The sequence below is a fragment of the Rhodococcus sp. 1168 genome (assembly GCF_002091955.1).
Taxonomy (GTDB): Bacteria; Actinomycetota; Actinomycetes; order Mycobacteriales; family Mycobacteriaceae; genus Rhodococcoides.
In genome coordinates, this window is record NZ_MKKY01000076.1 from 57672 (window position 1) to 108533 (window position 50862).

Genomic DNA, 50862 nt, shown 5'->3' on the forward strand with positions numbered 1-50862 from the left:
GATGGACAACTGCGAAGTCCTCGACGACGAGGACATAGCCGAGGGCTTGATCCTCGGCTGCCAAGCTCACCCGGTCAGTGACAACCTGAAGATCGAGTTCTGACGCCGGCGGAAATATCAGCGCTGGGGAAACTACCGAGGCCCGCTTTCGCGCCGTGATGCGATGCCGAATCCGACGGCCGAGACCAAGGCCAGCAGGATCACGAATCCGCCGTACACGAGGGCGGTCTGCTCCAAGCCGAAGAGGTGTACGGCAAATCCCCCTACGACGGCGGGCAGACTGAATGCCAAGTAGCTGATGGCGAAGGTCGTCGCGAACATCCTTCCACGATCGGCTGCGGGGACGATTGCGCCGAGCGTACGCATGGCTCCGAGAAATGCGCTGCCCCACCCTGCACCGGCGACGACAGTACCGATGAAGTAGAGCGCGACTATCGAGGTACTCACTGCGACAAGGGAAATCGCCACGCCGGTCGACAGGACGAGGGCACCGGCGATCATGACGGTGCGCGGTGTGCGATGTCGCACGAACGCGGCGGCCAGGGATCCGGAAAAGAAGAGCGCGAAGCTTTCGAGTCCGCCGATGATGTGATTGTCGATTCCGAAGACCGACCGGATGATCGACGAACCTAGGGAAAGATGAAATCCGCCCAAGGACCACGTTGCGACGAGGGCGGGAACGATCAACAGGAATGGTGTCCTGATATCTGCTGGTACCGCCATCCGCGGGAGCACCAAACGTGCAAGATGCCGCTTCGACTCCACTCCTCGGAGCGCGGATGTTTCGGGTAGGAACGCAAGGGCGACAGCGAGAACTACCAGCGCTCCGATGAGCATGGCGTACACGAGGACCGTCGGGGCCGGGGCGAGTTGCACCAGCAATCCGGCGCCGAGCGCGCCCGAAGCCAAACCCAGCGAGGGTGCGACGCTGTTCACGAGCGGACCAGCAGTGTTCGACGGCTGGAGATCGACCACTGCTGCATTCATCGCGCCGATTGCGGCACCCGCGGCAAGTCCTTGCACGATGCGCGCGGCGATCAGACCTGCAACGCCGTCGGCCACGATGAAGAGCAGCAGGCTGACCACGAGAAGAGCGACCGAACCCACCAGAATCGGCTTCCGCCCTACGTGATCGGACAGACCCCCGACGGTGAGCAGAGCTGCGAGCAGCGCCAACGCGTAGACCGCGAAAACCACGGTCAATGTCGTCGAGGAGAAGCCCCAGTTGCTCTGATAGATCGGGTAGAGCGGGGACGGTGCTGCCGAGGTCGCCATGGTTACGAGGTAGGTCAGACCTACGACCCAGAACGCGATACCGTGGGGCAGTCGACGCGGCATCCTGGTGCGAGGGGAAATGGCGATGTCCGACTCGACGTTGACCACGTAGGTCCCTACTTCCGCTAAAGCTACGATCATTGCTTTAACTAACGGTATACCTGCCTGGTCTCCGGTGCCGAAAGCGCGGCCCGCACGCTCACTGGTGGATCGACTGTTCGCTCAACAACCGGCCTTCGCGGTGCGCGAGCGCACTGGCTGGAAGCTCCCCCGCACGGCCGCTGAGGAACACAGTCAGCTCACTCGACCCGGCAGCGAAGTCGCCCACCGAGTCGATCCGCCGAAGTGTCTGCCGGGCAACGGCCTCTGCGCTGTCGAACAGGCGCACGTTGTCCGGCAACAGAGAAGTGATTTCGTTCGATACCAACGGATAGTGAGTACAACCGAGAACTACGGCATCGACATCTGTCGGCGTAGCAGCGACCGCAGTGCGGATCGCCGCAGAGATCGCCTCCATCTCGCCCCGGTCGATGGAGTCCGCGAGACCGTGACACGCGACCGAAGTGACGGACCGGCCCGTCGCGAACTCCTCTATCAAGCGCGCTTGATACGCACTGGCCGTCGTTGCGGCCGTTGCCCAGATCGCGATCCGATCGCTTGCTGCCGCAGCAGGTTTGATCGCTGGGACGGTGCCGATCACCGGAATCGCGTCACCGAGGTGGCGTCGTACATGCGCCAAGGCAGTCACACTCGCGGTGTTGCATGGCAACACGATCACCTCGGCACCCGATGACACGGCGCGATCGGCAGCATTCACCACGCGATCGATCACCCATGCATCAGGCTTCGGGCCCCATGGGGCCTCGTCGGGATCCATCAGCAGAATCAGATCGAGCTCGGGACGCAGCTCCCTCAAGCGTGCAGCCGTCGGCAGCAAACCGAGCCCCGAGTCGATCAGTCCGACTATCACTGCGTGTGTCAGCCGAGTGCCTGCTCGAGATCGCCGATGAGATCAGCAGCGTCTTCGATACCTACCGACAAGCGAACGAGATTATCGGGAACCTCGAGCAACGACCCTGCCGTCGATGCATGAGTCATGGCTCCGGGGTGTTCGATGAGTGATTCCACACCACCGAGGGACTCCGCGAGGGTGAAGATCTCGGTGCGAGCGCAGAAGTCGAGCGCTGCCTGCTGACCGCCGCCGAGCAGCACCGAAATCATGCCGCCGAAGCGTCGCATCTGCTTTGCCGCGACATGATGCGAAGGGTGTTCCGGCAATCCGGGATAGATGACCTGTGAGATCGCCGGGTGACTGTTCAGCATCTCGACGAGCTTCTCGGCATTGTCGCTGTGACGCTCCATTCGCAACGCGAGCGTCTTGATGCCGCGCAGGGTCAGAAATGCGTCGAACGGTCCTGGCACTCCACCGGCCCCGTTCTGCAGAAACGCGAAGGCCGCGTCGAGCTCTTCGTCATCGGTGATCAGTGCCCCGCCGACGACGTCCGAGTGTCCGCCGATGTATTTCGTCGTCGAATGCAACACGACGTCTGCACCGAGCGCAAGTGGCTGCTGCAAGTAGGGCGAAGCGAAAGTATTGTCCACGACCAGCTTCGCGTTCGAGCCGTGAGCAACTTCTGCGAGTGCCTCGATGTCGCCGATGTTGAGCAGCGGGTTGGTCGGTGTCTCCACCCACACCAGCTTGGTATTCGGCCGGATCGCCTGACGAACGGCATCGACATCGGACACTGCAGCGACGGAGTACTCGATACCCCACTGGGTGAAGACCTTGTCGATCAGGCGGAAGGTGCCGCCGTAAGCATCGTTCGGGATGACGAGGTGGTCGCCGGGTCGCAGGGTCGCACGAAGGAGGCAGTCCGTGGCCGCCATGCCCGACGAGAACGCTCGGCCGTAGGTGCCGGATTCGATCGCGGCAAGGTTGGCTTCGAGCGGCCGACGCGTCGGGTTTCCAGTACGGGCGTACTCGAACCCACTACGCATGCCGCCGACGCCGTCCTGAGCGAACGTCGAGCTTGCATAGATAGGCACGTTGACCGCACCGGTCAACGGGTCGGGCTCGTACCCCGCGTGCACCGCCTTGGTGGAAAACCCCTGCTTATCACCCTGGGTCGTTCCGCTAGCTCCGCTCCCGGACGTGCTGTCTGCCTTGCTGCGCTGCTCACTCATGGCTTCAAGACTAATAGGTGCAGGAAATGGGTAGCCTGCGGGAGACTCAGCCGCACGAGATTTTCGGCGGCAACACTCATTCAAGCCAGCGGAGAACACCGCCGGAAGAAACGAGGCACACCGTGGCCGACTCGACACCCCGCAGCTCGCAGAGCGTCGAAGAATTGTTCGCTCTCGACTCGCTCCTGGACTCCGAAGAACGTCAGATTCGCGAGACGGTCCGCAAGTTGGGCAACGAGCGCATCCGCCCGCACTTGGCGGAATGGTACGAGGCGGGCACTGTCCCCGCTCGTGAGCTTGCGAAGGAACTGGGCTCACTCGGCCTGCTCGGGATGCACCTGGAGGGCTACGGCTGCGCTGGTACCTCAGCGACTGCATATGGATTGGCCTGTATGGAACTCGAAGCGATGGACTCCGGGATTCGCAGCCTCGTCTCTGTGCAAGGTTCGCTGGCGATGTTCGCGATCTGGAAGTTCGGCTCCGAAGAGCAGAAGCAGCAGTGGCTCCCGTCGATGGCCGAGGGGTCGAGCATCGGATGCTTCGGGTTGACCGAGGCGGACTTCGGCTCGAACCCCAGCGGCATGAGGACCCGAGCGAAAAAGGACGGTAGCGACTGGATCCTCAACGGCAGCAAGATGTGGATCACCAACGGCCCGATCGCCGATGTAGCAGTCGTCTGGGCACAGACCGATGACAAAATTCGCGGCTTCGTCGTACCGACGGACACTCCGGGCTTCACGGCGAACACCGTGAAGAACAAATTGTCGCTTCGCGCGTCCATCACCGGTGAACTCGTGCTCGAGGACGTCAGGCTTCCCCACGACGCGATGCTCCCCGAGGCACGCGGGCTCAGCGGCCCGCTCGGATGCCTCAACGAGGCACGCTTCGGCATCATTTTCGGCGCCATGGGAGCGGCCCGCGATTGCATGGAGTCGGCGATCGAGTATGCCCAAACCCGAGAGGTGTTCGACAAGCCCCTCGCCGCCTATCAGCTGACTCAGGCAAAGCTTGCGAACATGGCCCTGGAGCTCGGCAAGGGTCAACTCCTCGCACTCCACCTCGGGCGCCTGAAGGACAAGGGCGAACTGCGCGGCGAGCAGGTATCGGTCGGCAAACTCAACAACGTGCGGGAGGCGATCAAGATCGCTCGCGAATGTCGAACGATCTTGGGTGCCAATGGAATCACGCTGGAGTACCCAGTGCTACGGCACGCCAACAACCTCGAGTCCGTCCTCACCTACGAGGGCACGTCCGAGGTACACCAGTTGGTGGTGGGCCAGGCGCTGACCGGGTCGAGCGCAGTGCGATAGGCGCTCGGCGCACGTGAGTGGAATTGACGCCCGAGGCGAAAATTCCACTCACGTGGGGCTATGCGCCCTTGCTGAGGAATCCGAGGAGATCGTGGCGGGTGATGACGCCAACCGGCTTGCCTTCTTCGACGACCATGAGGGCATCGGTCTCCCCCAGCGCCTTCGTCGCGTCGGACACGTGCTCGCCTGCGCCGATGAGCGGGAACGGGTCGCTCATATGCTTGGCCACCGGATCGGCGAGTGCTGCGCGTCCTTCGAAGACTGCACTGAGCAGATCGCGTTCGGTGACACTGCCTGCAACCTCTCCTGCCATGACGGGCGGCTCGGCACCGACGACGGGCATCTGCGAGACACCGTATTCACGGAGAATTTCGATGGCGTCGCGGACGGTCTCGGACGGATGAGTGTGCACCAGGGCCGGTAGCGCACCGGACTTGCCGCGCAGGACATCGCCGACCGACGGTTCATCGGTCTTGCCGTCGAGACGTGAGCGCAGGAATCCGTAGGAAGACATCCAGTCGTCGTTGAAGATCTTCGCCAGGTAACCGCGGCCACCGTCGGGCAAGAGCACGACGACGAGTGCATCGGGACCTTCACGCTCGGCAACCTTGATCGCAGCTACCACTGCCATGCCGCAGGATCCGCCGACCAGCAGGCCCTCTTCCCGCGCCAACCGCCGTGTCATGTCGAACGAGTCCGCATCGGATACCGCGATGATTTCGTCGGGGATCGACGGGTCGTACGCGGTCGGCCAGAAGTCCTCGCCGACGCCCTCTACGAGGTACGGACGGCCGGTGCCGCCGGAGTAGACCGAACCTTCGGGGTCGACGCCGACGACCTTGACCTTGCCGCCGGACATCTCTTTGAGGTACTTGCCTGTGCCGGAGATGGTGCCGCCGGTACCGACTCCCGCAACGAAGTGGGTGATCTTGCCGTCCGTATCGGCCCAGATCTCGGGCCCGGTGGTCTCGTAGTGACTCTGGGGGCCTGCCGGGTTGGCGTACTGATTCGGCTTCCAGGCTCCATCGATCTCCCGGACGAGACGATCGGAGACGCTGTAGTAACTGTTCGGGTCCTCCGGTGCGACGGCAGTCGGGCAGACCACGACCTCGGCGCCGTACGCGCGGAGGACGTTGCGCTTGTCCTCGCCGACCTTGTCGGGGCAGACGAAGACGCACTTGTAACCCCGCTGCTGAGCTACCAGAGCCAACCCGACGCCGGTATTTCCGGAAGTGGGCTCGACGATCGTCCCACCGGGCTTCAGTTCACCTGCAGCTTCAGCGGCGTCGATCATCTTGACCGCGATGCGGTCCTTGGACGAGCCACCCGGGTTAAGGTATTCGATCTTGGCAGCGACCGTCCCTGCGTTGCCGCCGACAACGGAGGACAGCTTGACCAACGGAGTGTTGCCGATGAGTTCGGTGACGTGCTGAGCAATGCGCATGCCTACATCTTCCCAGACGCCACCACGGGCGGCTTCTCGGTACCGCCGAGGCGTATGTGGTTCGTTGCATACGATGGACGGCATGGCGCAGAAAGAAAGGGACCTCGAGTGCCTGTGAATCGATGGCAGACGGCCGCCAAAGCGGGTGCCGCGACCGTATTGGCCGGCTCCTCCGCAGGTACTGCGTCCTGGGCTGCGTACAAGGCTCTGATGTCCCAGGCGAGTTCCGCGCGCGGCGTCATCGGAAGGAACGTGACCAAGCCTCCCGAAGCCGACGGCATCTATACCGCGGGATCACCGACCCCGCAGCGCTGGCGGCCCGGAGTCTCGGCCGATATTCACCTGATGGTCTTCGGCGACTCCACTGCTGCAGGCGTCGGGTGCGCCGTCGCGGAGGAGGTGCCCGGAGTCCTCGTGGCACGCGGGTTGGCAGAGGAGACCGACAAGCGAATAAGACTGAGCACCAAAGCAATTGCGGGTGCAACATCAAAGGGGCTCGAGGGCCAGGTCGACGCGATGTTCGTCGCCGGTCCTGCCCCCGACGCCGTGGTCATTCTCGTCGGCGCCAACGATGTCACCAAGAAATTCTCGATCAGTGCCTCGGCGACGCGGCTCGGTGACGCAGTAGGTCGTTTGACCGCGCAGGGAACTGTGGTGGTGGTCGGGACATGCCCGGACCTCGGAGTGGTCACCGCCATTCCACAACCGCTGCGCACCGTAGTGCGAAACTGGGGCCTTCGGCTCGCTCGCGCACAATCAGCGGCCACCTTGTCCGCAGGCGGACACCCGGTCGCCTTGGCGGACCTACTCGCACCGGAGTTCCTTGCGGCGCCGGAGACCATGTTCTCCGCCGATCGGTTCCACCCCTCGGCGGCTGGCTACGAACTAGCGGCACGTCAGCTGCTTCCTGTCCTGGCGGCCGCGCTCGGCGAATGGCGCGGTGGACCACTACCCCAGCTGCCCGAAGTATCCGCGGCAGTAGAGTCTCGCAGATTCCGGCCTCGGGCCACCGCGTCGATCGAGAGGTTTCTGCGCCGTCGAGGTGCCGAAATAGAGGCACAGAACGGATAGCGATATGTTCGAAACATCAAACGCCTGCTTGCGCTGTACTCGCAGTCAGCAGCCAACAAAGGAGATTTCATGCCAGAGGCAGTAATCGTCAGTACCGCTCGTTCACCTATCGGCCGCGCGATGAAGGGATCGCTCAAGGACATTCGTTCCGATGACTTGACCGTGCAGATGGTCGCCGCAGCGCTCGCGAAGGTTCCCGAACTCGACCCGACCGACATCGATGACCTGCTTCTCGGCTGTGGCCTTCCCGGCGGAATGCAAGGCAACAACCTCGCGCGGATCGTCGCCGTTCTTCTCGGCTACGACTCACTGCCCGGCACCACCATCACCCGCTACTGTTCGTCGTCGCTGCAGACCACTCGCATGGCCATGCACGCGATCAAGGCCGGCGAAGGAGATGTCTTCATCTCCGCAGGCGTCGAGAGTGTTTCCAGCTTTGTTCACGGCAACTCCGATTCGCTTCCGCAGAGCCACAACCCGCTCTTCGCCGATGCCGAGGCACGCACCAAGAAGGCACAGGAAGAGGGCGCGGACAGCTGGACCGATCCCCGCGAGAACGGCAACCTCCCCGACGCGTACATCGCGATGGGCCAGACCGCCGAGAACGTTGCACTGGTCACCGGAATCAGCCGCGAGGAGCAGGATCACTGGGGCGTGCGGAGCCAGAATCGTGCCGAGGAAGCCATTGCCAGCGGATTTTTCGACCGTGAAATCACCCCGGTAACGCTGCCCGACGGCACCGTCGTTTCGACGGACGATGGCCCTCGCGCAGGGACCACATACGACAAGATCAGTCAGCTCAAGCCGGTCTTCCGTCCGAACGGAACCATCACCGCAGGTAACGCTTGCCCGCTCAACGATGGTGCGGCCGCACTGGTGATCATGAGCGATACGAAGGCGAAGGCGCTCGGCCTGACGCCGCTCGCGCGGATCGTCTCCACCGGCGTCACCGGGACCTCGCCCGAGATCATGGGTCTCGGCCCGATCGAAGCCACCCGCAAGGCGCTCTCGATCGCCGGAATGTCGATCTCCGACATCGACCTCTTCGAGATCAACGAGGCGTTCGCGGTCCAGGTTCTCGGATCCGCGCGTGATCTCGGCATCGATCACGACAAGCTCAACATCTCCGGTGGAGCTATCGCCATCGGACACCCCTTCGGGATGACCGGTGCACGTATCACCACGACGCTGCTGAACAACCTGAAGTCTCAGGACAAGACGTTCGGCGTCGAGACCATGTGTGTCGGCGGCGGCATGGGTATGGCAATGGTTCTGGAACGCCTGAGCTGATCCGGACGTCCCTGCATGCCACTTACATGAGAAAGGCCCCCGCACTCCATTGGAGTGCGGGGCCTTTTTCATGAGTACTAGTCGTTGTTGAAGTAGCTCAGCAGACGCAAGATTTCGACGTAGAGCCAGACCAAGGTGATGGTCAATCCGAGAGCTACGCCCCACGCTGCCTTCTCGGGAGCCTGCGCGCGGATCAATTGATCGGCCTGATCGAAATCGAGCAGGAAGCTGAACGCGGCAATACCGATGCAGACGAGGCTGAAGATGATGGCCACAGTGCCACCGTCGCGCAGACCCAGTCCGCCTGCAGTGAAGAAGCTCGCCACCAGGTTGCCCAGCGCCAGCACGACGACGCCGATGAGAGCGCCGACAATCATTCGCGTCAATCGCGGGGTGACCCGGATAGCGCCGGTCTTGTAGACCACCAGCATGCCGAAGAAGACGCCGAACGTGCCGAGGACCGCCTGGGCGATGAGAGTGCTACCGCCCACACCCCCGAACTCGATGTTCGTGAACATGAAGGACAACGCACCGAGGAAGAAACCCTCGGCTACCGCGTAGGCCAAGACGATGGCCTTGTTGTCCATTTTGCGGCCGAACGTCGCAAACAACACGAGGCCGAGACCGATCAGTCCGCCGCCGATGACGAACGGAGCGGCCAGGTCGGTGTTGTTGTCGACGAGCAGGTACGAGATGATCGCGGTGATAGACAGCACACCGAGTGTGACGCCCGTCTTGGTGACGACATCGTCGATCGTCATCGCCCGCGTGGTTGGACCGGTCCGATACGGCTCAGGCTGCGTACCCGGCTGCCCGAACTGCTGTGTGGCCTGCGAGGCACCAGCCGTCGCAGTGCCGAAAGTGGCGTATCCGCCGCCCTCCTGCTTGGGCAGGTTGCGGAACACCGGGTTGCTGGAGGTGCGCACCGTGTCTCTTTCCCTTCGTCGTATCGAGCAGACCGCGAGGAAATCCCCGGGCACTTATATGAAGAACGTTCCACATCCGGACAAAAGTTCCCAGTCGGACCCGATATGTTCGGACAATTCGGACTTTACCGGCCCGTGTGGTGGGTCGCTCACACAAGCGGAAAATTCAGCCGTGCAGTATGGGGAACATGAACATCGAAGACGGACCAGGAGAGACCCTCGATCAGAGCGAAAGCTTGGACTCGGACGAACTGCGCAACGATGACGGCGACACGGTAGTGGACGCACCGGATCACTGGAGTGAGGCGGACAAGTTCGGCACCACCGCCGAAGAAGCTCTCGAAGGTGAGAGCTTGGAGGAGAAGCTGAGCGAGGAAGAACCGGACATCGCGTTGGAATCCGAGGCGCGTTCGGTTGCCGAAACTCCCGACGCCGAGTTGACCGAGGAACTGGTCGACCATGTGATCGTCGAATCCGACGAGAATCCCGACATCGATTACGCGGACGGTCAGCGACAGGCCGAAATCGTCGAAGGGACCTTGGTCGAGGATCGTGGGCGCAACCGCGGGCAGATCGACGGGACTCCGGAAGACGGCGGCCCCATTACCTGAACGGTCAGGCGACGGTCGACCGAGTGACGGTGAACTTCTTGTTCTTTCCCTTCACTTCGGTCGGCCCGACAGCCTTCGCGAGCGCAGCCCGATAGTTCAAGTGCCAGTTGTACACGGTCCACAACTCACCGCCTGGCCGCAGAACCCGACCAGCTGCGGCGAAGAGCTTCTCTGCGCCACCGGTGTGCACCGCCGCACCCTCGTGGAAGGGCGGGTTGCACACGATCAGGTCTACCGAATCGTCTTCCAACGTAGCCATGGCGTCGTCCCGAAGGACCTCCACTGCAAGGCCGTTCGCCTCGGCCGTCGCACGGGCGGAATCGACGGCCGCCGTCGAGCGATCGGTGGCCAGCACTCGGACTCCTTCGCGCTCATGGGCGAGCATGCACGCGACAATCCCTGTGCCACAACCGAGATCGACGACAACTTGCGCGTCACGCTTCATTTTCCTCTCGTGCTCGAGCAGAAAACGTGTTCCGATGTCGAGCGTGGACCCGGCGAACACAGCACCGTGGGCAACCACCGTCAAGCCGATGTCTTCCAACGTCTGAGTGACCGGGTACGTACGCGACGCCGGACGAATCGGTGCCGCCGCGGACAACACCCGCGACTTCTGCCTGCCCCGCCCCGCGCTGAAGTCCTCGAAATTCTTGCGCAGAATGTTGTTCATCGCCGGAAACATGTGTTTGTCGCGACCACCGGCAAGGACCAGCACGTCCTTCGGTGCGTATGCGGCGATGACTTCGATCACCTCGGTCAGTTCCGCGACACTGCGGGGCAGTTGCATCAGAACGACATCCGCAGTCTGCAGGAGGTCCTCACCCAGCGAGAAGTTGCCGTACACCTCGGACAGCCCCAGCGCTGCGGCATTACGCGCCAAGGCTGCCTCACTGGTCGACGAGTCCTGATGTACTCGAATATCGGTGGCTCCGAACTGCACAGCGGCGCCGAGAGTCAGGGCGCCGTAGCGGTCGCCGACTACCGCGATCTGCATGCCAGCGCCCACCTGCAGTGCAGAAGGTACCGAGTCGAGCAATAGGCGATCTGTGGGGTCTACCGCAAAGAGATTGGGTGCTTCGGTGTCGGGAAATCGACGTAGGCCGGCGAGGACGGATTCCAATTCGTGCATCCGACCAGTGTTTCACCCCTGGAATGCATATCCAAAAACGTTGAACGTCAATAATTTCGACACCTCGCCAGCGCGCCCGAATGGCATTTTCGGCCGATCGGGAGCATGCTCGTTGTATGGAACAACCGAAAAAGATCGAAGCGCTGTTCAGCCACGTGGAAGATGCGTCCGATGATGCACCTGCAGAAAACAAGAAGCCTGCCGTCTACACCACGCTGTTCAGCGGCGAAACACCATCAGGACAAATAGCGTAGATAGTCCAGGGACTTGTCGGCGTGGACATGTGAGCGTTCGCTCCTGACCACCAGCCTGACCACTTGATTCGTGTCGATCACAAATGTTGTCCGCTTGACCGACAGCAACTGACGGAGCATTCCCAGTCGCGCCGAATGTGACCTACTCCGACCGATGTCCTTCCTTCGTCTCAGCCTTGCGAGTGGCCCTCCACGACGTACTCCGAACTGCTCGGCCACCGTGCCGTCGGTATCTGCGAGCATCGGATAGTCGAACGAGCGTTGCAGCGCAAAGTGCGACTGCTTACCGGTGGTGTCGGTGCTGATTCCGACTCGCTGAGCGCCGAACGACTCGAATGCACTCCCGAGGTCTCTGAAATGACACGCTTCTGCGGTGCATACGGGGCTGGTCGCGGCCGGATAGAAGAAGAGCACCACCGGGCCGTCGACCAGCAGTTTACTCAAGCTCCGGACGTTCCCCAGATGGTCAGGGAGTTCAAAATCCGGCGCGATGTCGCCAGTACGCATGACAACGAGGCTACGTGACCTCCCGGCGCGCCCTTCGAGAAGCAGTACAAAATTCAATTCGAGCGCGTCGAAACTGCCCCTCAGGCTCCGACGAGCAACGTCGATCGGAGCCTGAGCAGGTCGTCTCCGTCGATTCCGATCGCGTCGAGATATCCATCGAACGATCCGTGTACTTGCTCGACGGCCTCGAGTCCATGCCGGTAGTACCGCTCTGTCACCCCGAGCAGAGCATCGGACAGTTCGATCGGCGCACTGCCTTCGTGAGCTGCCACACTCGCCAGCATGTGAGCACGTAGGGAATCGACGGCGGCATTGCTGCGTAGGTAGTCGGCAACGATGTGCGTGTCTTCGACTCCAGCAGCGCGAAGCACCGTCGCAATCGTCCAACCAGCCCGATCCTTGCCTGCCGCACAATGCACCAACACCGGTCCTTCGCCGGTCCCCAGCGCCGTGACGACGCTCCGTATGGCGGTACGAGCGCCCTCGAGCGACGCATAGGAGGTATAGGCGCGCATCATGTAGTCGAGTTGGGCGTCCTCGCTCGCAGTGATTCTCGACTCATGTGGGGCTTTTTCGCCCTTGTGGTTGTCGTAGGGAACGTTGTACACACGAACGCTGCCTGGAACGCGGTCGGTTCCGCTTCTCTCGATCTCCGTCTCACCCCGCAGGTCGAAGACCTGCCTTACCCCGAGCCGGGTCAGCTCTTCGTGTCCTCGAGCATCGAGCCGAGTCAGTTCCGACGACCGGTAGAGCAAGCCGCGACGCACTTCGAGGCCGTCTGCTGTCCGTGCCCCGCCGACGTCCCGAAAGTTCCATGCGCCCGACAGCTGAAACTGGTCGTTGGTACTCGCTTCTCGCATTCCATGACAATAACCAATGCCTCGCGCCATCCGCATTTTCACCGTGCGGGCAATCAACTGGGCCGTCGCGGTAGCGTCAGCAAGTATGACATCGAACCTCGAGGTCCGGACCTACGACGTAATCATCATCGGAGGCGGGATCGGAGGCGTATCGATCGGCTATGAACTTGCGTCCGACCGTACGGTGTGCCTGCTCGAGCAGGAGTCGACGCTCGCATTCCATACCACTGGACGCTCTGCCGCATTGTTCCTCGAAACCTACGGCAACAAGCCGATTCGCGCATTGACGAGCGCGAGTAGAGGTTTCCTCCGCGAGCCGCCCGCGCACTTCGAAGGTGAATTGCTTTCTCCCCGTACACTACTGCAATTCGCTGCGCGCGGACGCGGCGCAATCCTCGAGTCCATGTTCGAGCAAGTCCGATCGCTGACGCCGGACGCACAACTCGTCTCTTCCCGTGAGGCCCATGAACTGTTCCCACCGCTGCGGGCCGACCGCATCGATCTCGCGCTTCACGAGCCCGGTTCGATGGAAATCGACGTGCATGCCCTGCACCAGGGTTTCCTCCGCGGCCTTCGCAAGCGAGGTGGCCATGTCGAGACCGACAGTGGTGTCGTGAACCTGCAACGTCACGACGGGATCTGGCACGTGACTTCTCGCGACGGGACGGTACGTCGGGCCGGGATCGTCGTGAATGCTGCTGGAGCCTGGGCAGATTCGGTCGCCACCCTGGCCGGAGCGCAGAGATCCGGACTACGGCCACTACGTCGAACGATCTTCATGATCAGTGCCCCGAGAGAGATGGATACGAACGCACTCCCCACGCTCAGCGACATCGACGAGTCTTTCTACATCAAGCCCGAAGGTGATCGACTACTCTGCTCGCCCGCCGATGAGACACCAGTGGAACCCAGCGATGCGCGGGCGGACGATCTCGAAATCGCTCGTGCCCTCGACGCCATACACGAGACCACGACTCTGACCGCCCGCCACGTGCGATCGTCCTGGGCTGGTCTGCGGAGCTTCGTCGCGGATCGAACGCCGGTAGTCGGATTCGACCCGCGGGTCGACGGCTTCTTCTGGTGTGCGGGACAAGGCGGTTACGGCATTCAGACATGTTCGGCCCTCTCTCGTGTCGGAGCTGCACTGATCAGAGGAACGGAACTGCCGTCCGACGTCGTCGATCGCGGCCTGGCCGCAGCAGATCTCGCCCCTGGTCGCGACTTCGCTGCCCCATCCGATGTCTGAGCGCTCCTTTCAGCGCCTACGCCGTGGACTACGCATATCGTGGACCGTATGACCGATCTGGACAGAACGGATGCCCGTTTGTTGCTCGCGTTGTGCGATCGACCACGCGCCACAGGCGTCGAACTCGCGGGAGATCTAGGAATCTCACGAAACACTGTGCAAGCTCGGTTGACTCGCTGGGAAGAGAAGGACGCTCTCACTTCCATCGATCATCGGGTGCGTCCGAGAAGCCTCGGGTACGCATTGCAGGCTTTCGTGACCACCCGTGTCGATCAGCACAAACTCGCCGAGGTCACCGATCATCTCCGCACCATCGAGGAGGTACTCGAGGTATTCGGACTGTCGGGCGCGTCGGACATGCACATTCGAATAGCCGCGGTCGATGCCGATGATCTGTACCGAGTCGCCGGACTGATACTGAAGATCCCGGGAGTGGAACGCACCAACATGTCCATCGCAATGAGCGAACTGATTCCGTACCGCACCCGGCCTCTACTGAATCGCGCTGCCACAACACCGCGTAGCTGAGCGCTTCTCCCCTATTTCTCAATCCCCCAACCGAAGTGGCGCAATGTCACCGAACACATCTCCAGGGCCCGGATTTGTTTTCGCTGTTTCACCGCCGAGATGATGCACCACTCCCCACACCGCATTGAGTGCCGTCTGGATCGCACCTTCGGCCCACCCTGCGGTCCACGAAATGTCGTCTCCGGCCAAAAAGATCCCACGATGACGCTCATCGAAATCGTCTTGCACGAAATGCGAGAACAATCGCTCCTGATAGCGATAGTGACCGGGCAGATTGGCTTTGAAGGCTCCCATGAAGTCCCGCTCGGTCTCCCACGACAAGGTGACGGGATCACCGACGATGTGACTTCGGAAGTCGATACCCGGATAGATACCCTCCAACGAACGAAGCATGATGTTCATCCGCTCGACCGGGCCCAGCGCCAACAACTTAAGGGAATCATCCGACCATGTGTACGACAAACAGATCAAGCCTGGTTTGCCCTCCCCCTGATCGAGCAGATACGTTCCACGACTCATCCGATCGGTCAGCGTCATACTGACGATGTCGCGACCGGTGAGCGGGTCCTTGTCCTTCCAGAACGGGCGGTCCACGAGCACGAACACCTTCGTCGAACCCATGTAATGCGTCCGTTCCACGGCCGTCCAATGGTCGATGGGAAGCAGATCGTCATCACATTCGATGTTACTGAGCAACATCCACGACTGAGCGGTCACCACTGCCGCCCGGAAGGTCCGGACTCCCCCTTCGCTGTCATGCACCACTATCGCACCGGCGACGCGTCGTAACTCGGTCACCCGCGGACTCGGTTTCCCTCCGTTCAGCGACGCGACCGTGGTGCCCACCGGCCAGTGCGCTGAGTGTGCTGCGGGCGCCGCGGGCGCCGCGCTTGTCCAGAGTCGTTGGGGTAATTGTTGAGCGCCACCGACGATGCTGCGATGGTGGTCGTCCGCTGCGGTCACCACGACCCGAAGGATTTCCAGGATGGAGTTGGGGTAGTCGGTGTCCCACCCGCCGGTGCCGAAACCGACCTGCCCGAACAGTTCTCGATGACGGAATGATCCGAAGTGCTCGGACTCGGCCAGAAAACCGTAGAATGTCTGATCGTCCAACCGCACTACGATCTCGTTCCACAGCCGCTTGATCTCGTGGGTGTCCCGCGCTCGAATCGCCCGCTGGAGGGGAACCAGTTCGGCATACTGTTCCAGAGTCCGCTGCCAGGCTCGGGGAACCTCGCCGAACACCGAGGGCAGATCGTCGAGACTGCGCGCGTAGTAGCTGACACCCTTGAGGTCGATCACGGTGCTCGGGGTGACCTCGGCAAGCGGATTGGGGAACGGCTCGGTGTGCAGACCCATTGCATCCAGATAGTGGAACAGCGCAGTCGACGAAGGAGGAAATCGCATTGCGCCCATCTCGGCCACTACTCCGCGGTGGCCGTCGAACTTCACCGACCGCATGCGACCGCCGATCTGATCCGACTCGTAGACAATCGGTTTCAGTCCGATTCTCATCAGTTCGTACGCGGCGACCATGCCCGCGAGACCGCCACCGATCACTGCTACCTCAGTTCCGTATGCCGATTCAGGCACCGAGCCGAGTCCGTTCGGGTGGGCCAGATAATCGTCGTACGCAAACGGAAAGTCCGGACCGAACATGGTCAGCGGTAACTCGTGGTCGTCTTCGACGGTGCTGTCCGGGCTGACGGGGGTGCTCATCCGCCACTCTTCCCATCCTGGGTGTAGAGATCGTGCCTCCGGTCGCCCAGGTGGGTATTGATCTCCCTCGACTTCCCACGTACACCGGGATCGATATCGACCGTGACAAGCGCCTCCCCACGGCCGGCACGGCCGAGTTCGGTTCCGTCGGGCGCTATGGCACAGGTGAGACCGCAGTACTGCAGATCGCCCTCGATTCCGCACCGATTCACGTAGGTGACGAACAGTTGACTTTCATAGGCCCGAGTCGGCACGACATGTGTGGCGACCATGTCGAACGGGTGCATCAGCCCAGTAGGGACGATCAACCATTCGGTTCCTGCATCGGCGTGCGCACGAACGACTTCGGGGAATTCCACGTCGTAGCAGGTAAGAAGTCCGCAAATCAACCCGCCGAAGTGAAACTGCACGACCAGTTCGTCGCCTGGAACGAAGTGCCCACGATCGAGCTCACCGAACAGATGCGTCTTGCGATATCGAGCCATGGTTGACCCGTCGCTACCCACTACCTGGACCGAATCGTAGATTCCTTCCTCGCTCCGCTCCGGATACCCGTACACCACAACGAGACCGGAGCTTCGGGCGATCTCGGCGACGGCATCGAAGATCGGCCCGTCCGCCGCTTCGGCACGTGCTTCTACGAGACGTCCGACGTCGTAGCCAGTCGTAGACATCTCTGGAGTGACGAGCATCGACGCTCCTGCGTCCGCTGCGGCAGTGGCCGCGCGCGATACCGCAGCGAGGTTGGCCTCGACGTCGCCTGCCAGTTCGGGGCCTTGAAACAGCGACACTCGTACCGCGGTAGTCATCGGCTGGTCCTTTCCGCAGGTTTCGCGTCCGGCAGGCAGGCGCGCTTGTTCGATAATCGTGCGCCAACGAGGCTGGGCCGGGCAACATAGCGCTATCGACAATTATCCGACCAACGACGCTGGACATACCTGAAGAACTACCAGAAAGCGCTTCCTATGAGCAGCGAAACGCCACCGATCGGACCGGTCGACGCGAGAAAGGTCCCGCGGTTCGCAGAGCCGACGACGTTCGCGCGACTACCCCGGCTCGACGAAGTCTCTCGAGCCGACGTCACGATCCTCGGGGTTCCGTTCGATTCGGGGGTCAGCTATCGACCGGGGGCGCGCTTCGGCCCCGGTCACATTCGCGCTGCGTCGAAGTTGCTTCGGCCGTACAACCCAGCCTTGAAAGTCTCACCGTTCGCCGAACAACAGGTCGCCGATTTCGGGGATATCGGCGTCAACCCGTTCGATATCACCGAGGCGCTGAATTCGGTGGAGTCGGCGGTGACCGATCTCCGCGCCGACGGTTCTTCGGTGCTGACCCTCGGTGGCGATCACACGATCGCCCTCCCGATCCTGCGTTCGCTCGCCCGCGATCACGGACCGGTCGCCGTGCTCCATTTCGATGCTCACCTCGATACGTGGGACACCTACTTCGGCGCCCCGTACACCCACGGCACCCCGTTTCGCCGCGCGAGCGAGGAGGGGCTCATCGACCTCGAACGCTCCCAGCACATCGGCATCCGCGGACCGCTCTACACCGAGCAAGACCTCGAAGACGACGGTGTTCTCGGATTCCAGGTGATCCGGTCGGATGACTACGAGGTCGACGGGGTCGCGAGCATCGTCGAGCGGATGCGGCAGCGACTCGACGGCGGTCCGGTGTACGTCTCGGTGGACATAGATGTTCTCGATCCGGCTCATGCACCGGGAACTGGTACCCCGGAGGCTGGGGGCATGACCTCGCGGGAGCTACTGAACACGTTGCGTGGACTCGTCGGACTGAACGTGGTGGGTGCAGACATCGTGGAGGTCGCCCCTGCCTACGATCACGCCGAGATCACCGGTATCGCAGCAGCACACGTCGCCTACGAATTGTTGTCCGTTCTGGCACTGAATCGATAGTGCCGCCCCAGGCGCATACGATGAGACCGATGCCCACCCGATCGGACGCACCTGAACCGGACGGCAAGTACCAGCAGGTTGCCGACCTCGCAGCAGCCGACGCGGGTGGCTTGTCCACCGAACTTCTCGGAGATTTCCTCGAGGTACTCACCGACGCCGTCGCTGTTGGACGTCCATTGACACGTCGACAGCTGCGAGCATTGCGGGTTCATGGTGATACTGCCGCCAAGGAAGGCGTCGCGCTACGGGCGTTGCTCGACCTGTACTTGTCCTCGGCCTGGCGCCTGTGGCGCGAGCTCCCCGCAGTGGTGGACGCCGCCAAGAACCCCAGCGCTGTGGTGACCGCCGGTGAAGTGATGTTGCATGCCGTCGACGACGCTGTGGCAGAGCTCGCGGAGGCGTATCAGCTCGCCCGTAGAGCGTTGGTGCGTGCCGAGGTGTCCGCTCGACGCGAGTTCGTCGACGATCTGCTCTCGGGCAGCGCCGACATCGCAGGAGTGCTGGGTCGCGCAGAGTCGTTCGGACTGGACTTGACCGGACCACACGCTGTCGTGGTCGTAGAGGCGATGTCCCCGTTCACCGACGACGCTTCCATGATCACCGACGTCGAGCGCGCGATCGCCGGGAGCAAAGGTGACACCGAGACGCTGGTTGCCAGCAAGGAGGGCCGTCTCGTCGTCGTGTTCGCGGCGCCCGACCATCATGCGGTGAAACTGGTGACCGAACGTGTCCGAAGCACTGTCGGTCAAGTTCACGGCACCGATGGGTGGACTCAACGTTTGGGAGTGGGACGGCCTGGTCAGAGCGCTGCCGGGGTAGCATCCTCGTACCGCGAGGCACTGGACGCACTCGACCTGGCCGGCAAGCTCGGACTCGACACACCGGTGTTGGATGCGCGCGACCTGCTGGTATATCGAGTGCTGCTCGATGACCGACCCGCGATCACCGATCTCGTCGAGACACTATTGACGCCGCTTCTGGCGGCCCGCGGTGGCGCCGTACCACTTCTGCGCACGTTGTTCGCCTACTTCGAATCCGGGGGTAACTCCGCGATGACGGCGAGGTCGATGCACCTCTCGGTTCGCGCGGTCACTTACCGACTGGCGCGTATTGCCGAGCTGACCGGCCACGATGTGAACCACCCGAGCGAGAGATTCGCACTGCAGACAGCAGTATTCGGAGCGAAGTTACTGGACTGGCCGAGCAGCACCGCCTCGCAGTCTTAATTGCCGGATTACGGCAACGAAAACTGGACAAACATGTCCGTGATCGCACGGTGCGTGCCGCTTTCATGACAGGCACACTTGAGTAGTCGCGGTAAACACAGTTGCGGCAGAGAACATCGAAGCGACAAGGAGCCCGTTCCATGGCGTCCCTGACCCAGAAGCTATCTCTATTCACCAGTAAGGACTACCGCCGATGAACGTTCCTCTCTGGGCATGGGCGGCGTTTGCCGCGGTAGTGCTCACCCTGCTCGCCATCGACTTGCTTGCGCATCGCGGTGCACACGTCATCGGCTTCAAAGAAGCCGCATGGTGGAGTGCATTGTGGGTCGGCGTCGCACTCGTCTTCGGCGGAGTCGTCTTCGCAACTCTCGGTACGACGGCAGGCGTGGAATACACGACGGCCTGGCTGCTCGAAAAGAGCTTGTCCGTGGACAACCTCTTCGTATTCGCGTTGATCTTCGGCTACTTCAAGGTTCCGAAGGAATATCAGCACCGCGTTCTGTTCTTCGGCGTCATCGGCGCATTGGTCTTCCGCGGCATCTTCCTCGCCGCAGGTGTAGCAATCGTCAGCAAGTTCACGGTCGTATTGTTCGTCTTCGCAGCAATCCTGCTCTACAGCGCGTGGAAGCTGATGAAGGACGAGGACGATTCGTACGATCCCAGCACTTCACTTGCGGTTCGTCTGTTGCGCAGGGTTATCCCGGTTCGCGACGAGTATTCCGGCACGAAGTTCTTCGTCAAGGAGGCAGGCAAGCGCATTGCCACTCCGTTGTTGGCCGTCGTGGTTGCCATCGAAGCTGCCGATCTCGTTTTCGCTGTCGACAGCGTCCCTGCAGTTCTTGCCGTCAGCGACGATCCGTTCATCATCTACTCGTCGAATGCGTTCGCGATTCTCGGACTGCGCGCGTTGTACTTCCTGCTCTCCGGCCTGTTGGACAAGTTCCACTACCTGTCCAAGGGCTTGGCGATCATCCTCGGTTTCATCGGGGTCAAGTTGATCTTGCAGGCCAGCCACAAGGTCATCAGCACCTCGATCCCCGAGATTCCATCGTTGGTCAGCCTCGCAGTCATCATCGCGGTACTGGCAGGCTCGATCATCCTCAGCTTCGTGCGCCCAGCAAAGGAGGAGCCTTCCGAGCTGGCTTCCGGCGAGAAGTAACACGGGCAAGGCAAAGGGGGGTAGCCGACCGGTCCGGTCGGCTACCCCCCATTTTTCGGATCCACCTTCTCGGAACTGTGTTTCACTCCGGTTCGTCCTGGGTAGTTGTTCGTCATGACCACATCGAACTCATACACAGTTCCCGGCATGAGCACCGACGAGGGAGCGCGCGTCGCGGCATTGCTTCAGGATCGACTGAACGCATACAACGATCTTCACCTGACCCTCAAGCACATTCACTGGAATGTCGTGGGCCCCAACTTCATCTCCGTCCACGAGATGCTCGACCCTCAGGTGGAAACCGTACGCGGATTTGCCGATGACGTCGCCGAGCGCATTGCGACACTGGGGTCCTCGGCAATGGGTACACCGGGAACCATCGTCGAGCAGCGGTCATGGGACGACTACTCGATCGGGCGCGCCACGGCTATCGAGCACCTCGGCGCACTCGATCTCGTGTACACCGGTGTCATCACCGACACGCGCAAGGCAATCGAAGAAATCGGCAAGGTAGATCCAGTCACCGAGGACCTGCTGATCGGCCAGAGCGGTCAGCTCGAACTCTTCCACTGGTTCGTTCGGGCACACTTGGAGAACTCCGGTGGACAGCTTTCCACAAGCGGCGCATCGAGCGAAAAGCAAGCTGCTGCGGACGCGAGCTGAGAGAATTCATTTCGAAACATCGATCATGTTTGAGTCGGAATAATCCGGGGTAACATCAGTTGCCCGACTCTCCACTGAGGAGCGTCGTGTCTTTCGTCCAGCCAGTGGCGAACCGCTTGCGCGGGCATCTTTCATGTGTCATAACAATGGCACCCAGAAGGCTATGTCGTTGTGGGCCCGAGCGGTGTCGGCTGGAATTCGACTTTGTGAGAAGTTCGAAAGATCTACCGCCACTGTAGATTCAAGAGACATCAGGGTAAGTTCTCAGGTGGTTGGCGATCAACGCAATCATCTGATGCCGCACGCAGAATCCAATTCGAAAGAAGGAATAACAGTGATCGTCCTGGGAATCATCCTCGCACTCATCGGCTTTTTCACGTCGATCAAGATCCTCACCACGATCGGCATCATCCTGATCGTCGTCGGTGCCGTCCTCACCATCCTCGGTGCAACCGGGCGCGCTATCGGCGGCCGCAAAACCTGGTATTGATCGCCAGGTAGTGCCCTTGCACTCAGACGAGGCCCCGCGCACCAGCGCGGGGCCTCGTTGGTTTCCGCAAAGCTCTTCGAGTCCGCGTCAGCGAATCAACCCTCCACTACGTAGTATCTGCTCGGCCTGTCGCAACACAGGCGCATCGACCATCTGCCCCTCGAAGCGAAATACTCCGCGCTCTTCGGCAGCGGCCGCAACCACCCGGTCAGCCCAATCGATCTCTGCCCGAGTAGGTGCAAAGGCCTCTCGAATTATCGATAACTGCGACGGATGAATAGCAACCTTCCCGTCGAATCCGACGGCCACGGCATCCTCCGACTCGGCCGTCAAGGTAGCGATGTCGCCGATATCGAGCACCACCGAATCGAGGGCGAACACACCACGCGCCTTGGCTGCAAGCAATGTCGTCGACCGAACATGTTGTGCCACATCGCGGTACGTACCGTCAGGGAATCGGCTCGACCTACCGCCCAATGCTGCGATCAGGTCCTCGGCACCCCACATCACCCCGATCGAATTACCTGCGCCGAGGCTGTCGAACACAGCGACGGCGCCTTGCGGTGATTCGACGAGTGCAATCACCTCGTACGGCGCGGCCGCATCGATCTGAGCCGAACTTTCGCACTTGGGCAGCATTATTCTGCGATACGACGTCTGGGCGAGTGCTGCCATATCCAGGTCGAAGTCGGCAGTGCCGTGCGCGTTGACTCGGACGACGGTGAACGCCGGGTCGAGAGGGGTGGACAGCAACGATTGCCTGGCTTTCGGCTTGTCACCGGCAGCGACAGCATCCTCCAGGTCGATGATGACGACGTCGGCCCTCTGCGCAGCCTTTTCGTAGCGTTCCGGTCGATCCGCCGGACAGAACAACCATCCGGGCCCCGGCGGCACCCACGTCACGACGCGTCCTCCGCGGGCCGGAGCCGGACGAGAGTCTTGCGGACCGCCGTCGCCACGACGTCGCCGTGTTGGTTACGTCCGGTGTGGGCGAAGGTGACGATGCCCTCTCCGGGGCGAGATTTCGATTCGCGCTTGTCGACGATGAGCGTCTCCGCATACAGCGTGTCCCCGTGAAACATCGGCTTCGGGAACGTCACCTCGGAGAAACCGAGGTTGGCCACGATCGTGCCCTGCGTCAACTGCGCTACCGAGAGGCCGACGACTGTCGACAGGGTGAACATCGAGTTGACCAGTCGTGCGCCGAACGCTGTGCCCTCACTGAAGGCCGCGTCGAGATGCAACGCCTGGGTATTCATCGTCTGCGCCGTGAAGAAGGTGTTGTCGGCCTCGGTGACCGTTCGGCCGGGCCGGTGTTCGTAGACGGTGCCGAGCTCCATCTCCTCGAACCACAGTCCACGCTGACGCACACGCTTGTCCGTAGTCATAGTCCGAGCCCTCGTGCGATGAGCATCAACTGCACTTCGGTGGTCCCTTCGCCGATCTCGAGAATCTTGCTGTCCCGATAGTGCCGAGCAACGGTGTACTCGTTCATGAACCCGTATCCGCCGTGAATCTGCGTGGCGTCGCGCGCATTGTCCATTGCTGCTTCGGAGGCAACCAATTTCGCGATCGAAGCCTGCTTCTTGAATGGCTTTCCCGACAACATCAGCGCGGCCGCATCGTAATACGCTGTGCGGGCTGTATGTGCTCGCACTTCCATCCGCGCAATCTTGAATGCAATGGCCTGATTTCGTCCGATCGGTCCACCGAACGCTTCTCGTTGCTTGGAGTACTTCACGCTTTCGTCCACACACCCTTGCGCAACGCCTACCGACAGTGCGGCGATGGCGATGCGTCCCTCGTCGAGAATGTGCAGAAAGTTGGCGTATCCGCGGCCCTGTTGGCCCAAGAGATTCTCGTACGGAACCCGGACGTCGGTGAAAGACAACGGATGTGTGTCGGATGCATTCCAGCCCACTTTGTCGTACGCCTTCTCCGCTACGAAGCCCGGAGTCGACGTCGGAACCAGGATCGATGAAATCTGCTTCCTTCCGGTCACCTCGTCGACACCGGTCACTGCGGTGACGGTGACCAGTTCGGTGATGTCGGTACCCGAGTTGGTGATGAACTGTTTGCTGCCGTTGATGATCCATTCGCCGCCGACGAGTTTCGCGGTGGTCCGTGTCCCCCCTGCGTCGCTGCCTGCCCCGGGTTCGGTCAACCCGAAGGCCGCGAGCGAGCTTCCACTCGTCAATTTGGGCAACCATTCCTGCTTCTGCTCGTCGTTACCGAAGCGGTAGACCGGCATCGCGCCGAGGGAGACTCCAGCCTCGAGCGTGATGGCGACACTTTGATCCACCTTCCCCAGCTCTTCGAGGGCAAGACAGAGCGCAAAGTAGTCGCCGCCCATTCCGCCGTATTCCTCCGGGAACGGCAGGCCGAACAAGCCCATCTCGGCCATGCCGGCAACGACCTCGTACGGGAACGAGTGCTCGGCATCGTGTTTGGCCGATACCGGCGCCACCACCGACGTGGCGAAGTCGGCGACACTCGCGATCAGCTGCTGGTACTCGTCGGGAAGGTTTCCGGTAGCAAGGTGATCGGTCATGACTTTCCTTCTTCCACTTCGGTTCTCGGGGTCACACGGGCAAGAGGTTGATCGACACGAACCTGCTCTCCCACTACGACAAGAAGTTCCACCGTTCCACCGATCGGTGTTGTCATTGCATGTTCCATTTTCATTGCCTCGACGACGACGATCGCCGAGCCTGCCTCCACGGTGTCACCGCTCGATACACCTACGGCAATGACGGTTCCCGGCATCGGGCTGGTCATGTCGGCAACTCCGGAGTGGCTGTCTTCACCACGAACACTGGTCTCTTCGACTGATGTGACGGCCCACGTACCGGCCGGTGATGACACCCAGACAGTAGCGTCGTCTTCGGCAAGCCGAAAGCGCGATCGCACGCCGCCGCGCAGCATGGCCACGTCTCCGTCGTCGGCACGAGTGAACGACATCGGTTGCGATTTACCGTCGTCGACCGCTACCCATGCCTCCGACAAGGTGCCGCTCACATGCACATGCACGGTCCGTGTTCCCGATGACAGTCGATAGGTCACAGGCTGGGCTCGGCCACCGATTCGCCAACCGCTCGGGACCGACCACGGTTGGGCAGGGTCCGACGCCGTCCACAGTGACGACCACAGGTGGACGCCGGCGACCACGAGAATGTCGTCCGGAGCAGGCGCTGCCTCGAAATCCGCCAACCTGCGATCGAGCAATCCGGTATCGAGTCTTCCTGCGACGACATCGCTGTCCGCCAACAGGAACCGAAGGAACTCGATATTGGTCACAATGCCCAACGCGGCGGTGTCGGCGAGCGCTCGATCGAGGGTATCGAGCGCAGAAGCTCGATCGGGGCCGTGCGCGATCACCTTGGCCAACATCGGGTCGTAGTCACTGCCGACGACGGACCCGACTCGAAGGCCCGAGTCGACGCGAACAGCTGAAGAGGCTGACGGTTCCCGAAGCGAGAGGACAGTCCCTCCGGTGGGCAGGAATCCTCGACCGGGATCCTCGGCGTAGACACGAGCTTCGATCGCATGACCGGTCAGGGTCACCTCGTCCTGCCGAATCGTGAGCGGTTCACCGCGTGCGATTCGAACCTGCCATTCGACAAGATCGAGCCCGGTGACCATTTCCGTCACCGGATGCTCGACTTGAAGTCTGGTATTCATTTCCATGAAGAAGAACTCGTCGGGACGATCCGCCGACACGATGAATTCCACGGTGCCCGCGCCCGTGTAGTCGACACTGCGGGCGGTGTCGCACGCCGCCTTCCCTATGCGTTCGCGTGTTGCCTCGTCCAGAAGCGGCGACGGCGCTTCCTCCACGACCTTCTGGTGCCTGCGCTGCAGGCTGCATTCGCGCTCACCGAGGTGCACGACGTTGCCGTACTGATCGGCGAGTATCTGCACTTCGATGTGCCTGGGCCGCAGGACGAACCGTTCGAGGAAGAGCGTGTCGTCGCCGAACGAGGAGGCCGCCTCGCGTCGTGCACTCGCCAACGCACCGGCAAGCGCTCCTGCCTCCTCGACCAGTCGCATGCCCTTGCCGCCGCCGCCTGCCGACGGCTTGACCAGGATCGGATAGCCGATGTTCTGGGCGGCATCGAGGAGGTCCGCGTCGGAAAGTCCTGGACGAGCGATACCGGGCACTACCGGGACATCGAATTCCGCCACTGCGCTCTTGGCCGCGATCTTGTCGCCCATCACCTCGATTGCGGCAACGGGTGGACCCAGGAATGCCAGTCCGGCAGCCTCGCAGGCCGCAGCGAATTCGGCGTTTTCCGAGAGAAATCCGTAACCCGGATGGACACCCTGCGCACCGGTGCGGTGCGCGGCTTCTACGACCTTGTCTATCGCGAGGTAGCTCTCACGCGCCGAGGCTGGGCCGAGGCGGACCGCCGTGTCTGCCTCACGGACGTGCCGCGCATCGACGTCGGCGTCACTGAACACCGCAACGGATCGAATACCCATGCGCCGCAACGTTCGAATGACGCGAACCGCGATCTCGCCGCGATTGACTACCAGCACTGTGTCGATCTGTCTCGTCATCACAACTCACATCCGGAAAACGCCGTAGGAGACCGGCCCGAGCGGCGCGTGAGCGCTCGCCGACAGAGCAAGTCCGAGAACAGTTCTGGTGTCCGCGGGGTCGATGATTCCGTCGTCCCACAATCGCGCGGTCGAGTAGTAAGGGTTGCCCTGCGATTCGTATTGCTCTCGAATCGGCGCTTTGAACGTCTCCTGCTCTTCGCCGGACCATGGCTTGCCGGCCGCATCGAGTTGTTCACTACGCACCGTGGACAGTACCGAGGCTGCCTGTTCACCGCCCATGACGGAGATACGAGCGTTCGGCCACATCCACAGAAAGCGCGGGGAATAGGCGCGGCCGCACATCGAATAGTTGCCCGCGCCGTATGAACCGCCGATGACGACGGTGAACTTTGGGACCCGGGCGCACGCGACCGCGGTCACCATTTTGGCGCCGTGCTTGGCGATGCCGCCCGCTTCGTAGTCTCTGCCGACCATGAAACCAGCGATGTTCTGCAGGAACACGAGTGGAATGCTGCGTTTGTCGCACAATTCGATGAAGTGCGCGCCCTTCATCGCCGATTCCGCGAACAGCACGCCGTTGTTGGCAATGATTCCGACCGGATGTCCATGCAGATGCGCGAACCCGGTGACGAGCGTCTTGCCGTACTCCGACTTGAACTCGTCGAACTCCCCGCCGTCGACGATGCGGATGATGACTTCGCGAACGTCGTACGGGATGCGCGAGTCGATCGGCACCACGTCATAAAGGTCTTGCTGATCGACGGTGGCATCGCGGGCCTGCAGTATCGGCCACGATGCCGCAGGAATCGGCCCGAGAGTGCCAACGATTCGACGCACTCGGCGCAGTGCGTCCCGGTCGTCGTCGGCAAGGTAGTCGGTCACCCCGGATACTTTCGAATGCAGGTCACCGCCCCCGAGCTCCTCGGCTGTGACGACTTCACCTGTTGCTGCTTTGACCAGCGGCGGTCCCCCGAGAAAAATCGTGCCCTGATTCTTGACGATGATGGCTTCGTCGCTCATCGCGGGAACGTAGGCGCCGCCCGCCGTGCACGAGCCCATGACGGCCGCGATCTGTGCAATACCTGCCGCGCTCATCGTTGCCTGGTTGAAGAAGATCCTGCCGAAGTGCTCGCGATCGGGAAACACCTCGTCCTGCCGCGGAAGGAATGCTCCACCTGAATCGACGAGGTAGATGCAGGGCAGTCGATTCTGCGCTGCGATCTCCTGCGCGCGCAGGTGCTTCTTCACTGTGAGCGGATAATAGGTGCCGCCCTTGACGGTCGCATCGTTGGCGACGATGACGCACTCACGGCCGGACACTCTGCCGATTCCCGCGATCATTCCGGCGCCCGGGCACTCGTCGTCGTAGATTCCGGAGGCTGCCAGCGCGGCGATCTCGAGAAAGGGGCTGCCGGGATCGAGCAACTCGTTCACACGATCGCGCGGTAGTAGTTTGCCTCTTGCTACGTGTCGCTCGCGGGACTTCTCGCTGCCTCCGAGTGCAGCGCGGTCCAGCTTCTCGCCCAGTTCTTCGACAAGTCTCTTGTGTTCGAGCCTGTTGGCTTCGATATCGATCGCCATAGTGGTGCCACTCCCTGACCGAACTTTGGGTTAATCATCACTAACCGAAATTAATAGTAAACTCTGATTAACTGAGTTGTCCAGTATCGAACCGGAGGCGGAATCTCACCATGAGCGCAGCGTCGCCGCCTGCCGAGTCGAAACCGACGATCCGCGAGCAGCGCAAGGCCGCACGACGCATCGAGCTTCTCGATGCAGCTGCCGAACTGTTCGCCGAGCGCGGCTACGCAGCCGTACGGCTCGAGGATCTCGGCGCCGCAGTCGGCATCAGTGGACCTGCGGTATATCGCCACTTCCCCAACAAGGAAGCAGTCCTCGTCGAGTTACTGGTGGACATTTCCGACTACCTACTGGCCGGTGGCCGACGGGTCGTGCGGGACGCCACTGACGCGTCCGGCACGATCTCCGAACTGGTCGACTTTCACCTCGACTTCGCACTGAGTAAGCCGGCGTTGATCCGAATTCAAGATCGCGATCTGGCGAATCTGCCGACATCCGCTCGACGCGATGTCCGGCGCAAGCAGCGTGAATACGTCGAGGTCTGGGTCGGTGCACTCCGCGGATCCGACCCGAAACTGCACGAAGGCGATGCCCGTACCAAAGCGCACGCCGTGTTCGGTCTGTTGAATTCAACCCCGCACAGCATCGGCCGGAGCATGTCTCGCCGATCGCGCGAAGTGCTCAGGGAGATGGCAAACGCCGCGCTCGGGGCATAGTAAATTCGGGACGGCCTCTGTCCGAAGAGAAGGCCGAAGCCATGTTCGCCCTCGATACCAAAACCCGTCGCACGACCATCTTGGCATCCCTGGCTCGATTCCTCGGCCCGTCGGCTTTCGATCCCGTCGTGTACTACGAGTCGGATTGGGGCTCGGAAGAGTGGACGCGCGGCGCTGTCCGGATGTGCGAGCGCACGGTCGCCGCCATCATCGCGCAACTCCGAACGTAACGCGGGTCCGTGAACGGCCCGATTGCTCAGTCGCGCCTTTCCAGCTGGATCGCTTGCACCAATGCCGGCAATCCGACTGCTGCAGTGGTACGCCAGCGGTGGTCGGCCATATCCGATATCTCCGTCTCCACGGGGTTGATCTCGACCACAGTCGCGCCACAGCTGCGTGCCATTGCCGGCAGCCCAGCGAACGGGAAGACGGCGCCGGACGTCCCGACGACCAATACGAGATCAGCGCTTTCGACGGCGTTCACCGCTGACGCCCACTCGGACTCCGGCAGCGGTTCGCCGAACCACACTGCTCCCGGACGCATAGGACCCCCGCACTCCGGACACGGCGGCGGCGGAACCCGCTCCGTCTGCTCCTCGGTCGGCTCGTATGCAGGCTCGGAGTGAACCCCGCATTCGGAACAGCGTGGATCGAACAAACTACCGTGTACATGCGATATGACCTTGGAGCCTGCGCGCTCGTGCAAATCGTCGACGTTCTGGGTAGCGATGTCGAGATGCGAACGCTGTTGCCACGTTGTCAGTGCGAGATGACCGGCGTTCGGCTGCGCCCGGCGGACAAGCTCGGTGCGCCACTGGTACCAACCCCACACCAGATCACTGTCGCGTGCCCAACCCTCCGGGCTCGCCAGAGCAGCGGGTTCGAAGTTGGACCACAGTCCAGTTTGCGCGTCGCGGAACGTCGATATCCCGGATTCGGCCGACATTCCAGCGCCCGTCAGGACCGTCACCCGCGACGCACTACGCGCGAGTGTGACTATGGCGCTTGGCAGCTCGACATTGTTCATGGTGGCTAGTGTGCCATGGCATACCGACTGGCATCTGGATGGTCTCGGCAGGGATCACCGTGCCTACTGAGGCCCGTACCCGCGAACGAACCCCAGCGACCGATGAGACCGAGCTCGACCGAAGAAAACCACCGAACCGGACGAAAATAGTATTGTGCGACAACACATTACAGCTTTCCGACCAAGCGGCACGTTACCCGTCCGTTACTTTTGTGATTATTCCGTTATCCAATGGGTTGCAGAGCAGCTACTTCCCTGCTTCATGCTTGTTTCAGCACGATCTGAAACGAGGAGTGGGCATGAACTACGCAACGCTCGACGAGGATTCCCAACGCATGAACCTGATCCCCCAGGTGCATCATCGCCTGGTCCTCGGTTCCGCATTCGGGGCGATCACGGCCGCCGCGATCGCATTGTCGCTGGGCGGACACGCCCTCGCACTGATGATAGGTGCTCTTGCACTTGGCATCGTCGGTCTCCTCGCCGCCACCCTCTGATCTCTCCGGCCCGACACAGCATGACTCTTCACTACTCCCCCATCTGCAGACTCGACGATGACGCCATCGGCGGTGTGAAGATCGATCTGGACGAGCGCATCGGCGGAATGGACGAGTTCGACGATGCGCTGCCCGGCGCATCGAGTGCGGCGGTCGACAGCGCCGGATGGATCACGCCGTTGCTGATCGGCAATGGGATAGCGTCGGACGCTTGCGGGACGTTCGTGGTGAACGAGAGTTCGATGGTCGACAACCCGGCGAAGACCTTGCTCGCGGTCGAGAAGGCCAGAGCACGAAACAGCATAATTGCGGTCGACGACGTCGGCGGGCAGCTCGCGTCCCTCGGAATACTGCCTCTGATCGAACCTGACCTCATTGTTTTGTCACCTGAGATGAGCGCTTCCGATCTCGACCCGCATGTAGCCAGGGCCACCCATGTGCTCGCGGCCCAAGCCGAGCGGACCGGCGCAGTGATCGTCGCCAGTGGTGTCGATTCCGAAGCGCATCGCGTCAGAGCACTCGGACTGGGGGCAACCTTCGGAATCGGTTTGCTGTATCCACCCATGTCCTCACCCAAGTCGCTGTCGGACAGCACTTCTCGCGCCATCCTCGCGTCACACACCTGGAGTACTCCTGACGCCGACTCGTCGTCGCCGTTCGCGATCGCATCTGCCGGTCGTGTTGTGACCCGAAGCCCCAAGAACCTGCTCGTCGCGATGAGCACGCACATCGAATGGCAGGCGTCGATGGCCGGACCGGAGACCTTGATACTCGGAACATTTCAACACGATCGACATTTCCGAGGCAATACGAAGGACCGCTGGCAAGCGATGGCCGAACACAGCGCCTATACCGGCGTATGCGGCGTCGGGATGGCAGACACGTCCGATATCCACATCCACCGAGCATCCCTCGACCCCGCCGACGGTATGACCGAGGAATGGAACGTCGTGGTTCTGGGGGCTCACTTCTGCTGTGCATTGTCCGCACGAGAGATGAACTCCGGGGACTCAGGACCGGACCGGAAGTTCGACTACGTCATCTCACACGATCGCTGCACGGTTGTTCGCTGCGCCAAGGCCATTCTGCAGAGATTCGATGGCTCCGCGGTGGTTCGAGTGCCAGGCTGACCTTCACCAGGACAACCACGGCTCCGATTGGGACACCTGCACACCTGCTGTCGCGGCGGGGATTCGACGCACGCCGAACAACGAGTCCATCAACTCCGATTCACTCCGTCCGGACTCTGCGACCCAACGGCGGCTTCGATGTAGAGCTCGCGACGTCCACACCGTCACTGCGGCATCGTCGATTCCACTACTACTGCTATCGCCGGCGAAGTCGACTTTCACACCGCCAGCAGCGCCTGGCCCCACCTCGGCACACAACCGCCGCAACGAGTCCTCGCCGAACACCACCCGACCGGTCACCTCTACGAGAAATCGACACCGCGCACGTATCCAGGCATCGGGTTCACCGAGATGGACCCTCGAATCACCCAGTCCCAGTTCGTGATAGAGGCTCGAGGCTCTGTCGCCTACGATCCAGACACCACAGTCCTCTGCTGCACCGACCGAAGATGCGATCGTCACCGACAACGACGCCGCGCTGTGTGAGTCCGACGCTACGATAACGACACAGTCCGGAACGCGGTATCGAAGCCCCGACCTTCTGGCCGCAGGGTCGGTGATCAACGGTGCAAGTTTCAAGGCCTCGGTATTCTTGGAGTCCGTCCGTGCCGACACGGATCGCTCGGCCCAGTCGGGGCCGTCGTGCCAGGCAACGGCTGAGCGTTCGTAGGCGAATACGGCGCCCGCCATGAAGGCGCGGTTGGCGAACTCCCAGTCCTCCCCTCCGTACTGCACGAAGGACTCGTCGAAACCTCCGACGGCATCGAACAGTGAACGCCCACAGGTCATCACTGCGCTGATCATGTACTTGTACGCGTCCCATCCTGGGTGCAGGAGATCCGCTGTCCGATCGTAAGCCTCGACCAGCCAGGCTCGTTCGGTCACCGCGGACGAAAAATGTTTCCGCCTCCCGACCACCAGCGCATCGGGAAGAATCGAGGGCAACCGTGTTGCCGCGCATATGTAGTCGGGCGTCGGCACGGTATCTGCGTCCAGAAAACACAGAACAGAACCACACGAGGCGGACACCCCGAGGTTTCGTGCGGCAGCCGCTCGAAATCCTTTGTCTTCCTGTCGGACGGTCATGATGTTCAACTGTTCGCCCCATCGATCGATGGGCGGCGGCTGCGAGGATCCGTCGTCGGCAACGACTACTTCGAGTCGATCCGCCGGGTAGGTCTGCTCGGTCAACGCAGCCAAGACGAGGGACAGCTGACTCGGTTGGTCGTAGTAGGGAATGATCACGCTGACGACGGGATATCGCGACGGGCCGTGCACACGATCCCACTCGTTGTCGGGCACCAACACCCTGCCATCGCCGATCTCTACGATGCCGGTCACGTGGACCAACGTCGGAGAATCGCGTCGTAGGTGTTCGCCACCTCGGCAGGCGACGAGGATGGAACGACAGAATGGTGGGTCCAGGTGTCGGCGGGGTTCTCCGTAGCAGTCGCGAGCGCCGCATCGAGTGCACCGTCGACGTTCTCGTACATAGTGAGCACTCCCGGTGACCGACGGTTCAACTCTTCGATGTATCTGGTCCGCGGTACGAGTGGGCGCCGCCCTGCCGAGATCCAAGTATTGATCGATCCCGATGCCGAGAGGTGTCGATGATGGGCGACTGGAACCGTGACCTCCCACATACGTTGCCGAAGTTCGTCGTCGTCTACAAATCCCGTGACGAGACACTCCCGCCCCGATACTGCTGCCTCGGTATACAATTCATCGACCAGATACTCGTGCCCCGGGGACGGCATTCCCAGAGCTGTGAACCCCACGGAAGTAGGCAGCGTCTGCATTGCCCGCATCGTCTCGATGTGGCCTTTACCTGGATAGAGGAAGCCGAGCACTCCGACAGTCCGTGCAACTGTCGGCGGTACTCGCTTCGGTCTCACCGGGCCGGCAATCATCAACGGTACTACCGCGATCTCGACGAGTGAGTCCGCATCGGGATGCACGAACTCGTGCAGCAACTGCGCTTCGTGTTCGCTCGACACCACCACTCCCACAACGAGGTCGAGAACAGATCGATAGAATGCGACCCGGTCCGACATCGACGGTCCATCCGAGGGCTGCGGAAGGTCGTGCAACGTAACCGAAACGGGCCCTCCGATTGCTGCGATCAATTCTTGCAGAGCGGTCAGCGCGTACCGGGGACTACTGCCGAACAACCTGTCGGTGACATGAATATGGACCAGAACGCACTCGGGTACCTCGGTTGCCTCCGAACCAGAGGAACGAATCAGACAGTGCTCGAGACCTTCGGCCCGGGCTGCGTCGTACACTGCCTCGCCGTACCGGACGACGCCATGCGTTATGGGACCTACGGCCAGATGACACACCATGCCGGTCATGTCGGCAAACCGAGGAGATCGATCAGTGAGTCGTATCGGCTCAGTGCAGCATCTACGAACTCAGGATGGGCTGCGTACCAGGACATCTGCTGGTGGTGAATAGTCTTCTCCTCCACTACTACTCCATCGACAATCCATGGGCGCCGCACCACTGCATCGAGGCCGAGAGCATCGATCACACGTCGCTCCAGCGGCGCTCGGACGACGCCGAGTAGTTCGCGATCGAGCAGAGACGGACCTGCCGGACCTGCCGGACCTGTCGGACCGAGAGCGTCGAGGATACGACGACCGAGCTCGATCAGGACCGCGTTGCCCGGGTGGTTGACGGTGTGCGCGGCAGCGCTCCCGAGCGGGCGAAGAACATCGGAGATCGCGACGTCGCAGTCGCGTCGCTCACGTCGGTCCAGTTCCGCGACGCTCGCCTGCGCGGCATCGACAATGGCTGCCGACGAGACTTCGAGATCCCACTCCTCGAATCTCACTCTGCCGTCGCGGGCCGCCAGCACGGTACGAAGGTCGTGGTACGGCACACCAGGAGGTACCGCCGAGGGATCGCTGGGGTGGCGAACGATGATCTGCCACGGATACAGCCCGGAATAGCGGATGACCGGCCAGATGAGCCGGGTCGTGATGGACGGGGCCATCTCCGTGAGGTCTGCGGTGCCGATGGGCAGCTCGCGGTAGCCGGCCCGGACAGGTTGCGCAATCAAGATCCGAGTCTGCTGCAGCAGACGTTCGACATGCGGAGTATCAGTGGCAGTCAACTCGTGAACGGGCGGCACGCGGACGGTGCGAAATGGACTGTTCGGTGAAGACGCAAGCACGATACGTAGCGCTTCCGCCTGGCAGTTACCCCAGACGAGCAGCACAGGACGGGCATCCGAGGTGTCGGAATCGACACCGTAGAAGCTGCCGTAATGCAGGGTTCGACCGTCCGCGGTCACGCGCTGTAGTATTCTTTTGTCACGTAAATACACTCCCTCTCGAGCAGCCGGGCCGGGTTCGACACTCCCCCGTATATCCACTCTGCCGACAGAGGAACCCTCAATCTTGATCACCATCGCCTCGGTGCCTACCGACCACCGATATATCACCAATCTTGCACCGGACACCGTGGACATGGGTGAGCCGGCCTGTTTCCGACTTCCCGATCCGCGGCCGGTCGACGCCGAGGAGACAGACGTCCGGTGGTGGCCTCCCCGGTGGCTCGAACCTCGATGGCTGACCGAGCACATCGATACGTTCGACGTGTTCCATCTTCACTTCGGGTTCGACGCGGTCGAGCCTGCGCGACTGATTGCAATCGTCGATATTCTGCGTGCGCACGACAAGCCTTTGGTGCTCACTGTGCACGATCTGCACAATCCACACTTCGCGGACAACTCCTTGCACCTGGCACAACTCGACATTCTCGTGACTGCCGCGGACAACGTCATCACTCTCACCGACGCCGCTGCCGCGGAGATCACTGCACGATGGAACACCTCTGCCACTGTGTTGCCACATCCTCATGTCGCTCCGCTCGAACTGATCGGAGCGGCGCGAGCGGAGCACGAGCAGGAGTTCGTCATCGGGATTCACGCGAAGAGCCTCCGCGCAAATCTCGATCCGCTGGCGGTCATGGACGTCGTAGTCTGCACCGCAGCAGAACTCGGAAACACGCGGGTGCAACTCGACATCGATGAAGAGGTATTCGCCCACCGTGACCAGCGGGGAGCAGTGGGTGCAGCGTTGACTGCGTACAACCGATTCCGCAGCGTCGACGTTCGGGTGCATCGCCGCTTCGACGACACCCAGTTGTGGCGCTATCTGAGAGAGATCGATGTATCGGTCTTACCGTATCGATTCGGCACGCACTCGGGCTGGCTCGAAGCATGCTACGACCTCGGAACCGCCGTCGTCGCCCCGGACTGCGGATACTATGACGATCAAAAACCCTGTACTACATATGAGTTCGGGATAGGCCGATTCGAACCAGATACTCTTGCGCAGGCACTGCGGGATGTCCACGCCGCCCGAAGCAGGACTCCTGCCGCGTCCAGAGTCGAACGGGAACGCGAACGCACCATGCTCTCCCGAAGACACTACGAAATCTACGAACGCGCGCTCTCGCGCAGTAGCCGCATCCTGATCGGAGCCCGCTGATGCGACCATTACGCATTGCGCTGCTCGGTTCGTCGAATTTTCCTATCGCCGAACCGTTTGCCGGTGGTATGGAGGCGCACATCTGGCAACTCGCCCACACCCTGACCGAACGCGGCCACTTCGTGACGCTTTTCGCTGCAGAAGGGTCTTCGGTCGAGGTCACCGGCGGGAATCTCAGGGTCGCACAACTGGAACTGAGTGCGATTTCCAAAGCCGACATCACCACACCCGCGCGGGCAGTGAGCGAGCATCACGCGTATCTGTCGGTGATGATGGATCTGGCGGGCGACTTGCGGGACTCCTTCGACATCATCCACAATCACAGCCTGCACTACCTTCCCATTGCCATGTCTCGGGCAGTGCAGACGCCGATGCTCACCACGTTGCACACTCCCCCGTTCGCCTGGCTGGAGTCGGCGATCGCTATCTCGGCGAGTCCTGCGACATCGTTCGCCGCGGTCAGTGAACATGCCGCTCGCCAGTGGGCACCCGTGCTCGGCGAGGTTCACATCGTCCCCAACGGCATCTCGACGCAGCGGTGGCCGGAAGGACCCGGTGGAGATTACGCCGTCTGGTCCGGCCGCATGGTGCCCGAGAAGGCGCCCCATCTTGCTATCGATGCTGCGCGTATCGCCGGAGTTCCACTTCGCCTCGCCGGACCTGTCTCGAATACCGAGTACTTTCGGGACCACATCGAGCCACACCTCGACGACTCGGTGTCCTACGTCGGTCATCTCCGTCAGCGGGAGCTCGCGACACTCGTCGGTGGCGCCGCAGTCGCTCTGGTTACTCCCGTCTGGGAAGAGCCCTACGGCCTGGTCGTCGCCGAAGCCTTGGCGTGCGGAACCCCCGTCGCCGCTTTCGACCGTGGCGGGATTCCCGAGATTCTCACCCCCGCCTGTGGCCGTCTCGCCGCCGCGAATTCGGTGAAGGATCTGGCAATTGCCCTCGTCGACGCCACAGCACTCTCGCGAAGCGAAGCCAGGGCCCGTGCCGAGACTGCATGCTCGGAAACTGTGATGGTGGATCATTATTCGAAGCTTTACGAGCACATGATCAGTGAGACGACGGCTCGGCGCGGTGCGGCATGATCGGGTACTACGCGCATCATCATGGAGCGGGGCATGTGACTCGTGCGGCATCGATCGCCGCTGAGCTCGAAGAACCGGTGACCGTACTCTCTTCGCGCCCGCGCTCCGCCGAACACGCTCACCTCGACTGGTTGACGTTGCCTCTCGACGTGGACACGACAACGATGGGTGATCGGACTTCCGATCTCGACCCGACTGCATCGGGGGTGGTCCATTGGGCACCGATCGGCGTCCAAGGGCTCACCGAACGTATGGCGATGATTGCTGAGTGGGTCGCACGAACACGTCCACGACTCGTGGTCGTCGACGTGTCCGTCGAAATAGCCTTATTCGTTCGATTGCTCGGAATTCCTGTCGTCGTTGTCGCTATGCCTGGTGATCGAACGGACGAGCAACATCAGCTGGCTTATCGGATCGCAACAGCAATCATCGCCCCGTGGTCCAACAACGTGTACGACCCGGCTTCGCTACATGCCTTTTCTACGAAGACCACCTACGTAGGCTCGATCAGCCGATTCGCCGGGCGACCACGCACTCAGAACACGACAACGGAACCGAATGTCTTCGTCCTCGGGGGCGCGGGCGGGACGTCACTGACGAACCAGGATATCGCCGGAGCCGCCGAACTCAACTCCGAATACACCTGGACGGCAGCGGGACTCGATACACAAACCTGGATAGAGGACGTATGGCCACACTTGTGTGCGGCCTCCGTGGTCATCACACATGCCGGACAGAATGCACTCGCCGACGTGGCCTCCGCTCGAGTACCTGCAATCGTCGTGCCCCATGATCGGCCCTACGGCGAACAGGACGCCACCGCTGACGCACTCGCCGCGGCAGGAGTGGCCGTCGTCGCACCGTCGTGGCCTTCCCCCGATCGTTGGCGGGCTCTGTTGGCCGAGGCGGTACGCCTGGGGTCGGAGGGCTGGCTTCGCGTCGAAGCGTCCGGTGCCGCCTACCGCGCAGCTCGATTGCTGTCCAAGACAGCCGCCGTATGAAGACATCGGTGATCACCGTCGTGTCGGGGCGGCACGAGCATCTTCGGGGACAACTGCGTGGGCTCGCGCAGTCGATGCTCGAACCCGATCAACACATCATCGTGGCCATCGACGACGACGAGATCGCTCGTGTCGTCGCGGACACCGAGAGCACGGCGCAGGTGGTCGACGTCGCCGCACCTCGAGGCAGGCTTCCGATCGGGCAGGCTCGAAACGAGGGCGCCCGAGTGGCATCGAACGGCGGAGCCGATCTTCTCGTCTTTCTCGACGTCGACTGCATTCCGTCACCCGAACTGCTTACGCGCTATCACGATTGCGCAACACAGCCCGAACACCGCACATCATTACTCTGCGGACCGGTCACATACTTACCGGCTCGAACCTCGGCGTGGGCGGTCGAGGAGTTGCACGCCCACAAAGACCCTCATCCAGCGCGTCCGAATCCGGCTGCGGGAGTCATCGAGACAGGCCAGAACTACGACCTTTTCTGGTCACTGTCCTTTGCTCTGTCCACCGACACCTGGAACCGTATCGGCGGATTTCACGTCGAGTACCTCGGATACGGCGGCGAGGACACCGATTTCGCTGCTGTAGCTCGCTCGACCGGAGTCGGGTTGCGTTGGGTCGGCGGCGCGCATGCTTACCACCAGCATCACCACGTCTCCTCGCCCCCGATCGAACACCTCGACGACATCGTTCGCAATGCGGCTCTGTTCCATCGCCGTTGGGGACGGTGGCCGATGGCAGGGTGGCTGGACGAGTTCGAGCGTGCGGGCCGCATCGTGCGCAGTCCCAACGGATCCATCGGACGCATTGCATGAACCACTCGAAGACGGGGTAAGCCGTGAGTGCTCTGCTGTGAACGCAGGTGCCCACACAAAATGCGAGGGTCCGTACCGATGATCCAAATGATCGACACCGGCGCGTCGGCACCAGCCGCGCGAGCTGTGACAACCAAGCGGGAATGGGCAGCAGACCTCAGTACCCAACGGTTGTACGCGCTGCTCAAGCTACGCGTAGAGGTGTTCGTGGTGGAACAGGCTTATTTCCATCCCGAGCTCGATGGCGAGGACTTACGCTCGCTGACCAGGCATTTCTGGCTCGAGCGTGACGACGAAGTGCTGTGCACGTTACGACTGACCGAAGCGGGAAATGGACCCGATCGGGTATTGCGTATAGGCCACATGTGTACCCGACGCTCCGAACGCGGGAAAGGCCACACCACGCGCCTTCTCCAGGCCGCCTTGGCCGATGTCGGCTCGGCCAGATGCCGAATCGATTCGCCGAGCTATTTGGTGGACATCTACACCGGGCACGGGTTCGTTCCATGCGGAGACGAAATCCTCGACAACGGTGTCCCCGTCGTCCCGTTGGTACGAGATTCCAAGTGAATGTGGAAGTTTCAGTCGAACTATCCCCAGCGTGCGCTGCTCGACCGGGTAGATTGGACTCGTACGCGCAGTAGCGCACTGGTGAAGTCCGCTTCCCGACGATATTGATGCTGTACCCCTGAAGGATCTGGACGCGAGAGAGTCGAGAACAACATGCAGTGGTGGGGATGGGTTATCGTGGCCCTGGTCGTGATTGTGGCGCTCGTGGCGCTCGTGCTGGCTGTTCAGGCCAAGCGCCGATCCGGCGGTGTGATCATCACCGGTCGGCCTGGCAAGACCGGAAGGTCGAGGAAGCCATGATCGAGCAATTGATGCGGTCCAGTGAGATCGCCAAGCGTCCGGTCGTGACTTTCACCGGCGAAGATATTTCGCAGATCAAAGACATCATCTACGCCCCCGACGGCGGGGCAGTCGCCGGTTTCACTCTCGCCGGTCGCGGATTGTTCTCCGGACCCCAGAAAAAGGTGCTTCCATGGCGATCCGTCGCGGCACTGGGGCCCGATGCCGTGATGATTCTCCGCGAGGACATGCTTTCTCCCGCAGGCGAAATGTTTCCCGCTCCAGACTCCGGCGACGACACTCCGCAACCCTCGCATGAACGGCGCGGTGACATCCTCGGCTCCACCGTCCTCACAGACTCCGGTACCGAACTGGGCACCGTTACCGACGTCATCATCGAGGTCAGTGGCCGCTACGGTGGAAATTGCGAAGTAGTCGGCTACGAGATCAAGTCCTCGGAGTCGATGAAGAACAAGGGCACCACCGTGCTCATCCCTCTGCCCGACACACTCGCCGCCTCCGGGGAACACCTGATGGTGCCCGCCAGCGCCACCGATTTCGTGCGTGATGATCTCGCCGGGTTCGGTGCTGCCGTCGACGCATTCCGCGCGCAATTGGGGGGTAAGAACTGATGTTGTTCTCCGAGTCCATCGGCCGCAAAGTGGTCAGCACAACCACCGCCGACACGGTTGGGACCATTGCCGGGTTCTTTATCGATCCCCACAACCGCACCGTCGCCGGGGTTCATCTCAAGAAGGCCAAGTCCGGGAATGCGCTCGCGTGGTCGGGAATTTCCGCGTTCGGAATCGATGCCGTCACCATCGGATCCTCGGATGCGATCGTCGATGCCGACGACGAGGCCTCACTCTCGGCGCTGGAAGGAAAGACCCACAACGTCGTCGGAAAGCGAGTACTCAGCACCGGTGGTGTCGAGCTCGGAAAAGTCGACGACGTCGATTTCGATACTGAGACGGGAGCGATCACCTCGCTCATCGTCGGTGCCGAGCAGATCGAAGGACGCGCCCTTATCGGGGTGGGGTCGTACGCAGTGATCGTCGACCACCTACAGCAGTGAATAGGGGCCTCACATGTATGAGAGGCCCCTATTCATGTACGAATACGACAGGGAGTGTCAGCTGCCTTCGGTATCGCTGACGAATGCCCACTCCCCGTCGTGGTCGACCTCGAGCCGCCAACCCAACTCGGAGTTGTCGGCCTTCTGGTCGATGAACCAGGCGTGTGCGTCGTCCGCGCTGTCGATGTCTTTGGTTTCGACGACCTCGCCTTTGGGATCCAGAACTCTGTAATTTGCCATATCTGCAAGTACCCGCGATTCGCTCGAATTCAAACGTGGTTTGTCACCCGGGGTCCGGGGTAAATCAGAGCAATGAACGACGCCAGCCCCACGATCATCAGCAGGCCGTACCCACTCGGTGCATCTCTCCTTCCAACGGGCGGGGCCGATGTGGCCGTGTACTCCGAAACCGCCGACTCCATCGCCGTCGTTGTCGTCGACGATAAGGGCACCGAAGTCTCCTCGACCACGCTCGATAGCCGAACCGGCCATGTATTCCACGGGATCGTCGAGGATCTGACAGCAGGTTCACGGTATGGACTGCGGGTAGAAGGACCATGGGATCCCGAGTCCGGTCTACGCCACAATTCGCACAAGCTCCTTCTCGACCCCTATGCGAGAGCGATCGCCGGCGGGGTCGAGTGGAACGAGTCGGTATTCGGCCACCACCACGACGAGCCCGACACTCGCAACGATGACGATTCCGCGGCGTCGATGCCGATGTCGGTGGTCACGGCGTCCGAGTTCGACTGGGGCAGCGATACTGCACCTCGAATTCCGTTGGACCGCACAGTGGTCTACGAAGTCCACGTCAAGGGTTTCACCGCAACGCATCCCGACGTGGAGGAGTCCATCCGCGGAACCTATGCAGGGTTGGCCCATCCCGCAGCGATCGCCGAGCTTGTCGAACTGGGCGTGACTGCCGTCGAACTGCTTCCCGTCCATCAATTCGTCCAGGACTCCCACCTCCTGGAAGCAGGCCGTCGAAACTATTGGGGATACAACTCGATCGGCTTCTTCGCCCCGCACAACGAGTACAGCAGTGCCGGAGACACCGGCGGCCAGGTCGATGAATTCAAGGCCATGGTCAAAGCTCTCCACAATGCCGGAATCGAAGTGATCCTCGATGTGGTGTACAACCACACAGCCGAGGGAAACCACCTCGGACCGACGTTGTCGCTCAAGGGAATAGACAACGGATCGTACTACCGATTGGTCGAGGACGACCGAGCGTCCTACTTCGACACCACTGGAACGGGCAACAGCCTCAACGTCGGCCACCCAGCCGCGCTGGCTCTCATCATGGACTCCTTGCGTTATTGGGTTACCGAGATGCACGTCGACGGATTTCGATTCGATCTTGCGAGCACCCTGACCCGGCAGGATTCCGATCTGGACAAGCACAGCGCGTTCCTCGATCTGGTTCACCAGGATCCGACGCTGGCGCCGGTCAAGCTCATCGCTGAGCCTTGGGACACCCATGGATATCAAGTGGGCGGATTTCCCGCTCGCTGGTCGGAATGGAACGGCCAGTTCCGCGACGACGTTCGAGACTTCTGGCGCGGTGAGCCCGGATCGTTGGGTGCCTTCGCGCAGCGCATCACCGGTAGCCCCGACGTCTACGAGGCCAGCCGTCGGCCGACATTGGCGAGTATCAACTTCATCACCGCGCACGACGGTTTCACCCTCGCGGACCTCAACAGCTACGACGACAAGCACAACGACGCCAACGGCGAGAACAACGAGGATGGCGAGTCCGACAACCGTTCGTGGGGTTGCGGAGCGGAAGGCCCAACAGAGGACGAGGGCATCCTTGCCCTACGCGCGCGGCAACAACGAAATCAACTAGCGACGCTGTTGCTGTCTGCCGGCGTGCCGATGATCCTCGGTGGCGATGAAATCGGAAGATCGCAGCAGGGCAACAACAACGCCTACTGCCAGGACAACGAGCTGTCGTGGTTCGACTGGGCCAGCGCCAATCTCGATCTTCGCAACTTCACCCGCGAGCTCCTACGGGTGCGCCGAGAGCATCCGGCACTGCGTCCGAAGTGGTTCCGGCACAACAATGACAGCAATGCCGAAAACTCGGTGGACTTCTACCGGGCGGATGGCGCCAAGCTCGGCGCGGAGGATTGGGAGGACGGCACCGCATTGTCCATGCTCGTGCGCATGACGGCGCCCGAGGACGACACCACCTTCGCCTGGCTCGTCAACTCTTCCTCCGGCCCGGTGGACTTCTCACTGCCGGAGGGAAAGTGGGCGCAGAGTTTATCGAGTGACCCCGATCAGGCCTACGAAAGCGAAGGCCCGACAATTTTGATTCGTGAGCATTCGTTCACCCTCCTGGCAGCAGAAGACTAGAAGGCGGGACCTAGAACCACTCGGGATTCATATCCAGGGTCGTACGGTCCAGGGACGTCAAGAGGTCGAATTGGGGGCCTGTCTTCGGTAGTTCGTAGCCGAAGAAATAACGTGCGGCTTGACGCTTGCCGTCGTAGAAGGCACCGGTCTTGCCTTCGACGGCGGTGAGCTGTTCGAGCCACATCCAGGCAATCACCACATGCCCGACTGCTTCGAGATACACGGTCGAATTCGCCAGTGCCACCGCAGGATCACCCTTCGACCACAGCGCTGCAGTGACCTCGACCGTGCGGTTCCATGCCGCTTCCAGTTCATCGGCGAACCGCGCGGTGTCGAGGCTCAGCGGCCGGGCCCGTCCGACGGTGTCCGAAATTTTGGAACCGAGGAGCACCACCCCTGCCCCTGCCTGCATGGTTACCTTTCGGCCCAGCAGATCGAGCCCCTGGATGCCGTGCGTCCCCTCGTGAATCGGATTGAGTCGATTGTCTCGGTAGTACTGCTCGACGTCGTAGTCACGGGTGTAGCCGTAGCCGCCGTGAATCTGGATCGCCAGACTGTTGGCCTCGAGGCACCACTGTGACGGCCAGCTCTTCGCGATCGGCGTCAACACATCGAGCAAGAGGGTCGACTCCGCCTTGATCGTGTCGTCGGTCGTCGAATCCTGCTCGTCGACGAGCCTGGAACAGTAGAGACCGAGCGCAAGCGCTCCCTCCACATACGACTTCTGTGCCAACAACATTCGCCTGACGTCAGGGTGCTCGACGAGCGGCACGGCAGGAGACGACGGATCTTTCGACCCCAGCGGCCGACCTTGAGTTCGGACCTTCGCATACTCGAGCGACTTCAGGTATCCGACGTAGCCCAACGAAATCGCCAGGAACCCGACCCCGATTCGCGCCTCGTTCATCATGTGGAACATGTAGGAGAGACCGCGATGCTCCTCGCCGACGAGGTAGCCGAGCGATCCGTCGAAAGCGAGAAGGGTGTTGGTTGTCCCCCGGTTGCCCATCTTGTGGTTCAAACCGACGAGAGTCACCTCGTTGCGCTCCGCGTTCGGCAGAAACTTGGGGACGATGAACAACGAGATGCCTTTGACTCCCGGTCCCCCACCTGGGATTTTAGCCAGCACGAGGTGAATGATGTTCTCGGTGAGTTCGTGGTCGCCGGCCGAGATCCACATCTTGGTTCCGGTGATCCGGTAGCTGCCGTCGTCCTGCTTCTCGGCCCGGGTGGTGATGTCTGCGAGCGAGGAACCTGCCTGCGGCTCGGAGAGGCACATCGTGCCGAAGTACTTGCCCTCCAACATCGGACGCACGTACTCGTCGATCTGCTCGGCAGTTCCGTACGTCGAGATGAGATTGGCATTCGCGACGGTCAGGAACGGGTAGGACGCCGTCGAGGCGTTGGCCGCCTGGAAGTATGCCATCGATGCGCGAGCGACCGTCGTCGGCAGTTGCATCCCGCCGACGCTCTCGTCGAACTGGCTTGCAATGAGCCCGGCCGAGGAATAGACGTCCAATGCGGCCTTGACCTCGTCGATCATCTCCACCGAGCCGTCCGGGCGCATGGTCGGCTCGTTCGCGTCGGACTTCTTGTTGTGCGGTTCGAAGTGCTTGTGCGCGATGTCTGCGCATAGGTCCAGTACCGCGTCGAACGTCTCCTTCGAGTGTTCGGCGAACCGTGTGCGGTCCGTCAGCGATACGACGTCGAGCCACTCGTAGAGCAGGAAGTCGAGATCGCGGCGAGAGAGTACGTCGGTCATGGCATGCCTCGTGTCGGAAGTCGCGGTGGGAACTATGCAAATGCATATTTTCTATGCGTCTGCCTATACTCGACCCGGCACCCGATCGTGTCAACCCTGGACATCGAGAGGAGGGATCGACCAACCATGAGTGTCGACGAGGTGAGCACCTCCAAAGCCGCCGCCCGAATCAGAAGCGCAGCCATCGAGATCTTCGCTGCCAAAGGGTACGGCGCGACGTCGACGCGCGAGATCGCCGCGAGCCTCGATCTCAGTCCCGGGGCCATGTATCCGCACTACAAAACCAAAGAGTCGCTACTGTTCGACGCGAGCCTCGACGGACACCGACGTGCGCTCGCCGAAACCAAGCAGGCCGATGTCGAAACCGACCCGCCGCCGGCACGACTCGCATCCACGGTCCGCGCGTACGTCCAGTTCCATGCCCGTCATCACGCCTTGGCACGGGTCATCCAATACGAACTGCGGTCGCTCACGCCCGAGCACTTTCGCACGATTGCCGCTGTTCGACGGGCCACCTCCAAGGTGTTCACCGACATCATCGACGCCGGCGTAATCACGGGAGATTTTTCGGTCGCCGATACCGACGCTGCTACCTTGGCGATCACCTCGCTCGGAATCGACGTCAGCCGATGGTTTCCGAGTAAGTCGTTCTCGGACCCGGACATCCTGGCCTCGCGTTATGTCGAACTGGCGCTTCGGATGGTCGGCGCACCGCCGTCGTAGTTTTCACGGCAAGCCAGCGCGTCCAGCAGTCCAGCCAGCTATCTACTCATTCCGGCTACAGCGTCGGTTGCCATTGCTGTGGGTCACGCACGACGATCGGAAGTGCGTCCGGATCACCTGCAGGCCACCGTGCGGGAGATTCACCGAGTTCATGCAGGCGTTCCATTTGCTCACGACACCACGGCGATACCGCACCACCCTCAGCCACGAACCTCGAAAATTGTTGCCACGGAACCCAATCAGCACGTGAGACCTCGTCTGGATGCGGTTTCGGAGCGGGCCCGTCGTAGATGACGCCGAACACCGGACACAGTTCGTTTTCCACGATTCCGTTCGCCATAACGGCCCGATACCGGAAACCGGGAAGCAGCAGGCGCACGCCTCCTGCCTCGATTCCCAGCTCCTGACTCAACCTGCGCAGGACCGCATCACCCAGATTCTCCCCTGGTCCCGGATGCCCGCAACAACTGTTGGTGGTCACCCCCGGCCAGGTCGACTTATGATGGGCACGCTCGGTTACCAGCACGTCGTCCTTGCCGTTGAATACGTAGCACGAGAACGCCAGATGCAGCGGAGTCGTCGTCGTATGCACGGTCGACTTCGCCCGCGTTCCCAATTTCCGGCCGGCATCGTCGACGAGTACGACCTCCTCGGTCAGCATCGGGCACTGCCGGCGGATGAGGTGAGGGGCTCGCAAGCTATCCGATCCATACCGTCATGTTCCCAGACCCCGCCACAATCGAAACATTTCGGCGCCGGTCGGCGCGTTCTTTTTTCTGGAACGTCATTGCCGGGCATCGCGGGACCTCAAACGTAGGTTCGGAGTGCCTGGGGACATCGGGTATGACTTCTCTTTATCGCTGTTCGGATGGCCGGGAGGGAATGGCCGCTCGGTATCCTCGACGACTCGACCGCTCGGTGAGAGGCGCGACGCGATCGCTGATCAAGGACACGACATGAATGCCGTCCGCCAAGTGGTCTATCTGTATCCATCGATCGAGGGGACACGCTGTGCAGGACTCGCGGGTGGGTATCCACCGGTCGACGTCGCATCGGGGTCGTCGAACACCCCCGCTCCGCCGCACACACCGGTGTCGGGCAGTCTCAGTTCGACCTTCCGGGCGCCCTCGTGATCGCCGGCGAGCTCGGCGGCGATGCTGCGAACCTGCTCGTATCCCGTCATCGCGAGAACGTCGGCGCGCGGCCGCAACTCTTCATGCCCACCAGGTACAGACCCGGCTCCGTTTGGGTGAGCTCCTCGACGCCATGGGGGGACACCGATCCGCACGAGTGCATGTTCGGATCGACCAGTTCTGCGACGAACCTCGGTGCCTGCAAGGTCGGGTCGAGGTCGAGGCGTACCCCGGAAAGCCACGACAGGTCCGGCCGAAACCCGGTCAGCGCGACGATACGGTCGACGTTCTCGATCCGCGCGCCGGTGTCTCCGACCAGTGTGAGCCGATCACCCTGTGCAGCTACCTCTTCGGTACGGAACCCGGACGCCACTGTCAGGTATCCGTCGTCGACGGCCTTCTTCGCACGCAGGCCCAGGGCGCGCCGCGGGCGGCCAGTTCGTCGGCTTCGCCGCCCAGGTCAGGGTCGTACCGGGGTGCTGTGCGGCGAGGTCGGCGAAACTGATGATCGCGGTGAGGGCGGAGTGTCCGCTGCAGGCGATGACGATGTGCTTGCCGGCGTAGACGAATAGGACACTGTGGTCTTCGAGGTCGGGAACCCGATAGGCGATTTGCTCGGCCGCGGCGCGTTCGCCGATCGCCGGAAGTCCCTCGCTACCCAGCGGATTGGGCGATCCTCACGTTCCGGATGCGTCGACGACGGCGCGGGCGAGGATGCGTTCTTCGGTGCCGTCACTGCGGCGTACATGCACCGACAGCGGTTCGGTGTCGCGCCCGGCGTCGACCACGCGGTCGCGGCCACGCGGTCGCGGCCACGCGGTCGCGGCCACGCGGTCGCGGCCACGCGGTCGCGGCGTGCGACGCCGACGATCCGCGCTCGAGCACGACGACGTCGGACCCGGTCTCGGTGAGACGCGCGGCGGCAAGTCCGATGGATCCTGTGCCGACCACCACGACGGGGTATTCGGTCATGATGTGACTACCTTTCCTCGGTGTAGCAAAGAATGCACGGCGTTGCGTGCGGTGCGCCCGACGCCGATCAGTGTCGCTGACGCGGGGCCGGTCCAGTCTCCGTAGCCGAGGAACACCACGGTCTCCTCACCGCGTACGTGATTGCCGTCCAGGGCAATCGAGTGGCCCTCGGTCGGTAGGTGCAGCGGATGCAGGTGCCGCACCGCGGGTCTGAAGCCGGTGCACCAGATGATGGCGTCAAGGTGCTCGGTGTCGGTGCCGTCGGGGGTGAGTGCGGTGAACATGGGGTGTGCGTGCAGAACGCCGCGGTCGCGGGCGGCCTGGACGGGCGGCACCATCACGATGTCCCCGAGCCTCGCCACTCCGCCGGTGTCGTGGTTCCCTGAAGCCAGTGAGCGGGCACGGTCGGAAGCGACGTCGAACAGGACGCGGCCGTCGACGTCGTCGGGCAGAAATCTCGGTTCGCGCTCGGTGAACCACTCCGTGTCGGCGACTGTGGATACCTCGGCGAGGATCTGGGCTGCGGAGTTGCCACCCCCGACGATGCCGACTCGCATTCCCTGGAACGGATTCGGGCGGTGGTAATCGTGGGCGTGCAGTTGTGTTCCGCGGAACTCGTGCATGCCGGGGTAGCTGGGCCAGAACGGGCGCGACCAGGTTCCGGTTGTATTTATCAAGGCTGCAGCCGAATACGTGGCATTATCGGTGTGGATGCGATACCCGGCTCCTGCGCGGTTTACGGAGTCCACCCGCACGGGTCGATGCACGGGGAGTTCGTACTTCTTCTCGTATGTCCGGAGGTAGTCCACCACGTGTGAGGCCGGCGGAAACCCACCGTGCCACGGCGGCATCGGCCACCCCGGCAATCGCGAGTACTCGGCGGGGCTGAACAGGTGCAGCGAGGGCCAGTAGTCCTGCCACGACCCGCCGGGGTGCGTCTGATCGTCGAGGATCACGAAATCCACCCCGGCGCGGCGCAGATAGTACCCGGCGGCAAGGCCTGCCTGGCCACCGCCGATGATCACAGCCTCGGCGCTGAGCACGACTCAGCCGATCCGCGAGACTAATTCGTCGACGCGGGCGGCGATGTCGTCGCGGACCAACCGCATGCGTTCGATTCCGTCGATTCCGCGTTCGGACGGCTCGTCGGTGTCCCAGTTCTCGAACGTCGGGCCGTCGACGATGTCGACCTGCGCTTCGCTGCCGAGGGTGATCACGTAGTCCATCCGCGCCAGCAACGCCGGGTCGATCGGCTTCGGCTGCTCACCGCTCAGATCCACTCCGACCTCGAGCAGCGACTCGGCCGACAACGCGTTCACCGCGGTGCCGGGTGTCGTTCCGGCAGAATGCACCTCGATGGCGTCACCAGCTGCTTCGCGCATCAGTCCGGCCGCCACCTGCGACTTGCCGCCATTCTTCACGCACACGAACAACACGCTCGGGGTGCTCATCGGACCGAGCGGGACCGTGCAGGAACCAGTTCCTCGACGAGGTCGCGGACGAGCTCTTCGATGCGGTCCCGGATGGGGCGGACCGCGTCGATACCGTTGCCAGCGGGGTCGGGTAGTGCCCAGTCGCGGTAGCTCACACCGGGGAACACTGGGCACGCGTCACCGCATCCCATGGTGATGACGACGTCGGAGGTTTCGACGGCGTCGGGAGTGAGGATCTTGGGGGTCTGGTTCGAGATGTCGATCCCGACCTCGGCCATAACCCCGACGGCGGAGGCGTTGACGGTGTCGGCGGGAGCGCTCCCGGCGGACCGGACTTCCACCGAGTCGCCGGAGAGGTGGGTCAGGAAGCCCGCGGCCATCTGGGATCGGCCGGCGTTGTGGACACAAACGAACAGAACACTGGGTGTGTGGGGCATCGAAGAACCCTTTCGGTCGGTCTCGGTGTGTGTGCGGTGTCAGGAGAGAACGGGCGTCGTCAGTTCGGTGAGCAGCTGGCGGACGCGGGTGTCGAGGTCGTCGCGTACGCGGCGCACCTCGTCGAGCGGTTGGCCATCCGGGTCGTCGAGTTCCCAGTCGAGATACCGCTTTCCGGGATAGATGGTGCAGGCGTCGCCGCACCCCATCGATACCACGACATCGGCGGCTGCGACGACGTCGTCGGTCAACGGTTTGGGGAACTCTGCGCCGAGGTCGATGCCAACCTCGGTCATCGCCTGAACGACGGTGGGGTTGATCTCGTGAGTCGGCGCCGAACCAGCGGAGCGAACGTGCACTAGCCGGCCACCGCGGTGGGCAAGCAGCGCCGCGGCCATCTGAGAGCGGCCGGCGTTGTGAACGCAGATGAACAGCACCTCCGGAACGTCTTTCGGCGCTGCGCCCTGCGACTGGGCCAGCGCGGTGAGGCGGTCAGCCGCAAATCGACCCGCCAGAGACGTCAAGTGCGTGTGAATCTTCGCGGTGCGCCGCAGGGCCGCGTAGGACTCGAAAACGTACCGCTCGACGGTCTGCGGGGAGAACACACCGGTGTATTTCGCGGACAGTTCGGCCGTGGTGTGGCTCAGCACGGCTTGGGGCATGAGGAGTTCGGGTTGGGCGCGGTGTTCAGACATCAGGACTCCTGTGTCGCTGTGGTCACGGAAGGGCGGGGAATGAAGCGTTTACGCAGGGCGAGTGAGACATAGACAAGTCCGACGAGAACGGGGACTTCGATGAGGGGCCCGACGACGCCGGCGAGGGCTTGACCGGATGTGGCCCCGTAGGTTGCGATGGCGACGGCGATGGCGAGTTCGAAGTTGTTGCCCGCGGCGGTGAACGCGAGCGTGGTGGTGCGTTCGTAACCCAGACTCATGGCGGCACCGAGGATGTAACCACCGCCCCACATCACGGCGAAGTACACCAGCAGAGGCAGCGCGATGCGGACGACGTCGAGGGGCTGCGAGGTAATTCGATCGCCTTGCAGCGCAAAGAGAATCACAATGGTGAACAAAAGACCGTACAGCGCCCACGGTGCGATGCGGGGAATGAACTTCTCCTCGTACCAATCGCGTCCTTTGGCGCGTTCGCCAAAAAAGCGGGAGGCAAATCCAGCGATTAACGGGACGCCGAGAAAGATCAGTACCGATTTGGCGATCTGCCAGGGCGAGGCCTCGATGGTGGTCTGGTCCAGGCCTAGCCACCCCGGCAGCACCGAGAGGTAGAACCAACCGAGGACGGCGAACATGAACACCTGGAACACGGAGTTGATGGCGACCAGGACGGCGGCGGCTTCACGGTCACCGCACGCAAGGTCGTTCCAGATG

General features: G+C 62.0%; 53 protein-coding genes and 2 pseudogenes (1 of these 55 cut by a window edge). 27 read left to right on the forward strand and 28 right to left on the reverse strand.

The annotated features are described in order from the left end of the window. Nucleotides 1–103: the 3' portion of a ferredoxin--NADP reductase gene (locus tag BJI47_RS17360; RefSeq protein WP_088944907.1), read on the forward strand. 953 nt of this gene lie to the left of the window's left edge; the window shows 103 of its 1056 coding nt (coding positions 954–1056); its start codon lies beyond the left edge, outside the window; its stop codon occupies nucleotides 101–103. 29 nt (nucleotides 104–132) lie between these two features. Here BJI47_RS17360 and BJI47_RS17365 read toward each other — a convergent pair whose 3' ends face one another. The 3 genes from BJI47_RS17365 to BJI47_RS17375 are packed head-to-tail and all read right to left on the reverse strand — an operon-like array spanning nucleotide 133 to nucleotide 3459. After that, the gene (locus BJI47_RS17365; protein ID WP_254900662.1) at nucleotides 133–1416 is read right to left on the reverse strand and encodes an MFS transporter; all 1284 of its coding nucleotides are present in this window, start codon (nucleotides 1414–1416) and stop codon (nucleotides 133–135) included. Nucleotides 1417–1474: 58 nt separating this feature from the next. After that, a complete protein-coding gene (locus BJI47_RS17370) occupies nucleotides 1475–2245 on the reverse strand; it encodes a glutamate racemase (RefSeq protein WP_088944908.1) in 771 nt (256 codons plus the stop codon). Nucleotides 2246–2253: 8 nt separating this feature from the next. Continuing rightward, nucleotides 2254–3459 (reverse strand): cystathionine gamma-synthase, encoded by a 1206-nt coding sequence (locus tag BJI47_RS17375; RefSeq protein WP_088944909.1) that lies wholly within the window; start codon nucleotides 3457–3459, stop codon nucleotides 2254–2256. A gap of 122 nt (nucleotides 3460–3581) precedes the next feature. On the opposite strand from BJI47_RS17375, the gene BJI47_RS17380 reads away from it, so the two are divergent. Beyond that, nucleotides 3582–4769 (forward strand): acyl-CoA dehydrogenase family protein, encoded by a 1188-nt coding sequence (locus tag BJI47_RS17380; protein WP_088944910.1) that lies wholly within the window; start codon nucleotides 3582–3584, stop codon nucleotides 4767–4769. 58 nt (nucleotides 4770–4827) lie between these two features. On the opposite strand, the gene BJI47_RS17385 is transcribed toward BJI47_RS17380, so the two are convergent. Next, nucleotides 4828–6213, reverse strand: coding sequence for a cystathionine beta-synthase (locus tag BJI47_RS17385; RefSeq protein WP_088944958.1), 1386 nt, complete (start codon nucleotides 6211–6213; stop codon nucleotides 4828–4830). A 108-nt stretch (nucleotides 6214–6321) separates the two neighbouring features. Between BJI47_RS17385 and BJI47_RS17390 the strand changes: the two genes are divergently transcribed. After that, entirely contained in the window at nucleotides 6322–7284 is a 963-nt protein-coding gene (locus BJI47_RS17390) for an SGNH/GDSL hydrolase family protein (RefSeq protein ID WP_088944911.1), read from the forward strand. 69 nt (nucleotides 7285–7353) lie between these two features. After that, nucleotides 7354–8574 (forward strand): acetyl-CoA C-acetyltransferase, encoded by a 1221-nt coding sequence (locus BJI47_RS17395; protein ID WP_088944912.1) that lies wholly within the window; start codon nucleotides 7354–7356, stop codon nucleotides 8572–8574. Between the two features lie 77 nt (nucleotides 8575–8651). Here BJI47_RS17395 and BJI47_RS17400 read toward each other — a convergent pair whose 3' ends face one another. Further along, the gene (locus BJI47_RS17400) at nucleotides 8652–9500 is read right to left on the reverse strand and encodes a Bax inhibitor-1/YccA family protein (protein WP_088944913.1); all 849 of its coding nucleotides are present in this window, start codon (nucleotides 9498–9500) and stop codon (nucleotides 8652–8654) included. Nucleotides 9501–9688: 188 nt separating this feature from the next. Here BJI47_RS17400 and BJI47_RS17405 point away from each other — a divergent pair, with 188 nt between their 5' ends. Then, nucleotides 9689–10111 carry a hypothetical protein gene (locus tag BJI47_RS17405; RefSeq protein ID WP_176224933.1) on the forward strand — a complete coding sequence of 141 codons (423 nt, stop codon included), beginning with the start codon at nucleotides 9689–9691 and terminating at the stop codon, nucleotides 10109–10111. Between the two features lie 4 nt (nucleotides 10112–10115). On the opposite strand, the gene BJI47_RS17410 is transcribed toward BJI47_RS17405, so the two are convergent. Next, nucleotides 10116–11240 carry a class I SAM-dependent methyltransferase gene (locus tag BJI47_RS17410; protein WP_088944915.1) on the reverse strand — a complete coding sequence of 375 codons (1125 nt, stop codon included), beginning with the start codon at nucleotides 11238–11240 and terminating at the stop codon, nucleotides 10116–10118. 116 nt (nucleotides 11241–11356) lie between these two features. Between BJI47_RS17410 and BJI47_RS24170 the strand changes: the two genes are divergently transcribed. Next, on the forward strand, nucleotides 11357–11494 hold the full coding sequence (locus tag BJI47_RS24170) for a hypothetical protein (RefSeq protein ID WP_168708277.1): 138 nt from the start codon (nucleotides 11357–11359) through the stop codon (nucleotides 11492–11494). On the opposite strand, the gene BJI47_RS17415 is transcribed toward BJI47_RS24170, so the two are convergent. Both BJI47_RS17415 and BJI47_RS17420 read right to left on the reverse strand, forming a co-directional pair. Then, nucleotides 11477–12001 (reverse strand): peroxiredoxin, encoded by a 525-nt coding sequence (locus BJI47_RS17415; protein WP_088944916.1) that lies wholly within the window; start codon nucleotides 11999–12001, stop codon nucleotides 11477–11479. The two genes, BJI47_RS24170 and BJI47_RS17415, sit on opposite strands and share 18 nt — an antisense overlap. 80 nt (nucleotides 12002–12081) lie before the next feature. After that, entirely contained in the window at nucleotides 12082–12861 is a 780-nt protein-coding gene (locus BJI47_RS17420; RefSeq protein ID WP_088944917.1) for a tyrosine-protein phosphatase, read from the reverse strand. A gap of 85 nt (nucleotides 12862–12946) precedes the next feature. Between BJI47_RS17420 and BJI47_RS17425 the strand changes: the two genes are divergently transcribed. After that, nucleotides 12947–14107, forward strand: a complete 1161-nt coding sequence (locus BJI47_RS17425) for an FAD-binding oxidoreductase (RefSeq protein WP_088944959.1) — start codon at nucleotides 12947–12949, stop codon at nucleotides 14105–14107. A 48-nt stretch (nucleotides 14108–14155) separates the two neighbouring features. After that, nucleotides 14156–14635: an Lrp/AsnC family transcriptional regulator gene (locus tag BJI47_RS17430; RefSeq protein ID WP_084347999.1), complete on the forward strand. Its 480-nt coding sequence runs from the start codon at nucleotides 14156–14158 to the stop codon at nucleotides 14633–14635. 18 nt (nucleotides 14636–14653) lie between these two features. Here the strand turns inward: BJI47_RS17430 and BJI47_RS17435 are convergent, their stop codons facing one another. Beyond that, nucleotides 14654–16354 carry an NAD(P)/FAD-dependent oxidoreductase gene (locus BJI47_RS17435; protein ID WP_088944918.1) on the reverse strand — a complete coding sequence of 567 codons (1701 nt, stop codon included), beginning with the start codon at nucleotides 16352–16354 and terminating at the stop codon, nucleotides 14654–14656. Continuing rightward, a complete protein-coding gene (locus BJI47_RS17440; RefSeq protein ID WP_088944919.1) occupies nucleotides 16351–17163 on the reverse strand; it encodes a carbon-nitrogen hydrolase family protein in 813 nt (270 codons plus the stop codon). The genes BJI47_RS17435 and BJI47_RS17440 overlap by 4 nt, the downstream gene beginning before the upstream one ends. Nucleotides 17164–17319: 156 nt before the next feature. On the opposite strand from BJI47_RS17440, the gene speB reads away from it, so the two are divergent. The 5 genes from speB to BJI47_RS17465 all read left to right on the forward strand — a co-directional run bounded on the left by speB (nucleotide 17320) and on the right by BJI47_RS17465 (nucleotide 21808). Further along, a complete protein-coding gene (speB, locus tag BJI47_RS17445; RefSeq protein ID WP_088944920.1) occupies nucleotides 17320–18270 on the forward strand; it encodes an agmatinase in 951 nt (316 codons plus the stop codon). Nucleotides 18271–18299: 29 nt separating this feature from the next. Further along, on the forward strand, nucleotides 18300–19496 hold the full coding sequence (locus BJI47_RS17450; protein ID WP_088944921.1) for a CdaR family transcriptional regulator: 1197 nt from the start codon (nucleotides 18300–18302) through the stop codon (nucleotides 19494–19496). Between the two features lie 193 nt (nucleotides 19497–19689). Continuing rightward, the gene (locus BJI47_RS17455) at nucleotides 19690–20655 is read left to right on the forward strand and encodes a TerC family protein (RefSeq protein WP_088944922.1); all 966 of its coding nucleotides are present in this window, start codon (nucleotides 19690–19692) and stop codon (nucleotides 20653–20655) included. Between the two features lie 114 nt (nucleotides 20656–20769). Further along, the gene (locus BJI47_RS17460) at nucleotides 20770–21318 is read left to right on the forward strand and encodes a Dps family protein (RefSeq protein WP_088944923.1); all 549 of its coding nucleotides are present in this window, start codon (nucleotides 20770–20772) and stop codon (nucleotides 21316–21318) included. Nucleotides 21319–21652: 334 nt separating this feature from the next. After that, complete coding sequence (locus BJI47_RS17465; RefSeq protein ID WP_088944924.1) at nucleotides 21653–21808, forward strand: DUF6131 family protein; 156 nt, start codon at nucleotides 21653–21655, stop codon at nucleotides 21806–21808. Between the two features lie 87 nt (nucleotides 21809–21895). On the opposite strand, the gene BJI47_RS17470 is transcribed toward BJI47_RS17465, so the two are convergent. Genes BJI47_RS17470 through BJI47_RS17490 form a run of 5 tightly spaced genes read right to left on the reverse strand, consistent with a single transcriptional unit; the run spans nucleotide 21896 to nucleotide 27952 of the window. Then, nucleotides 21896–22711 (reverse strand): CoA ester lyase, encoded by an 816-nt coding sequence (locus BJI47_RS17470; protein ID WP_088944925.1) that lies wholly within the window; start codon nucleotides 22709–22711, stop codon nucleotides 21896–21898. After that, nucleotides 22708–23196 (reverse strand): MaoC family dehydratase, encoded by a 489-nt coding sequence (locus BJI47_RS17475; RefSeq protein WP_088944926.1) that lies wholly within the window; start codon nucleotides 23194–23196, stop codon nucleotides 22708–22710. The genes BJI47_RS17470 and BJI47_RS17475 overlap by 4 nt, the downstream gene beginning before the upstream one ends. Continuing rightward, nucleotides 23193–24359 (reverse strand): acyl-CoA dehydrogenase family protein, encoded by a 1167-nt coding sequence (locus tag BJI47_RS17480; protein ID WP_088944927.1) that lies wholly within the window; start codon nucleotides 24357–24359, stop codon nucleotides 23193–23195. The genes BJI47_RS17475 and BJI47_RS17480 overlap by 4 nt, the downstream gene beginning before the upstream one ends. Further along, entirely contained in the window at nucleotides 24356–26368 is a 2013-nt protein-coding gene (locus BJI47_RS17485; protein ID WP_088944928.1) for a biotin carboxylase N-terminal domain-containing protein, read from the reverse strand. The genes BJI47_RS17480 and BJI47_RS17485 overlap by 4 nt, the downstream gene beginning before the upstream one ends. A gap of 6 nt (nucleotides 26369–26374) precedes the next feature. After that, the gene (locus tag BJI47_RS17490; RefSeq protein ID WP_088944929.1) at nucleotides 26375–27952 is read right to left on the reverse strand and encodes a carboxyl transferase domain-containing protein; all 1578 of its coding nucleotides are present in this window, start codon (nucleotides 27950–27952) and stop codon (nucleotides 26375–26377) included. Between the two features lie 110 nt (nucleotides 27953–28062). Between BJI47_RS17490 and BJI47_RS17495 the strand changes: the two genes are divergently transcribed. Both BJI47_RS17495 and BJI47_RS17500 read left to right on the forward strand, forming a co-directional pair. Further along, complete coding sequence (locus BJI47_RS17495) at nucleotides 28063–28668, forward strand: TetR/AcrR family transcriptional regulator (RefSeq protein WP_088944930.1); 606 nt, start codon at nucleotides 28063–28065, stop codon at nucleotides 28666–28668. Nucleotides 28669–28685: 17 nt separating this feature from the next. Then, nucleotides 28686–28898: pseudogene (locus BJI47_RS17500) on the forward strand (FAD-dependent oxidoreductase); the annotation flags it as partial. A gap of 26 nt (nucleotides 28899–28924) precedes the next feature. On the opposite strand, the gene BJI47_RS17505 reads toward BJI47_RS17500, so the two are convergent. Further along, nucleotides 28925–29695, reverse strand: a complete 771-nt coding sequence (locus tag BJI47_RS17505) for an NAD-dependent deacylase (protein ID WP_088944931.1) — start codon at nucleotides 29693–29695, stop codon at nucleotides 28925–28927. A gap of 299 nt (nucleotides 29696–29994) precedes the next feature. Here BJI47_RS17505 and BJI47_RS24175 point away from each other — a divergent pair, with 299 nt between their 5' ends. Together BJI47_RS24175 and BJI47_RS17510 are read left to right on the forward strand one after the other, a co-directional pair. Then, on the forward strand, nucleotides 29995–30192 hold the full coding sequence (locus BJI47_RS24175) for a hypothetical protein (RefSeq protein WP_176224934.1): 198 nt from the start codon (nucleotides 29995–29997) through the stop codon (nucleotides 30190–30192). A gap of 20 nt (nucleotides 30193–30212) precedes the next feature. Further along, complete coding sequence (locus tag BJI47_RS17510; protein ID WP_176224935.1) at nucleotides 30213–31322, forward strand: DICT sensory domain-containing protein; 1110 nt, start codon at nucleotides 30213–30215, stop codon at nucleotides 31320–31322. Between the two features lie 3 nt (nucleotides 31323–31325). Here the strand turns inward: BJI47_RS17510 and BJI47_RS17515 are convergent, their stop codons facing one another. From BJI47_RS17515 to BJI47_RS17525, 3 genes are read right to left on the reverse strand one after another with little or no spacing between them, the layout of a single operon-like run. Next, nucleotides 31326–32663, reverse strand: coding sequence for a glycosyltransferase (locus BJI47_RS17515; protein ID WP_254900663.1), 1338 nt, complete (start codon nucleotides 32661–32663; stop codon nucleotides 31326–31328). Further along, entirely contained in the window at nucleotides 32660–33676 is a 1017-nt protein-coding gene (locus tag BJI47_RS17520) for a hypothetical protein (RefSeq protein ID WP_088944933.1), read from the reverse strand. Before BJI47_RS17520 ends, BJI47_RS17515 begins: the two co-directional genes overlap by 4 nt. Further along, nucleotides 33673–34620, reverse strand: coding sequence for a WcbI family polysaccharide biosynthesis putative acetyltransferase (locus BJI47_RS17525; RefSeq protein ID WP_254900664.1), 948 nt, complete (start codon nucleotides 34618–34620; stop codon nucleotides 33673–33675). Before BJI47_RS17525 ends, BJI47_RS17520 begins: the two co-directional genes overlap by 4 nt. 106 nt (nucleotides 34621–34726) lie before the next feature. On the opposite strand from BJI47_RS17525, the gene BJI47_RS17530 reads away from it, so the two are divergent. The 8 genes from BJI47_RS17530 to BJI47_RS17560 all read left to right on the forward strand — a co-directional run bounded on the left by BJI47_RS17530 (nucleotide 34727) and on the right by BJI47_RS17560 (nucleotide 40658). Next, nucleotides 34727–35821, forward strand: a complete 1095-nt coding sequence (locus tag BJI47_RS17530; RefSeq protein ID WP_088944934.1) for a glycosyltransferase — start codon at nucleotides 34727–34729, stop codon at nucleotides 35819–35821. Next, the gene (locus tag BJI47_RS17535) at nucleotides 35818–36912 is read left to right on the forward strand and encodes a glycosyltransferase (protein WP_088944935.1); all 1095 of its coding nucleotides are present in this window, start codon (nucleotides 35818–35820) and stop codon (nucleotides 36910–36912) included. Before BJI47_RS17530 ends, BJI47_RS17535 begins: the two co-directional genes overlap by 4 nt. Further along, nucleotides 36909–37913, forward strand: a complete 1005-nt coding sequence (locus BJI47_RS17540) for a glycosyltransferase (protein ID WP_088944936.1) — start codon at nucleotides 36909–36911, stop codon at nucleotides 37911–37913. Before BJI47_RS17535 ends, BJI47_RS17540 begins: the two co-directional genes overlap by 4 nt. Beyond that, nucleotides 37910–38734 (forward strand): glycosyltransferase family 2 protein, encoded by an 825-nt coding sequence (locus BJI47_RS17545; RefSeq protein WP_088944937.1) that lies wholly within the window; start codon nucleotides 37910–37912, stop codon nucleotides 38732–38734. The genes BJI47_RS17540 and BJI47_RS17545 overlap by 4 nt, the downstream gene beginning before the upstream one ends. 87 nt (nucleotides 38735–38821) lie before the next feature. Beyond that, on the forward strand, nucleotides 38822–39304 hold the full coding sequence (locus BJI47_RS17550; protein WP_088944938.1) for a GNAT family N-acetyltransferase: 483 nt from the start codon (nucleotides 38822–38824) through the stop codon (nucleotides 39302–39304). 177 nt (nucleotides 39305–39481) lie between these two features. Further along, nucleotides 39482–39604 (forward strand): hypothetical protein, encoded by a 123-nt coding sequence (locus BJI47_RS24760; RefSeq protein ID WP_254900665.1) that lies wholly within the window; start codon nucleotides 39482–39484, stop codon nucleotides 39602–39604. Then, nucleotides 39601–40215, forward strand: coding sequence for a PRC-barrel domain-containing protein (locus tag BJI47_RS17555; protein WP_088944939.1), 615 nt, complete (start codon nucleotides 39601–39603; stop codon nucleotides 40213–40215). The genes BJI47_RS24760 and BJI47_RS17555 overlap by 4 nt, the downstream gene beginning before the upstream one ends. Further along, entirely contained in the window at nucleotides 40215–40658 is a 444-nt protein-coding gene (locus BJI47_RS17560) for a PRC-barrel domain-containing protein (RefSeq protein ID WP_088944940.1), read from the forward strand. Before BJI47_RS17555 ends, BJI47_RS17560 begins: the two co-directional genes overlap by 1 nt. 57 nt (nucleotides 40659–40715) lie before the next feature. Here the strand turns inward: BJI47_RS17560 and BJI47_RS17565 are convergent, their stop codons facing one another. Next, nucleotides 40716–40898 (reverse strand): hypothetical protein, encoded by a 183-nt coding sequence (locus tag BJI47_RS17565; RefSeq protein WP_088944941.1) that lies wholly within the window; start codon nucleotides 40896–40898, stop codon nucleotides 40716–40718. A 72-nt stretch (nucleotides 40899–40970) separates the two neighbouring features. Between BJI47_RS17565 and glgX the strand changes: the two genes are divergently transcribed. Continuing rightward, a complete protein-coding gene (glgX, locus tag BJI47_RS17570; RefSeq protein ID WP_088944942.1) occupies nucleotides 40971–43019 on the forward strand; it encodes a glycogen debranching protein GlgX in 2049 nt (682 codons plus the stop codon). A gap of 10 nt (nucleotides 43020–43029) precedes the next feature. Here the strand turns inward: glgX and BJI47_RS17575 are convergent, their stop codons facing one another. Further along, on the reverse strand, nucleotides 43030–44781 hold the full coding sequence (locus BJI47_RS17575) for an acyl-CoA dehydrogenase (RefSeq protein ID WP_088944943.1): 1752 nt from the start codon (nucleotides 44779–44781) through the stop codon (nucleotides 43030–43032). A gap of 126 nt (nucleotides 44782–44907) precedes the next feature. Here BJI47_RS17575 and BJI47_RS17580 point away from each other — a divergent pair, with 126 nt between their 5' ends. Next, nucleotides 44908–45504, forward strand: a complete 597-nt coding sequence (locus BJI47_RS17580) for a TetR/AcrR family transcriptional regulator (RefSeq protein ID WP_088944944.1) — start codon at nucleotides 44908–44910, stop codon at nucleotides 45502–45504. Between the two features lie 55 nt (nucleotides 45505–45559). Here the strand turns inward: BJI47_RS17580 and idi are convergent, their stop codons facing one another. From idi to BJI47_RS17615, 7 genes and pseudogenes are all read right to left on the reverse strand, one after another. After that, nucleotides 45560–46165 carry an isopentenyl-diphosphate Delta-isomerase gene (gene idi, locus BJI47_RS17585; protein ID WP_088944945.1) on the reverse strand — a complete coding sequence of 202 codons (606 nt, stop codon included), beginning with the start codon at nucleotides 46163–46165 and terminating at the stop codon, nucleotides 45560–45562. A 318-nt stretch (nucleotides 46166–46483) separates the two neighbouring features. Then, nucleotides 46484–47609, reverse strand: a pseudogene (locus BJI47_RS17590) (flavoprotein). Next, nucleotides 47606–48652, reverse strand: coding sequence for an ArsO family NAD(P)H-dependent flavin-containing monooxygenase (locus BJI47_RS17595; RefSeq protein ID WP_088944946.1), 1047 nt, complete (start codon nucleotides 48650–48652; stop codon nucleotides 47606–47608). Before BJI47_RS17595 ends, BJI47_RS17590 begins: the two are co-directional and overlap by 4 nt. 3 nt (nucleotides 48653–48655) lie before the next feature. Then, a complete protein-coding gene (locus tag BJI47_RS17600) occupies nucleotides 48656–49060 on the reverse strand; it encodes a low molecular weight phosphatase family protein (RefSeq protein ID WP_088944947.1) in 405 nt (134 codons plus the stop codon). Then, on the reverse strand, nucleotides 49057–49479 hold the full coding sequence (locus BJI47_RS17605; RefSeq protein WP_088944948.1) for an arsenate reductase ArsC: 423 nt from the start codon (nucleotides 49477–49479) through the stop codon (nucleotides 49057–49059). Before BJI47_RS17605 ends, BJI47_RS17600 begins: the two co-directional genes overlap by 4 nt. A gap of 39 nt (nucleotides 49480–49518) precedes the next feature. Then, a complete protein-coding gene (locus BJI47_RS17610) occupies nucleotides 49519–50172 on the reverse strand; it encodes an arsenate reductase ArsC (protein WP_088944949.1) in 654 nt (217 codons plus the stop codon). Then, nucleotides 50172–50862 (reverse strand): arsenic resistance protein (locus BJI47_RS17615; RefSeq protein WP_217808557.1); only part of this gene is annotated, 691 nt, incomplete at its 5' end. The genes BJI47_RS17610 and BJI47_RS17615, both read right to left, overlap by 1 nt.

Bases quoted from the DNA above. Each gene is read 5' to 3' on its own strand.
- BJI47_RS17365 (WP_254900662.1), bottom strand. From the start codon at position 1,416: ATGATCGTAGCTTTAGCGGAAGTAGGGACCTACGTGGTCAACGTCGAG.
- BJI47_RS17375 (WP_088944909.1), bottom strand. From the start codon at position 3,459: ATGAGTGAGCAGCGCAGCAAGGCAGACAGCACGTCCGGGAGCGGAGCT.
- BJI47_RS17385 (WP_088944958.1), bottom strand. From the start codon at position 6,213: ATGCGCATTGCTCAGCACGTCACCGAACTCATCGGCAACACTCCGTTG.
- BJI47_RS17395 (WP_088944912.1), top strand. From the start codon at position 7,354: ATGCCAGAGGCAGTAATCGTCAGTACCGCTCGTTCACCTATCGGCCGC.
- BJI47_RS17405 (WP_176224933.1), top strand. From the start codon at position 9,689: ATGAACATCGAAGACGGACCAGGAGAGACCCTCGATCAGAGCGAAAGC.
- BJI47_RS17410 (WP_088944915.1), bottom strand. From the start codon at position 11,240: ATGCACGAATTGGAATCCGTCCTCGCCGGCCTACGTCGATTTCCCGAC.
- BJI47_RS24170 (WP_168708277.1), top strand. From the start codon at position 11,357: ATGGAACAACCGAAAAAGATCGAAGCGCTGTTCAGCCACGTGGAAGAT.
- BJI47_RS17415 (WP_088944916.1), bottom strand. From the start codon at position 12,001: ATGCGTACTGGCGACATCGCGCCGGATTTTGAACTCCCTGACCATCTG.
- BJI47_RS17420 (WP_088944917.1), bottom strand. From the start codon at position 12,861: ATGCGAGAAGCGAGTACCAACGACCAGTTTCAGCTGTCGGGCGCATGG.
- BJI47_RS17425 (WP_088944959.1), top strand. From the start codon at position 12,947: ATGACATCGAACCTCGAGGTCCGGACCTACGACGTAATCATCATCGGA.
- BJI47_RS17430 (WP_084347999.1), top strand. From the start codon at position 14,156: ATGACCGATCTGGACAGAACGGATGCCCGTTTGTTGCTCGCGTTGTGC.
- BJI47_RS17435 (WP_088944918.1), bottom strand. From the start codon at position 16,354: ATGAGCACCCCCGTCAGCCCGGACAGCACCGTCGAAGACGACCACGAG.
- BJI47_RS17440 (WP_088944919.1), bottom strand. From the start codon at position 17,163: ATGACTACCGCGGTACGAGTGTCGCTGTTTCAAGGCCCCGAACTGGCA.
- speB (WP_088944920.1), top strand. From the start codon at position 17,320: ATGAGCAGCGAAACGCCACCGATCGGACCGGTCGACGCGAGAAAGGTC.
- BJI47_RS17450 (WP_088944921.1), top strand. From the start codon at position 18,300: ATGCCCACCCGATCGGACGCACCTGAACCGGACGGCAAGTACCAGCAG.
- BJI47_RS17455 (WP_088944922.1), top strand. From the start codon at position 19,690: ATGAACGTTCCTCTCTGGGCATGGGCGGCGTTTGCCGCGGTAGTGCTC.
- BJI47_RS17460 (WP_088944923.1), top strand. From the start codon at position 20,770: ATGACCACATCGAACTCATACACAGTTCCCGGCATGAGCACCGACGAG.
- BJI47_RS17475 (WP_088944926.1), bottom strand. From the start codon at position 23,196: ATGACTACGGACAAGCGTGTGCGTCAGCGTGGACTGTGGTTCGAGGAG.
- BJI47_RS17480 (WP_088944927.1), bottom strand. From the start codon at position 24,359: ATGACCGATCACCTTGCTACCGGAAACCTTCCCGACGAGTACCAGCAG.
- BJI47_RS17485 (WP_088944928.1), bottom strand. From the start codon at position 26,368: ATGACGAGACAGATCGACACAGTGCTGGTAGTCAATCGCGGCGAGATC.
- BJI47_RS17490 (WP_088944929.1), bottom strand. From the start codon at position 27,952: ATGGCGATCGATATCGAAGCCAACAGGCTCGAACACAAGAGACTTGTC.
- BJI47_RS17495 (WP_088944930.1), top strand. From the start codon at position 28,063: ATGAGCGCAGCGTCGCCGCCTGCCGAGTCGAAACCGACGATCCGCGAG.
- BJI47_RS17505 (WP_088944931.1), bottom strand. From the start codon at position 29,695: ATGAACAATGTCGAGCTGCCAAGCGCCATAGTCACACTCGCGCGTAGT.
- BJI47_RS24175 (WP_176224934.1), top strand. From the start codon at position 29,995: ATGAACTACGCAACGCTCGACGAGGATTCCCAACGCATGAACCTGATC.
- BJI47_RS17510 (WP_176224935.1), top strand. From the start codon at position 30,213: ATGACTCTTCACTACTCCCCCATCTGCAGACTCGACGATGACGCCATC.
- BJI47_RS17520 (WP_088944933.1), bottom strand. From the start codon at position 33,676: ATGACCGGCATGGTGTGTCATCTGGCCGTAGGTCCCATAACGCATGGC.
- BJI47_RS17540 (WP_088944936.1), top strand. From the start codon at position 36,909: ATGATCGGGTACTACGCGCATCATCATGGAGCGGGGCATGTGACTCGT.
- BJI47_RS17545 (WP_088944937.1), top strand. From the start codon at position 37,910: ATGAAGACATCGGTGATCACCGTCGTGTCGGGGCGGCACGAGCATCTT.
- BJI47_RS17550 (WP_088944938.1), top strand. From the start codon at position 38,822: ATGATCGACACCGGCGCGTCGGCACCAGCCGCGCGAGCTGTGACAACC.
- BJI47_RS17555 (WP_088944939.1), top strand. From the start codon at position 39,601: ATGATCGAGCAATTGATGCGGTCCAGTGAGATCGCCAAGCGTCCGGTC.
- BJI47_RS17560 (WP_088944940.1), top strand. From the start codon at position 40,215: ATGTTGTTCTCCGAGTCCATCGGCCGCAAAGTGGTCAGCACAACCACC.
- BJI47_RS17565 (WP_088944941.1), bottom strand. From the start codon at position 40,898: ATGGCAAATTACAGAGTTCTGGATCCCAAAGGCGAGGTCGTCGAAACC.
- glgX (WP_088944942.1), top strand. From the start codon at position 40,971: ATGAACGACGCCAGCCCCACGATCATCAGCAGGCCGTACCCACTCGGT.
- BJI47_RS17575 (WP_088944943.1), bottom strand. From the start codon at position 44,781: ATGACCGACGTACTCTCTCGCCGCGATCTCGACTTCCTGCTCTACGAG.
- BJI47_RS17580 (WP_088944944.1), top strand. From the start codon at position 44,908: ATGAGTGTCGACGAGGTGAGCACCTCCAAAGCCGCCGCCCGAATCAGA.
- idi (WP_088944945.1), bottom strand. From the start codon at position 46,165: ATGCTGACCGAGGAGGTCGTACTCGTCGACGATGCCGGCCGGAAATTG.
- BJI47_RS17600 (WP_088944947.1), bottom strand. From the start codon at position 49,060: ATGAGCACCCCGAGCGTGTTGTTCGTGTGCGTGAAGAATGGCGGCAAG.
- BJI47_RS17605 (WP_088944948.1), bottom strand. From the start codon at position 49,479: ATGCCCCACACACCCAGTGTTCTGTTCGTTTGTGTCCACAACGCCGGC.
- BJI47_RS17610 (WP_088944949.1), bottom strand. From the start codon at position 50,172: ATGTCTGAACACCGCGCCCAACCCGAACTCCTCATGCCCCAAGCCGTG.